Here is a 56,725-nt window from a genome sequence, read left to right as displayed (position 1 = left end):
GATGCACTGAAACACGCCAACGCCGCGGGAACGGCGCCGCTCGGCGGCGTGCTCGCACTGGCCGGCGACGATCACGGCGCAAAATCGTCCACGCAAGCGCATCAATCCGATTACGCGCTGATCGCCGCAGGTATCCCGGTTATCTATCCGTCGAATGTGCAGGAGATTCTCGATTACGGCCTGCATGGCATTGCGATGAGCCGCTATGCGGGTTGCTGGGTTTCGATGAAGCTCGTGACCGATGTGGTGGAAGGTACGAGTTCCGTCACTGTTGGGCCGGACAGTCCGCGCATTGTTCTCCCAGCGCCTGTCTCGGCCGATGCGCATATCAAGCGCATTGCCATGCCGAAGTCCCAGGAGGAGGCGCTCTATGGCCTTCGGCTTCCGGCTGCACTTGATTATGCGCGCCTTAATCATCTAAATGATATTCGTGTGGCTGCGCCGAATGCCACCATCGGCATCGTCTCGGCGGGAAAGTCCTATGGTGATACGCGGCTGGCGCTGGAGCGCCTTGCGGCGGACGGTTATCCGGTCGGCAACATCCGCGTGCTCAAGATCGGCATGGTGTGGCCCCTCGATCCGGAGATCGTGCGCACCTTCGCACGCGGGCTGCAGACCATTCTTGTCATCGAAGAAAAGCGCCCGCTGCTGGAAGACCAGATCAAGACGATCCTGTTTGACGATGCGACGCGGCCGAAGATCATCGGGAAGTTCGAAGGCGACAACGTCTGGTCGCCTTCGCGCGGTGCGGAAGCCTTTTCAATGGTGGGCGAACTGAGCCCGGACGACATCGCAGCACGGCTTCGGAAGATTCTTGGCCTTGAGCCGAAGTCGTCTCATTTCTCTAGACTGATCGCGAATTCTGTCGTCGAGCGCGCGCCGACCTTCTGTTCCGGATGCCCGCACAGCACGTCCACGAGGCTGCCTGATGGTAGCCTCGCGCTCGCGGGCATCGGCTGTCATTCGATTGCGCTGCTCCGCAATCCCATGCTCACCGGACCGATTGCACATATGGGTGCTGAAGGCGCGATGTGGATGGGCATGTCGCCTTTCACTGACACGCCACACATGTTCGCCAATATCGGCGATGGCACCTACTATCATTCCGGGTTCCTGGCGATCAGGCAGGCTATCGCCGCGAAAGTAACCATCACCTACAAGCTGCTGCTGAACGGCTTCGTGTCGATGACCGGCGGCCAGCCGATCGAGGGCGAACTGACGCCGCGTCAGATCGCGACCGAACTGCTGGCTGAAGGCGTGGCGCAGATATCGATCGTGACTGACGATCCGGAAAAGTATTCCGCTCAGGCGCTTCCCGGAGGTATTCTCGTTCACCATCGCGACCGGCTCGACGCCGTGCAGCGCGAACTACGCGAGAAGAGCGGCGTGACCGTGCTGATCTATGATCAGATGTGCGCCACTGAACGTCGCCGTCTGCGCAAGCGCGGAAAGTTCGCGGAATCCGAGAAGCGTAGTTTCATCAACCCGGCTGTTTGCGAAGGCTGCGGCGATTGTGGCGACAAGTCCAACTGCCTGTCCATCGAGCCGCTGGAGACGGAATACGGCCGCAAGCGACGCATCAATCAGGCGTCCTGCAACACCGATCTGTCATGCGTGAAAGGCTTCTGTCCGAGCTTCGTGACGGTTGTCGGGGGCAAGGTTCGCAAGCCCGCAGTCAAGGATCTGGTGATTCCGGACACAAGCTCGCTGCCGGAGCCGCAATTGCCGCCGCTTGAGCGTGCGATCGGAATGCTGGTGACCGGCATTGGCGGCACGGGCGTGATCACGCTTGGCGCCATCATCGGCATGGCGGGTCATCTCGATGGCATCCATGCCGCAACGCTCGATCTCACGGGTCTCGCCCAGAAGTACGGGGCGGTGATGTCACATATCCGGCTCGCGCGCGAAAGGGCCCAGTTGCACAGCTATCGTCTGGCGGAGGGCGAGGCGGATATCGTCATCGGTTGCGATCTGATCGTTGCCGCGTCGCAGGAGGCCATCGAGAAGATGGAGCCGACGCGCACGCGCGCGATTCTTGGCGCCGAGGTGAGTCCGACGCGTGATTTCACCGACAATCCGGACTGGCATGTCGATGGCGATGCGCTGGTCGATCGGGTCGCCGCAGTGTCACACGAAGCGCGCGCCATTCGCGCTGCCGATCTTGCGCGCGTGCTGGTTGGCGATCCGATTGGAGCCAACATGCTGCTTCTGGGTTACGCTTGGCAGAGCGGATGGATTCCGATTTCGCGTGCATCCATCGAACAGGCGATCCAGCTCAATGGGGCAGCCGTGAAACTCAACATGGCAAGCTTTGCATGGGGACGGCTTGCCGCGCACGACATGTCGAAATTGCCGACCGCGCCGCATGTCGATGCAAGCGATGCGATGGTCGCGCCACGACGGGATGCGCTGGAGGACATACTGAAGCGACGTTGCGCCGATCTGACCGGCTATCAGAACGCTGCATATGCCGATCGCTATCGCAACCTTGTCATGCGTGTAGTCGAAGGAGAGCGGCGGCTTGGACTGGGCGACGATCTGTCGATGGCTGTGGCGCGCTATTATTACAAGCTCCTTGCCTACAAGGATGAGTTCGAGGTGGCGCGGCTTTACTCCGCGCCAGCCTTCCGGCGCGGACTAGAGGAAACGTTCGACGGCGATTTCCGGCTGCGTTTTCATCTGGGCGCAGGGCCATTCGAGCGTCGAGATGAGACCACGGGTGTGCCGGCCAAGACCGAGATCGGTGCATGGGTCCTGCCGGTGTTTCGCGTTCTTTCCAGCCTGCGTTTCCTTCGTGGCAGCGTTCTCGATCCCTTTGCGCGCTCCGACGAGCGCCGCCTCGCGCTGAAGGAAATCGCGCAGTACGAGGCCGATATCGAGCGGTTGCTCAACGGTCTCAGCGAGGAGAAGCACGCCGCCGCGATCGAGATCGCATCTCTGCCGGAACATCTGCGCGGATATGGCCATGTGCGGGAGCGTACGGCAAAGGCGACAGAAACAAGGCGTGCAGAGTTGTGGGAGCGTTTTGCGGCGGGGCGTCAGTTGCAGCTTGTGGGGGCGGCATGATAGCGGAGATTCTCGAATTTCTGATGCGCGGCGCGCTTCTCGGGGCCACCTATGGTCTCCTGGCGTTTCCGATCAGCCTGCTTTTCATCACCACGGACACTGTCGATCTTTCCGTCGGGGCATACGCCGTTCTCGCGGCGGCGATGGCGGCGATGTTCGAGCCGGTTCTGGGTATCACGCTCGGCCTGCTTTCGACGGTCGCCGCGTCGTTTGTCATTGCGCTTCTTGCGCAACACGCGGGCGCTGCGCGCCGCAAGGATCCGCTGACCATTGTTCTGATGACATTCGGCTTGTCGACATTTCTGGAATCGCTGGTTCTCACCATGTATGGCCAGAATCCGATGATCCGCCAGCCATTCCAGTCGTTCTGGAAACTCGGGTTCATCCATGTCAGCCCGCAGGCGGCGATCAATGTGGCGATTGCGATTGTGCTTCTTTCAGTGCTTTTCATCTGGCTGAACTATACGCCATATGGCCGGGATATGCGCGCTTGTGCGGCTAATCCCGCAGCGGCGGAGCTTGCGGGAATCCGTTTCCGTCGGGTTGCCGTAGCAACCTACATGATTGGCGGATTGCTCGCTGGTATCGCCGGAGTTCTGATCCTCTATTCAACCGGCACAAGCTACAGCGCGGGCCTCAGCCTGACGATCACAGGCTTTGGCGCCGCCACGATCCTTGGAATGCATAGTCCGCTGCGCGGCTTTCTCGGCGGTGTCGCCATCGGCGCGGTGGAAGCGCTCTGCACCGGCTATCTTCCCTCCGGCCTCGGCACGGCGGCACCACTTATTTTCATTCTGGTTGTTCTGACTCTTGGTAGAGCCAATGTCGGTCATCCGGCTGGAGGCCGCGCATGATCGGATCATTGCTTCGCCGTCAACGATCGACACTTGTTCTCGCTACTATCCTCGTACCGGTTTCATTCGTCGTCATCAGCCGTCCGTTCTGGCTCGACAACTCGATCCTGATCGCGATTTTTTCGTTGATGGCGCTGTCGGTCGGTCTGGCCTACGGACAGGCCGGTATTCTCTCCATGGCGACGGCGGCTTTTGCTTCCCTCGGTGCGTTTGGAACGGGAATCCTGACCACGCGTTTCGGGTTGTCGCCGTGGCTTGGCCTGATCACAGCGATCGTTGTTCCGGTTCTGCTTGCTTATCTCATCGCGCGATCGTTGGTGCGGCTGTCGCCCTTGCCGCTATCGATCGCCACGCTTCTCATCAGCAGTCTGATCGAACTGGGCGTTCGCGAGGGTGGTGATTTCACCGGCGGCTATATCGGATTGTCCGGCATTCCCCGGTTGTCGCTCGCGCCTGATGCGCAGAGCATGCACTTCCTCGCGTGGGGCGCTGTGCTGGTCGTGATGGCCTTGTATGTCAATCTGATGGATTCGGCGACGGGGCGAGCTGTTCGGACCGCTCGTCACGATCAACTGCGGGCTTCGGCCGATGGCGCGAATGTTCCGCATGTGCTTGCGCTGATGTTCTCCCTGTCGGCGGCGCTGGCGGGCATAGCAGGTTGGCTTTACGCGCATCACCTGACGTTCATTGGTCCGGACTCTCTCGCCACGCATGTTTCCATTCAGGCGCTGCTGATGGCGGTTGTCGGCGGTGCGCAGGCTTTCCTTGGCCCCATCGTAGGCGCGACGATTCTTCTCCTTGTGACGTTGTATCTGCCGGCTGCGGAAACCCAGGGAATGTTTTTCGGCGCGGCGCTCGTTCTGACGCTCGTTCTCGCGCCCAGCGGCCTGCTCGGTTTGCGGTTACCCAGCCTGAAGCGAGGCCGCAATGACAATTGAAGTATCGAATGCCAGCGTGCGTTTTGGCGGCGTCGTCGCGCTGAACGGCGTTTCCGCCACCATCGAGCCGGGTCGCATCGTGACGGTGATCGGACCCAACGGTTCGGGCAAGAGCACGCTGTTCAACACTATTACCGGCATGGTCATTCCCGTATCCGGCTCCGTCTCCGTTGATGGATGGAATCTGGAGGGCGTTCCCACGCACCGGCGCATCTCAGCCGGAATCGCGCGCACATTCCAGACTCCACGCTTCGATCCGCATGTGAGAGTCGAAGAGGCCGTCCTGTGCGGATTCTATCCGCAGGTGCGCGCCGGATTTTTGTCGACGCTGCTGCGGCTGCCAACCGCCGAAAAAGAAGAAGACACATTCCGGGAGCGTGGGGAAAAAGTGCTCGCGGACTTCCGTCTGTCGTCTCTAAGGCATATGGCCCTTGGCGAACTGCCGATGGGACAGGTCCGGCTTGTGGAAGTGGCACGCGCGATCGCCAACGAGCCGAAGTATCTGTTGCTGGACGAACCGGCTGCAGGCCTCAGCAGGGACGAACAACATCTGCTGAGCGAGGAAATTCGCCGCGTCGCCAAGTCTGGCGTCGGAATTCTTCTCGTCGAGCATAATTTTGCGATGGTCCGCGCCCTTTCGGACAACATCATCGTGCTCGATCGGGGTTCGATCCTGCTGGAAGGCCAAGCGCAGGATCTTCTGGAGAGTCAGGCATTTGTCGATGCCTATCTTGGAACGTCGCATGCCAAGCATCGAGAGACGGCAGATGGCTGAATCGGTGCGCGCTTCGGGCGAAACCCTGGTCGCGAAGTCGATCCATGCCTTTCATGGAAGCATTGAGGTCGTGTTTAGCGTCAATGTCACCGTATCATCGGGCGAGCTGTGTGTTGTGCTCGGCGCAAATGGTGCGGGCAAGAGCAGCCTTCTCGGCGCGCTCGCGGGAAGCGTGCGGTCCCGCGGCGAGGTGACGCTGAGTGGTCGTCAAATCGGTCATTTGCCGGCACCGGTGCGGGCGGCGACCGGTCTTGCCTTTGTTCCCGAGCGGCGCGGGAATGTGTTCGCGCAGATGAGCGTTGAGGAAAATATCGAGATCGGTTTGCGCCTGTCGAAGCGCGACCGCCGCCCGAGCGTGCGTCAACATCTGTTCGATCTGTTTCCGATTCTGCATGAGCGCCGTGCAGCATCCGCCGGTTCGCTCAGTGGAGGCGAACAGCAGATGCTTGCGATCGCCATGGCGCTTGGTCGCGAACCTTCAATTCTCCTTCTAGATGAACCGTCTCAGGGACTCGCGCCGGTGATGTTCGATCACCTGCAGCGTGCGTTCGAGGCGCTCAGGAAGGAGGGCCTCGCACTTCTGGTCGCAGAGCAGAACCTGCCATTCGCTGCCCAAATCGCGGACCGATATTTCGTCCTTTCGCATGGTGAGCGCCGTGCGGAAGGCGATGGAGCAGATCTGAGCGAAAGAAGCGACATGCTCGATGCATTCCTGAGCGAGTAGGAACCATGAAAGGGAGGAGTTACAGAATGAAATTCAGGACACTAGTGAAAACAACTATTGCTGCGACGATGGCGGCGGCTATGTTCCAGGCGCCGGCGCGGGCTGACGATCCCGTCAAGGTCGGCGTGATCCTGAGCTTGAACGGACCAGCGGCGGCTTTCGGAATTCCCGAGCGAGATGCTCTCAAACTTCTCGTCGAGAAGCACAACGCTGAAGCGGGAACGCGGAAGATTGATCTGGTCTACTACGATGAGCAGACCAACCCGACCGAGGCGGCGCGCGGTGCCACCAAGCTGATCCAGCAGGAAAAGGTGCAGGCGATCGTCGGGCCGACGATCGGATCGAGCGCACTTGCCTTGATGCCGATTGCCGCCGCGGCCCATGTTCCGGTTCTGGCGCCGGTGGGTGCGATCCCGGTCACATCCAAGACGAGTGGATATTTCCCGTGGATATTCCGCACATGCACGCATGACGAGATGCTTGTCGCTGGCGCGATGGAACTCGGCATCTTCAAGGCCGGATACAAGCGCGTTGCGATCATGTATCAGGAGGATGCCTACGGCAAGAATTCCTCGACCTACGCCACAAAACTTGCTGGCGAGAAGAATGTCGAGATCGTCTCGTCGGTCAGCGCTCCAGGGAACACGGTCGATCTGACGGCTGCGGCGGCCAAAATCCGCAATTCCAATCCGGATGCCGTACTGCTGTGGACTTCGTCTCCGGTGATGGGCGCATCGTTCATGCGTGCCGCCAAGCAGGTCGGTCTTTCCGCTCCAGTCGTTGCCGCAGGCGCGCTGGTGCAGCGGTCCTTCATCGACGCAGCGGGCGACGCCGCCAATGGCGTGATGATGGTGTCGATCGCAAACTGGGACGATCCGTCGCCCAAGCTGAAGGCGCTCGATACGCTGTTGCGCTCGAACGGAAAGACCCCGGCGGGCTTCGGCGAACTTCTGACGACGGCAGCGGCAACCGCATTGTTCGATGCGTTGAAGAAGATCAAGGGCCCCGTGACGGGTGACTCGATTCGTGATGCGCTTGAGAGCGTGTGTACGTCGGACAGTCCGTATCTCGATGGCCGCATCTGCTATACGAAGGACGACCACGAGGGATTCGGAAAAGATTCTCTCAAGACCATTCAAGTATCTGGCGGAAAATTCAAGACAATCGCTGGAAATTGACCGAGGAAATCCAAAGGGGCGGCGAGTGCTGGATAGTATTGCCGTCCCTGAGGTTCTTTAGGCCGCGCTCTTGAGTCAGTCCTAAAATAGTGGTCCGATTGAGGTTTAGATTCGCGACCAGGAGTGGTGATTTATGGTGAGGGCGAAGGGACGTACAAGAAATGATCCCGCCGTCAGCATCGTGCAGATCAAGGAGGCGGCCGTTCGTCTGTTTGCGAGAAATGGTTACGCAAATGCGAGTCTGGAGGAAATCGCTGCAGCCGCAAAATTTACGAAGGGTACTGTTTACTACTATTTTAAGAGCAAGGAACGACTCCTGCTTCAGATATTGGACGACATTGAGGTGCGCTCTATCGCAAGGACCGCTGAAGTCGTGAGAAGTTGTCCGGGATCCGCTGCTGACAAGTTCGTCGAGTTCAATTTTTCTCAAGCTCGCTGGGCTGCGAGTTATCCCAACGATCTAGCCATTCTGATGCTGACCTCGATTGAATCAGCAAATCGCAAGGGAAAAGTTACTAACCGGATAGCGAAGATATACGACAACTTGCGTGGTGTTCTCGAAGAGATTCTTAGCGAAGCTAAAGCTTGCGGGGAAATCCCGAAAGCAGCTTCCACGAAGGAGTTTGTTCTCGCCTTTATGTCGCTTCATGATGGAAATATGCTGCTTTGGTATCGTAGCGGACTTGAGCCGGAGACGGGGCGCCTTCTAACGGCGGCGGCAACCAAAACCGTTTTGGATCGATACAACGAGTTGAAATTCAGCAGCCATAAAACGAGATAGAGAAAAGCGTGGCTGGGGCTCCGACAGTGATGGCCGGGAGCAAAAACGATAGAATGTCTTCCGAACAGCGCGAGTGTTTTCGTTGACGGTGTCACGATGCTAAGCCGAAGATGGTGGTCAGCGACAATGGCAGCGAACTCACCAGCAACGCCATCCTGGCATGGGCTGATCAAACCCGTGTTGAATGGCACTACATCGTGCCGGGGAAACCCATGCAGAATGCCTTCATCGAATCCTTCAACGGTCGGCTCAGAGATGAATTGCTCAACGAGACATTGTTCACGTCATTGGCCCAGGCCCGCGTGGCGCTTGCGGGGCTGGCGCGACGACTACAACGACAACCGTCCACACTCGCGGCTCGGATGGCAGACGTCATCCGCATTCATCGCCCACACGGGCCAATCCAACCGCCGGAGCGAACTCAGAACTGGATAAAACATGGGGGCAACGTCAGTCGCTATTGTATTCTGGAACGCTCGCGACCCTGCTGCGTACATTCGAATCGGCAGGTGTCGGATTTCTGTTTGACGGCATGGTTGCGAAGGGAATCCGCATTCTTTGACCGAACATGATTTAGGTCGACGCGCTCGCGAATGCTCGAAACCTTCTCAACCTCCAGGTGACATCATTGCAGAGCGCGTCGTAAACGGCCCTGCGCCAGCATCTCGTGATCGTTAGGAAACGTTGGTCGACAAACCGCGTGTCATTTTCGTTCCTTTGAAGACTACGACGAGCCAGAAGTCCGCTTCTCAGTTAGACACCTTCTTTCCATTCGCGCTGGCATCGGGAATCTGAACTGAGGCTACACGACAGTGTTTCTGGTAAATTCCTCGATATAATCCAATAATTTATCGGATGCTGCCGCTGCTGATTTCGCGTTACCTCTGCAAATTTGTTCGGCCAAATTCGCGTGCAACACGGCGGTATCAACCAAGCTTGCATGTCTTCTATGATACTTCACCCAAAATCGCCTCGATAGGCCGTGCAGTAACGCCATGGATTTAGCAGCAAACTCATTTTGAGACGCCTCATATTCCAGCTCGGTCAGTCGATTGTCCCAGCGACCAAATATCGTTTCATCGGTGTCCTCGGTAAGCTGCCGCAGATTCGAGCCGATGTTAGCAAATTCCTTCCTCTGTTCTGGACTGGCGCGTTCGGCGGACAGTCGCGCAAGCAAACGTTCAGTCTCCCTTCGCATTTCCAGAAGACTAAGCTGCTTGTGAACGTTCAATTCGCTGACCAGAACTCCCCTTCGTGGAAGAATGAGAACCAAACCTTCGCGTTCCAGACGTCGCAAGGCTTCACGTATCGGTGTTCTGCCCATGCTCAATTGGCCGGCAAGAGTTTGTTCGGAAAGCGCTGCTCCCGGCTGCAATCGCAAGGTAACGATCATCTCCTCCAAAGCCCGATAGGCGTGGTCGGCCAGACTGATATTTGAATCATCGTCGTCGGCTGCGAACGGCTTTTGTCGTTTGTGAACATGATGTTTGCGAAGCATCAGACCATGGCTCTCTCGATTTGGATGGATCAATATGAGTACACATAGCTAACATTTGTCCGATCGCAACGACGCAAATGACCCCTCAGCCGCGCGGTAGAGGGGGCCCACTGCAACAGACTTGACATGTGTCGCGCCCCGAGGCTATGTGGGCGACAACTGAAATTTCAGATGTCGGCAAGCGGGACTGATGGTCTTGAATTGATCCGGCTAGATGGAGGGAAGGTCGTGGAACTGCAGAAATCAGCCATGTCCGATAGGCAGCGCGCGTATCGTGCGACCTATCGTCAACAGATCGCCACTTGGTATAACGGCTGGCTTCACGTCGCTGTGATCTTCGTTTCCGGCTTCGCCGTAATTTACGTCTGCGCTGCCAATTTGCATGACGTTGCGTGGTGGGCGTGGGGCGCCGTTCCTGTTGTTTTCTTGACGTACCAGTTCGGAGAATACTGGGCCCATCGTGTGTGGCTTCACCGGCCTGCGCAGAATGGGGCGCTTCGTGAGCTCTACAATCGCCATACGCTGCAGCATCATCAGTTCTTCACGGACCACGAGATGCGCTTTGCTGATCACATGGACTGGCGTGTCACCTTCTTCCCGCCGTTCACAATGGCCACCATGCTTCTCGTTGCTCTGCCTAGCGCCGTGATCTGCGGTCTGCTCGTCTCGTCAAACGTTGGCTGGCTTGTCATGGCGAGCGTGATTGGCAGTTATATGTGGTACGAGTTCGTTCATTTTTGCTGCCACGTCGAAGACAATTGGTTCCTGATCAACTGTCCGATCGTTAACACCGCGCGCAGGCATCATAAAGCCCATCATGACCACTCCATTATGATGGAAGTCAATATGGGCATCGGAACGCCGATTTTCGATTGGGTCTACGGTACGTCCGATCTCGATCGCGGCTTCTTCGGACACGTCTTCAATGGAAATAGCTGGAAGCACGTAAAGTCGGGCCTGCGAAAAACAGCAAAAACACCGACGCTAAAATTGCAGCGCTTGGCGGAAAGCCAGTGAGCTTGCCTGTCGCTTTGAGTAAATTGCAAGTTGGGAGCAACGTCGATGGAAGCTGCGCTTTCGATTGCCCGTACAGTGGAGCCGGATCTCGTGTCGCTGGGATGGTTCTCCATTCTTTGGCTGGCCTGTTGTCTAAGCGGGCTGACAATTTCCGGCATGCTGCCCTTGGGTGTGCGAGCAAACAATCTCTCGACCCCGAGCGGAACTGGCCTGGTGGTCGTGAACATCTTCTTGCTCTTCTTGCTACTCGCAGGAACGGCTTTGTTTGCTGCGCTTACCCTTCGCGTATCGAGCATCATTCTTATGGCAAGTTGGATATTCCTCTTTGTGCCTGCCATCCTTGATGTGTTTCCCGAGCGTTGGATCGACAGCCGCGGTGGATTGACGGTCTTGCTCTGCGTTCAAGCAGTCGCGCTGGTGATGCTTTGTCGATCCTCTTCTGTCGCAGCTACGCTGTCGATGATTTGAGCGAGGAATAAGATCATGATGGCCAAAATAAAGTCTGTGATTTCGATTCTTGTTCTTGCTGTTGCCTGCTGTATCGCAGCTTACGACTATCGCATCGGACTAATTGCACCGGCTTTGGTATCCGTGGGGGTTGGCCTGTTCGTGGTTTTTGCCATATGGGTCTTTCCCGATGTCAAACCGAAAAGTCAGGTCAACAAATAGGAACGTTGCCTTAGTAGAACAACGTGTTACGGCGTCACCGAGAGATGAGGACTTTTAATGAAGCTGCAGGGCAAGACTTTTCTTATTTCCGGCGCGGCGAGCGGCCTTGGTGAGAGCGCTGCGCGCCTTATGGCGCGCAAAGGAGCTAACATTGTTATCGGCGACATACTCGATGAAGACGCTTCGCGAGTTGCTCAGTCGATCATTTCTGATGGTGGATCTGCGTCGGTCTTTCATCTCGATGTTTGCAATGAATCGGATTGGATCGGTGCGGTGAATTTCGCTGTATCCAGCTATGGCAGGCTCGACGGGCTTGTTAGCAATGCGGGGATCAGCGGGATGATTCCGGATGTCATGGATACGGAATATTTTGATCGTCTCATTGCGATCCACGCTCGTGGAACGTTCCTTGGCATCAAACATTCAGCACCGGCCATTGCCCAGGCTGGCGGTGGATCAATCGTTGCCGTCTCATCCATCGCGGGAAAGGTTGGCGCGGATTACGTCCACATGGGATACAATGCGGCAAAGGCGGCAATACTTCTTCTCGTGAAGTCAGCATCGGGATACTACGCGAAGGACAACATCCGCTCCAACGCGGTTATTCCCGGGTGGATGCCGCCGATGCGCACATCTGTTGCATCTGCCGACCCGGAGTTGCGTCCAAAGCTTCTGAAGTCGGTCCCGTTAGGGCGCACTGGTCTTTTTCCCGAAGTCGCTGAAGCCATCGCCTTCCTGTCATCCGATGAAGCTTCGTACGTTAACGGCGTCGAACTTCCGGTGGATGGCGGGTTTCTGGCATATCGAGCATTTTCGTGACGGTTGTGAGCGGTTGTCGCGATAGGTGCCTGTACGTGCGGCCTGTGTTCGATACCCGTGCAAAGGCTTGAAGGGCAAGGACATGAGTATTTTCAAGGGAACGAGATCGATTGACGGAGTGCGCGTGACGGTCGATGGGCAGTCGCTGGATCACGTTCTCCATATCAGGACTTATGGCAGCGGCTTCTTTGAATGGAGTTACGAAGGCGATGAGCCAATGCAATTGTCTTTGGCAATACTGAACGAATATTACGGCGATCAACAGAAGGCGTTGTCGATGACCGAGAGGTTCATGAAAGAGATCGTCGCGAATTTCGACAACGACTGGGAGCTGACAAGCGAGGACATTCGATCTGCGTTGCTGCATATGCATCCAATGCCAACTGATATTTCGGCACGATGAGTGGTGTGAAAGCTGGATATGGTCGTTCACATCTCGGCTGCGAAATCGTCTCGTGCCTGCCTGTTGCAGATTGCAAGGCAAACGTCGGCGCGTCGAGGGCCGGCACGGCGAATAAGAACGGGTGTCCCTGTCGGAAACCCAGTCTTGCTGGCAACTGATATCGAATCGGGTTGATCTGCCCCCTTTGAAGTGGTCCTCCCTGAAGTATGATTTTCGGATGGAGGATGAGATCGATGGCAAGGAAGCGGCATACGGCTGTTTCATGAAGGTTCTGGCGCGAGCATCACGGGGACCGGAGGCAAAAGGGGTAAAACCCTCCCCGGAGCGGTCTACGAACGCAGCCGTTTCGAATCCATCGCGCGGTGCCTTGGAACCGTGCCGGTTGCGAGCGCTGCGGTTGGTGCGGTTGCCGGATTTCCGGCCGGCCGACTTGTCGCCTCGCACTACACGGTGATGACGCGGACCACATCGCAAATCCTGACCGGCGGTCCGGCGCTGGTCGAGCGTGCGCTCGGCGTCAAGCTAACGAAGGAAGAACTGGGTGGCGCGCAGATCCACGAAAAAAGCGGTCTTGTCGATGACGTGGTCGAGGATGAGGACGCGGCCTTCGAATCCATTAAGCGCTTTTTGTCCTACATGCCGCAGAACGTCTGGGAGTTGGCGCCGCGCGCCGCGACCGACGATCCGGCCAACCGCGAAGCGCCAGAACTTGCCCACATTATTCCCGCCAACCGCAAGCGTATCTACAACATGCGGCAAGTGGTCGAGGCGATTGTCGATCGCGGCTCGTTCTTCGAGATAGGCAAGAAATACGGCCCCGGCCAGATCACCGGCTTCGCGCGGCTGTCAGGTTGTGTCGTCGGCATCTTCGCCAGCGACCCAAAGCACAATGCTGGATCGCTCACTGCCGCGGGAGTCCAGAAGCTGCGGAAATTCGTCGACCTGTGCCAGACGTTCCATCAGCCGATCGTGACCTTCGTGGATGAGCCCGGCTTTATGATTGGTCCCGATGCGGATTGCGACGCCACCATCAGGCACGGCGCGTCGGCGCTGATTTCTGTAGCGCTGTCCACGATCCCCTGGGCGGCGGTTCTGGTGCGCAAGAGCATGGGGCTTGCCAACTATGCCCACATGCCATCGGGTTGTCATGTACTGGCATGGCCATCGGCCGAAAGCGGTGCGCTGCCGGTGGAAGGTGGTGTCGCGCTTGCATTCCGGCATGAGATTGCCGCGGCCGCAGATCCCGCTGCAAAACGGCTTGAACTTGAAGACCAGTTCGCCGCGCTGCAATCTCCGTTTGGCAAAGCCGAGGCCTTCTCGGTCCACGACCTCATCCACCCGCGCGAAACGCGGTCGCGGTTGTGCGACTGGATCGAGCTTGTGCGTCCCGGTCTGATGCATCAACTCGGCCCTCCGCAGTTCTCGTTCAGGCCGTAACGAAGTGACCTAACTTGTATAGGTTGGAAATCGAATCCGCGCTCGCTTTGCAATTTGGCCCTACCTGTTCCGAAAATCCCTGTTGCGCGCGCGAAGTTTCCCTGTTCCTCGAAATGTCCTCCCTGTTAATTTTCTAGGGAAATATCCCGGAAATCGCTGTGGCGCTGCGGTTTCTTGCCTCCAACGCGCTCTGCGGGGGCCAAATTCGCGAATTTCCCTGTAGAATTCCCTGTTAGCAGGGAATTGGCGCGGAGACCGGCGCGATCAGCACTCCATCGCCAGCCAAACGGTCGGGTTTTTTCATCGAATCAACCACTTACGGGTTTGGTCTTTGGTTAACCCCAAGGACTGACCCCACAATTGTGGGTCGGTTCGGATGCACCAGTATCTCAGAAAAAGTGGAGACCTTTATCTTTTCCGGCGGCGCGTTCCGGATGAAATCGTTCACCGTGTCGGCAAACGCGAGATTTACCGATCATTGGGTACAACCTCCGTGCGGATCGCGAGGCAGCGTCTGCTCTACCTATTTCACGGGACGGAGATGCTCTTCGCGATGGCGCGCTACCCAGAGGTTTCAGACGACCAACTCGCTGCAGCGGCGAGGTTCTATCTTGATCAGGCCGGCGGGTTCGCGGAGAAGATCAAGGCAATGCGGCCAGCGGCCCTCTATAGCTTGCCACAGCCAGATATTTTCAAGGAGGAGGTCGATGGGATAATCCACGACCAGCAACTCCCTTTGGGCAACACTCCCGACAAAAGAGCCGCAAGCCGGCACACGCTGTTACTCGAATGCCTCAACAACTTCCTTTACCGAACTGGCTTCATAGACTTTGATGATTGGGCGGCCCCCCAAGACCTCGGCATCCATCCCCAACGTATCGTTCTGGCCGTCAATCGCGAAGCTCAGCGCGCGGTTCAGGAACAGATCAAGAGTCTCAGCCATTATCAGGAAATCCAGCAGCTTCCACGCGCGAAAGCTGGGGCTCGATTCTCCGAGATGATCGAAGCGTTCATTGCCTGGAGGCAAAAGGCCAGACCGCGCCGTCTGGTAAAATCAGGCCGCGCGGCGTTGACGAAACAAACCCTGGCTCAAATGCGAACGACATATCGATTGTTCAGCAGCATCATGAACGACCCGGTGCTCACCGCAGTCGATAAAAAAATGGCGCAGCAATTCAAGGAAGCATTGGAATTGCTGCCGAGTTCTCACGGCAAGACCCACGGAAAGGCTTCCGCCGGACCAGCCCGAACCTATCTTGAGGAACTCAAACGGAAGGAACAATCCCAGCTCAATCCGATCAAAGATAAGACTATCAAAAGGCATTTCTCGGGATTGAATCAGTACTTCAAGTGGCTCCAAGTCGAAGAATACGTTGCGCACAATCCATTTTCGGGCCAGCAGTTCAACATCGATCCAGGCGAGCGAAGGAAATGGACGAAGGATGAGTTGCTGACGCTGTTCGGGAGCAAGGAGTATCTGGCGGAAACGAAGGACAGCGCTCGGCACTGGATCCCGCTCATCGCGCTTTTCTCGGGGATGCGGCTGGAGGAGATTGCCCGGCTCAGGCCGAAGCATGACTTCTTTCTGGCTGACCCGGTAGCGCCTTCCAAGAAATCCCTCTTGGTCATGCAGGTCGCCGCCACCGACGCTTGGAAACCAAAGACGCCGGCCGCCGAACGAGAAATACCCGTACATTCCTGGCTCATAAAGCACGGGTTGGAAAGGTTGGTTAGGCGTCGTCTCGGAGAACTTGAAGACCCTGACGCGAGGAGGAAGTCGATCTATCTCTTTCCGGAACTCGAGCCGAACGGGTCTAATGGAACGATGACTGCGTCGTTCTCTCGCGAGTTTTCGCGTCTGAAAACCAAGCTGGAATTGCCCGTGGAGGTCACCTTTCACAGCTTCCGCCATTTGTTCAGATCTCAGCTAGGCGTGCTGAACATGCCCGATAGAATTATCGACGCACTGTTGGGTCATCAAGATGTGGAACGGAAGGTGAAATCGGCGTACGAAAAATTTGAAAGTCGCGATCTTGCTGGTGCCGTCGAACAATTCACCCTTCCAACGCAAAATCAGAAAACGAGGATTCTTGAGACGAAACCTCGCCCGCTAACAACGACTGAGAAAGACTACTTGAAGTTCCTGCATCGAGATTTCACTGATCAGTTCGAACGCGAACCGGACCGACTTGCAGCCAACGTGGACGGCAGGCTATCTAGCCGGCGACCGCGTCAACGCCGACGGATCGTCGAAACTCAAGCTTGACATGCGGCCCAACGCAATAAAGGCCGCGAGCAGCATGGCGTGGTGCGTGGTCCGCCAAAACAATGGCGTTGAATTCATGTTCTGGAGGACGTTCTCGTCACTCGCGGCCAGGCTACGTATGAACTGTCAACGGCGGAGCAAAACTAGGCCACTGGGACGAGTAAACGCAGGCCAGTCGGGGCCACGGTGGAGGTCGCTCGCGAGGCCCGCATTTCGATAGCGCCGTAGCGAGCGAGCGGCCGTCAGGATTTGCTGTGGCTGTTGTGGTTCAGACGGTTGCTGGCTGATCGCCCATTTCGGGGGATCGCCCACGATATCCAGAGAGCGACTGAGCTTGTTTGGAAGCTCGGAACGGCTGCCGAGATGGACGATTGTCGTTATCTCATGGCGTCGGCGAAACCGAAGCCACAGGCTCCAGAGATAGGTAGTCAGTTTTTTTATTCAGTTCGCCACGTCGTGTCGCGTAGGGGACGAACATCACCCGACCTCAATAGTAGCTGTTCGCGCGATCGCAGCGTAAGTTACGCTGCGATCGTGCGGAACAGGAATTAGCTTCCCTCCCGGAGCCGCTGACGCTGCGCAACACTTGCTCGCCTCAACCATAGACAAGAATTGTGGCCACAGACTCTTGCTCCCGGCTGCAACGAGGCTCATCCTTACTGCTGTGGTCTCACTGAAGGTCAGAAAACAAACACAGCAAGCCATGCGCGGTGTGGCCGCGCAGCTTGACCAGGGGCGCAGCCCCGTGGACCCCATACGTGCACCGGAGCGACATCTCATGGCGTCCGACATCATCAAGTTTCGGATCGACGCCGACGAAAAACAGCGGATCATGAAAGCCGCCGAGCGCGCTGGAATCTCCACGTCTGATCTTCTGCGGCGAGCGGGCCGTGCCGCTGCGTCTGGACGGATTGCGTCACGCGCCGTGCTGTCGGACCTGGTGTTGATCCGGGCCGCCGCCAATCGGCTGGCGGCGATGGTGGACAATCCCGATACCGACCCGGCTGCGGTTGCGGCTGGCGTGAAAGCCGCCGTTGCTAATTTCCGCCAAATCGCCGCCCGCCACCTGGGTGACGTGCGATGATTATCAAGGCGAAAAGAATCCGCGCACGCGGCCAGGCTCTAAAGCGTGCCTTGCTGCACATCACCGAGGGCGAGGAGAACGACGCCATCGAACTGGTCAGCGGCAACGTTGCCGACCTTGAGGATGCGCGCAGCGACGCGCTGCGATTTGGACGAGAGTACGCGGTCCGGCATTGGATTTTGTCTCCCGGCCAAGAAATTTCCTGTTCGCCGTCGGCACCCCTGAGACAAATTGAGGGTCTTCACGAAGGGAGGATTTCTGGTTCATCGTAGCCGCAAGGAGCGCAGATGAAACAGAAATCCGGGCCGGACAAAGCGCCGGCAGACCAAGTGCTGAAGGACATTCGGCGTCAGACCCGCCGGCAGTATTCGGCGGAAGAGAAAATCCGCATCGTGCTGGAGGGATTGCGCGGCGAGGAGAATATCTCCGAGCTTTGCCGCCGGGAGGGCATCGCTGCCTCGATGTATTACGGCTGGTCCAAAGAGTTCCTCGAGGCCGGCAAGCGCCGGCTGGCGGGCGACACGGCGCGCGCAGCGACCTCCGGCGAAGTAAAGGACCTTCGTCGTGAAGCCTCGGCTCTGAAGGAGGCGGTCGCCGACCTCACCCTGGAGAACCGCCTGCTCAAAAAAAGTCTGAACGGGGATGGGGAGGACGAGGCATGAGATATCCTGCATCCGAGAAGGCCGAGATCATCCAGTTGGTCGAGCAATCGCATCTGCCGGCCAAGCGCACCCTGGACAAACTCGGTATTCCCCGCGCCACCTTTTACCGATGGTATGATCGCTATCGTGACGGCGGGCCTGAGGCGCTGGCTGATCATCGTTCACGACCCGACCGCGTCTGGAATCGGATTCCCGACGATGTCCGCCGCCAGATCATCGACCTGGCGCTGGAGATTCCCGAGCTGTCGCCGCGGGAGTTGGCGGTTCGCTTCACCGACGAGCAAAAGTACTTTGTCTCGGAGGCTTCGGTCTATCGGCTGCTGAAGGCACACGATCTCATCACCAGCCCGGCCTATGTGGTGATCAAGGCGGCGAACGAGTTCAAGGACAAGACCACCGCCATCAACCAACTCTGGCAGACCGACTTCACCTACCTCAAGATCACCGGCTGGGGCTGGTACTACCTCTCGACCGTGCTCGACGACTTCTCGCGCTACATCGTGACCTGGAGGCTTGGTCCCACGATGTGCGCCTCCGACGTCACGGCCACGCTCGACCAGGCGCTCGCGGCATCGGGTCTCGATCGCGCCACCGTCATGCACCGGCCGCGACTCCTCTCGGATAACGGAGCGTCATACGTGGCAGGCGATCTAGCCACGTGGCTCGAAGACAAGGGCATGGAGCATGTACGCGGCGCCCCCTATCATCCCCAAACCCAGGGAAAGATCGAGCGCTGGCACCAGACCCTGAAGAACCGCATTCTGCTCGACAATTACTATCTGCCTGGAGATCTCGAACGGCAGATCGAGGCCTTCGTCGTGCACTATAACCACGTCCGCTATCACGAGAGCATCGACAACCTCACGCCCGCTGACGTCTATTTTGGAAGAGCCGAGACGATCCTCGCCGAACGACACCGCATCAAGCGGGCCACCATCGCAAACCGCCGCTTGCAGCACCGACTGCAGGCCGCTTAAACTCTAACCCCTGATGAGCCAGAGCCTCCCTTCTCGAAATGCCTGATCAGTCTCAAATTATCTGACGACGAACAGTTGACAGACATCTGGACCTTCAAAAGCGCACGGTGAAGCCAAGTCTTGATTGTGCCGACGGGTGCACCGTATCTTGTGGCTAGTTGCTCTCTGCTTTCGCCGTGGAGGTAGGCCGCAACGATCAAACTGCGCTGGTGAGGGGTAAGAGAGCGGAGTGCAGCCAACGCGTGTCCACGCTTATCTGCAGCCTCGAGAGCGTCGAGGGCAGTTTCTCTATGATCTGATAGGCGGAGGATCGCCTGGTCGCTAGGCTCGAAGTTGAAATCTTTTCGTCTTAGGATATCAATCGCGTGGTTGCGGGCGATCTTAACAGACCAGGTGATTGGCGAGCTCTTGGCGGGGTCGTACTTGCTAGCATGACGCCAAATTTTGACATACGTGTCCTGAACAACTTCTTCGGCCAAGTCCGGGCGCTTCATAATGGAGATCGCGATCCCGAAAAGCTTGCGCTTGGTAAGGTCATAAAACTCGGAGAAAGCAATCTGATCGCCAGCAGCGGTCGCTTTTAGCAGGCTCTGAAGCTTTGCAGTCTCTACCTCAGCGTTTGTCAATTGGATCATAGCTCCGAACCCTCTGACGGAAATCAATTGCCCCTGAAGACGAGCGCTATGGTCGCATAGCCTGACAAAGACGAAGCTGCGGTCAGGAGCGTTCCCCAAACAAGGTCAACCAAAGCAACCTTCGGAGACCAGCCTTCTAACGTAGAGAGATTGGTTAAGTCGTACGTGCCGTACGCAACGAGTCCTAGAAGGCCTCCGAGCAGCAGGGCCGTAATCCAGGATCCGTTTCTCTCCGCTGGCAACACCGCGAGCACTAGGATGCCTGAAATATACAACGCGTAAAAAAAGCCCGCGATGATCAAGTTTGGCCTCTCGGCGAGCAAACCTCCAAGCTCAAATCTGTAGAAGCTCGCTGCGCGGCTAAGCCAGACGAAATCAAGTACCAAGAAAACCGCCGCGGTGGCGAAGTAAGCGGTCGCGTACCGAAGCATGAGATGCTCCTATATTCCGAAAAGTGGCTGCAACAATCGCGCCAGCACACTCTTGAAGCGTAGCGGAGCGTCAGTCACTGCGAGGCAAACGCAGTTCTCACCGGGGCCTGCATAGGGTTGATGTTCCGTGTGCTCGTCCGATTCTGAAATATCGCCGCGGCACAACATTCTTTCGCGATCACAAAGGCTCCCAGTCAAGACCATTGTCAGTTCGCGGCCGCGATGCCCGTGCTCAGGCACGCTTGTACCGCTCTGAAAACGCAAAAGGCGCGCCTGCGACGCGCACCCCGGAGTTTTGATCATGATTTGCTGTACGCGGGGGGCGACGCGTACCCACTTCAAATCGCTTAAATCTCCACCAACGTAGCTGCGGAGCGGTTCTGGAATTTGAAAGTCCGGTCTCAATGTAGGACTGGCTAAAGGTTTCGCGTTGTTGCTTTCATCGCGCACTCTTGCAATCACGGAGGCCATCAAGGATGGAGAAACCTCTGTTTCCGAAATGGTGTCCAACATATATCCGCCAAGAGAATCCGCAGAGCTGTTGCGCGTGCGACAGTAAGGACAGAGTGCCAGATGGGTGGCGACCAGCAGACTAGATGCTTCATCCAGGGTTCCGGACGAATAGCTAAGTAAAAGATCGTCGCTAAGGTGGAATTTGATCATCATCCGACGTTTCCCTTATCAACGTCGAGGGCAGCGCGAATTTTCGCAAATGCAAGCCGAATCCGGGACTTTACGGTGCCTACAGGAAGGTTAAGTTGTCTGGCAATTTCACCGTGCGAATGATTTTCGTAGAATGAAAGCATCAGAACGCTCTTCTCATTCGCAGATAGCGCACTCATGACTTCGCGAACCCGTTGATCTGCTTCCGCTCTTTCGAGCTGCTGATCCGGACTTGCTTCGACGTCGGGGACAAAGGCAGGATCGGTTGGATCGAAGGCCGGCCTGCGGGTTCGGCGAAACCGATCGACACTCAAATTTCGAGCGATCGTAAACACCCAGGTAGATGCGGACGCTTTTGACGGATTGTATAGTGCTGCATTCCGCCAGACGAGAACCAACGCGTCCTGAGTAATTTCTTCCGCCAGCGACGAGTCTGCACCACGTCGTAAGAAGTACGATTTTAGCCTCGGTGCAAAGTGTCGAAACACAATCTCAAACGATGCTTCGTCTCTCGTCGCGGCTATGCTAACAATCGATTTTGCGAGCGCCGTTGCAACAGCTTTTGGGTCGCTTTGCAATCGACGAATTGCGACCATTTTATTCTCGATATCTCTTCGAACTATACCGGCCAGCGCTACCTGCAGGGTTTGCCACAGTTGGTTGCCCAGCCAGGGTCGACCCGACCACGTAGCATTGGATCGCTTCGCACACCCGCGGCGGAAAGGCAAAACGTCGGATGGTGCAAAATCAGAGCCAGTGTAGTACGGGATCATTTGTTTGCCATAGTCAAGAATTCTTGCCGAGTGATCCCATTGTCGCGGAAACAACCGAGCATACAGCTCGTGATCATTTCCGAACCGACTTTGTGAATTCCGCGGCTGGACATACAATGATGCGTAGCCTTGATCACAACTCCCACACCTTGTGGTCTCAAGACTTCCTGGACTGCCGATGCAATTTGAGAGGTCAGGCGTTCCTGTATTTGGAGCCGTTTGGCATATACCTCTACAACGCGAGCAAGCTTTGACAGACCGACAACGCGGCCTTTTGGTACATAAGCGACCCAGGCTTGACCGACGATCGGCGCAAGATGGTGCTCACAATGACTTTCGAATGAAATGCCCCGAAGAATGACCATCTCCTCGTAGCCACCTGTCTCATCGAACGTCTTGTTCAGGATTTGAATTGGGTCTTGGCCATACCCCACAAAGTATTCACGAAACGCCCGCGCTGCTCTTGACGGCGTTTCGACTAATCCAGGTCGGCATGGATCATCGCCTGCCCAACGGATTATCGTACGGAACGCGGCCTCGACTTCTTCCAGTGATGGCTCAGCGGTTTCTTTGGCCGGCCGCTTGGAGTGAATAGTCAAGGTCGTCTCCGCTTACCCGCGCAATTGGCTGCGCCGTTCCTGCGCGAAAGGTTGCAATATGAAGCCCCCGGTCGTCAGGGAGCTCGACGACCGGGAAGTACTTGCGTGAACTGGCAGCGGAGCAGCTGCATCAATCACGTTCAAGCTATTACGGTTGCAAGACCGGTTTAGATCACTGCTAGCAGCAAAAAGATTAGGTTCGACTGGCGGCGGAGGGCCCCATTCGCTTAAGTGCCGAACTAATAGGCAGAATTAGCGCTGACAAATGGCCAAGGCGCTACGCAATTCTCAAGGTTATCTCGGCGAAATTATCGATCGAACACGCCGACGAGATAAGAACCAAGGCAAATTTATCGAGGATACCTGCAGATGACTGAATAAAGGGCCCTGCCGGGGTGAGGCAGGGCCGGGGAGGTCGCCAGCATAGGGGGAATGACGCCCTCGGCGGGATCGTAACCGATTCTGGAGAGGCGAGGTACTGGCCTCCGGCGTGGCGGTGTTGTTCCTGAACGTGCCTGTGAGTCCTCAATGACGTACTCGGAGCGGTTTGGTCCAATGCGCTTTGCTCTGCCCTGTTAGTGGAGGCCTATGTCCCTGATCCCGCACAAAAATTCCCTGTTATAAATCACCCGTAAGCCTGGTTAAGTTGCTGAATTAGTTTAACTATTTGAGATATGGGCGGGTTACAGGGCCGTAACCTGGCGATTAGCCCTGTAAAATTCCCTGTTTGCAGGGAATTTGCCTAGAGACGGGTTTGATTGGCACTGCGTGGCCAGCCATTTAGTTAAATCATAGAAAATCAATCACTTAATAGATCGCAAGCCTCAAAAACAGTAGCAGACGACGTAGCGCTACCGTCTTGATTAGGATTCAATTCGGTCCTATCCTATTATAATTCCAAGGTTCAAACCTAGGACATCGCGCACATCGCCGCGCGACACCCAGAGGGTGGGCGCATCGATCGATGCGAAATAGGCCGATACATCCTCGATCTGCTGCGGGTTCAGCGACCGGGCAATCGACGCCATGATCGCATCGCCATCGGGATCGCAGGCCAGCCACATTTCTCCAGTTTTGCAACCGATTGACCATGTAGGGGGCGTGCTGTCCGGACAGGCGTGGATAGACGTCGAGCGATGATGCGGTGTGGCAACCCTCGCAGGCGGGAATTTTCGCGCTGGGGTTTCCTATCCTTGCAAGCAAACGTCCGCGTTCGACAGAGGCAGCGTCTGCTGCCGGTTTCGGAGCGGACGGTGGCATCAGGCCCGCGTAGTATTTCGCGACCTGCTGGCGTTCTTCGCGCGAAAGCTCGCTTGCCAGTGGCTGCATCATGCCGCTTGGACGGAGGCCGCTCACGTACTTCGAGGGCGGTCGTCAGGAATTTGACGGGTTGCCTGTGCAAGATTGGCACGAGGCGGCTGCTCGGTCCACGCCGTGGCAACGCGCGCAGGCGGTCACCGCCGCCGATGTGCGTTCGGTTGTCGCGATTTCACCGCCACTTTGCGGGGCACGGGCAGACCGCCGAGCGCCAGATCGCGATACGCTGCGGCATCGAGTGCGGGAAGGCGTTTGAGAAATGCAACGACCGCCCAGACTTCGTCGTCGCGCTGATCCGCGACCCAGGCCGACATGCCGGTGTACTTGATGCCGTTCTTGACGATCCAGAACAGCTCCCGGTCTCGCCATTCCCGCATCGATGTCGCAAGGTTCGGCGGGGACGGAAGCATGCTGCCCGCGATCGGATTAATCGGTGCGCCGGGAGCACCGTGGCAATGGGCGCATCCGCTTTGGAAATGGGCAGCCCCAAGCGTGATCAGGTCATTGCTGTCAAGGGAAGGGGGGACGATACCTGCTGCGTGGGTCTTCACGGAATTTCGCATTCCGAACGTGAGGATTGCATTGGTTATCGCCAGGTGACCACGACTTGCGGCGACGCTGTAAAGACCCGACCACGCAAAGAGAAAACCGCCGAGCAAAATTTCGCCAAAGGTGATGAGAACGATGCGCGCAATCCATTTCAGATGTATGCGTGAAGGGATGCGCATCACTACTGGCCTATCGGCAAACGACGACGGCGCAAGATTGTTCCGGGCGGCTCTGGCCGATAGATTAATTGCACCGTAATCACCACAGCTGCTAGCAGATAGCTCAACGGGCAGGCCGTGATCATGAGAAGGCCAGCCAGGTGTTGATCATCGAGCGGGAGAAGTCCCGCCAAACCTTCCTCGATGTGACCCAGATGACTCGCTGATTTGCAAAGTATTCTTGGAGCGAAGATCAGCAGTGCTGCGAGCAGGCATGTCAGCTTGCTGGTGAGCAAGAGGACCGGGATGGTCTGCCAGCGTGCTGCTGCCGAGATGGTCAGAACAGCCGACCAGAAGACGAGCGCAGTGAGGAACAGCGTGCAATGTAGCGCAAGCTCAAGTACCGGAGATCGGGCAATTGCGTCATTGATGGCAGGAGAATGCCATGTCCACAGCAAGACAATCTGACCGAGAGCCGCGATCCATACCTAAGAGGCCGGGGTGCTGCGGAGTTGCCGGCGGGTAATGATAAGCGCACCCAGCAAGGGAGCAACTATATTCATCGATGCAATATGCAGCATCATATGCATTGAGAGATAGCCAAGATCATACGTTAGCAGCACGGCTGTTCCGCCAAGGACAACAGCTGCAGCACTGGCAACGGCTGGTTTGATCATGGGGACACTGAACGATCTGATCTCGATCGTGACTTTTCCCACCGGGGTAGCTCCATTCATCTTTACCTTGGTAGGGCATTGGATATTCGGCTGGTTCGCATACGTGAACGAGCAGCTTGCGCATCGGCAACCGGTCGATATCGGCACCCGGTACAGATGATGCGTGACACATTTGAAAATTGGCAGTCTGAATTTCTGCAATTGCTGTGGCAAGTCGCAGGCCTCGCCATTTTGCTGCACTGGATCGCCGCAATCCAAGGAAGACGACGATCGGATGGAGGCCAAGATTGACGCCATATTGCTAGCCGTTGAACCCAAGAAGGGCGACAAGCTTCTGACCGAGCTTGATGACGAGTACGAAGGTCGTCACACCGACAGTCGATTTGTGCGTATGTTGGAGCGGAAAACTGCACGCATGAAGTAGAAGCGAAAGTTGAGGCGCTAAGATCGGGCCGAAACTTCCAAATTCATGGATCATACGCCGGCTCAAGAACGTTTATTGCCGGGCAATTAAGCCGCCAGATCATTCCTGTCGATGCGTAACTAAGCTCGACCTTTCCGCTCACACTCAACTCAGTCATCTTGGTAATGACGGTTGTGCCAAAGCCGCGATGATTGGGGGGCGCGACGGGCGGGCCGCCTTTCTCAGTCCAGCTCATTGTGAAATTTTCGCCTCCGTCGTCTTCATCAATCCGCCAGGAGATTTCGACGTAGCCATCCGCAACTGACAACGCGCCATGCTTTACGGCATTCGTCGATAGCTCATGGACAACCATGCCAATAGATTGAGCCGCCGAAGCCGCCAAGCGGAGTGGGGGGCCTTCAATGAAAATTTGTTTGCCGATAAGCCCGGCGAAATGCGCCAGTTGCCCACGAACGAGATCCGACACTTCAACACATTTCCACTGACTCCCAACAAGCAGGTCGTGGTTTACTGCTAGAGCCTGAATTCGATTGGAAAACCGAAGGAGAAATTCACTAGGGCTTGACGCCACAGTTTGCTGCGCAACTGCCATCACGACGCTCAGGATGTTTTTCGAGCGATGATTGACTTCGTTCATCAATAGCCGGACCTGTTCCTCGGCTCGCTTGTGAGCTTCGGTGCGTTCCAGAACCCGTTGTTCAAGGGTATTGTTTAGCTCGTAAAGTTGTTTCTGGGCGAGGCGTCGCTCGGCGATCTCGGCCAATAACGCGCGGTTGGCGTTCTCGAGCTGACGTTGCTTAAGGTACAGTTCGACGAGCACGGCAACTTTAGATCGGAGGACCGCCGGGTTTATCGGTTTGTGCAGATAGTCGACGGCTCCCCTATCGTAGCCTTCGATCACATGCTGGTCTTCGTTGTAATAGGCCGTAAGAAATATGATTGGTATTTCGGAATTTTTTTTGCGCTCCCTGATCATCTGGGCAAGTTCGAAACCAGTCAGCCCCGGCAGGCGGACATCCAGAATAAGCACCGCAAACTCGTCTGCCAAAAGAGCCAGCAGCGCCTGTTCGGCTGACTCCGCCCGAACGAGCCGATAGCGAGGGGCATCCAACACGGTCTCCAAAACCATGAGATTTCTTGGCTCGTCATCGACGATCAATATATTGATGAACCCGCCGCTGTCCGCGATCATCGGAGCCGAGCCGGCAGTGGTGGCGCTGTCTGCCAAAGCCCCGTCTTCGGCGGGGCCGCTAGTGGTCGATGGCAGATTCATCTGTTTCTGCTCGTTGTACGACCGGAATAATGTTTCATCGGTATAGCCATACTCGCATCAACGAAAGAAGCTGATCTGTATTTACAGGCTTGGAAATGTAGTCGCTTGCACCAGCCTCGAGACACTTCTCGCGGTCGCCCTTCATGGCTTTCGCTGTCAGTGCAAGGATGGGGAGAGTGCGAAACTCAGGGACTCTTCGGATCTCGCGAATTGTCTCGTAGCCGTCCATTTCCGGCATCATGATATCCATCAGTACGAGACTGATGTCGGGTGTGCTTTGCACAATCTCGATGGCGGTTTTTCCGTTCGTTGTGCTTATGACATCCGCGTCATGGTTCTCGAGCAAGGATGTGAGAGCGAAGATGTTTCGTGCGTCGTCATCAACGATTAGCACTTTGCGATTCTGCAGGATTTCGTTCGAACCATGAAGCCGACTAAGCATCGCCTGCTTCTCGGGCGGCAGATTGGTTATCACCCGATGGAGAAACAGCGCGGTTTCATCCAGCAGCCGCTCCGGTGACTGGACATCTTTCAGAACGATGCTTTTTGCCATCGTTTTGAGTTGAATCTGCTCATCAATAGTCAAATTCCTGCCGGTGAAAACGACGACGGGCACGTTTGCTAACGTCGGATCGGCGTGCAGTTTTCCGAGTAGCTCAAAGCCGGACATGTCGGGCAACCGCAGATCGAGCACCACGCAATCGAATCGCTGACCGTGCATGGCTTCCAGCGCCTTTCCCCCGCTTGCAGCGGTTACAAGTTCGATATCATTATAGCCAAGCAGTTCTACGATGGATTTCCGCTCGATGTCGTTGTCTTCAACAACCAGCAGCCGCTTTGTGCGCGGGACAGTAAAATTCTTAAGGCGATCGAATGCCACTTCCAGGGCGGAAGTGGTGGGTTCCTTGACGAGATAGGCAAACGCTCCATGGGAAAGGCCATGCTGGCGCTCCTCGTCCAGCGTGACGATCTGCACTGGAATATGTCTTGTCGCCGGATCGAGTTTAAGTTGATTGAGCACTGTCCAGCCCAGCATGTCGGGTAGGAATATGTCGAGCGAGATGGCCGCCGGGCAAAACTGCCTGGCCAAGGAAAGTCCGGTCGCGCCTCGGGTGGCAATAATGCCCTTGAAGCCTTTGTCGTGAGCCAGGCCAAGGAGAATTCGCGCGTAGTGAGCGTCGTCCTCGATGATCAGCAATACGGTGTCGTCCTTTTCGATGCTCTCGCGATCATCTTCGATTTGTTCTTCTCGCCCAACAGGTAAGACGATGAGCTCGCGAGCAACTGATGCGCGGACCGCAGATCCATCTGCGATTACGTTTTGGGAACTGTCACGCCCGGGAAACTGGACAGGCAGGAATAGGGTGAAGGTGCTTCCCTGGCCGTAGACGCTGCTGAGTTTGATCTCGCCTCCGAGGAGGGTGGCCAACTCACGGCTGATGGCAAGGCCAAGGCCGGTGCCACCATATCTGCGGGAGGTGCCAGCGTCGGCCTGCTGGAAAGCTTCGAAGATAAGCCGTTGCTTGTCCGGAGCGATTCCGATGCCCGTGTCTTCCACAGCGAAGGAAACGACTTGATCGGCCTTGCTCAGTATGGGGTGATCTGCACTCCAGCCTTGTGCAGCGAGTTCAACGCGCACTTGTACATGCCCTTGTGCTGTAAATTTGACGGCATTGGAAAGAAGATTCTTGAGAATCTGCTGGAGGCGCTTGTCGTCGCTTTCCAAGAAACGGGGAAGATTTGCCGCAAAATTGACGTTGAAGGGCAGGCTCTTCGCTTCTGCCACGTGACGGAAGTTGCGTTCGATGTTGCCACGCAGGCGAGTGAACAAAATCTCCTCAACTTCGACGGTGACCGTCCCCGATTCAATTTTCGAGAGATCGAGAATGTCGTTAATCAGGTTCAGCAGATCGGAGCCGGACGAATTGATGTTGCGGGAAAATTCGATCTGCTTATCCGACAGATTGCCCGGCACGTTCTCTGCAAGCTGTTGGCTAAGGATCAGGATAGAATTGAGTGGGGTCCGCAATTCGTGGGACATATTGGCCAGGAATTCGGATTTGTACTTCGAGGTGAGTGCCAGTTCGATGGCCTTTTCCTCTAGTGCGAAGCGAGCTTGTTCGACCTCCGCATTCTTGCGTTCGACTTCGGCATTTTGATCTGCAAGCAGCTTAGCCTTCGTCCCCAGTTCTTCATTGGTCTGCTGCAACTCACTCTGGCGAGATTGCAGTTCTGCGGTCAATTGCTGCGACTGCGTCAGGAGTCTTTCGGTGCGCATCGTCGCTTCGATTGTGTTGAAGACTGCGCCTAGGCTGAGTGTCAACTGATCCAAGAATGCCAAGTCGACTTCCGTGAACGGCTGCAACGTTGCCAGTTCGATCACGGCCTTGGTCTGCCCCTCGAACAGAACTGGCAATACGACCACGCTTACCCGTGTGGCTTCGCCAAGACTGGATGAAATAGTGAGATAATCCGGTGGAACGTCGGTAAGCAGGATTGTCTTCTTTTCGATAGCGGATTGGCCTGCCAGGCCTTCGCCGAGGCCGATAGTTTCGAGTCGCCGGCCGCCGCCACGCGCGTAGCTCGAGAGCAATTTGAGCTTAGTGTTCTCTTCGTCACTGTCGAGGTGATAGATCGTGCCTTGATAGGCTTTGACCAGCGGGCCCAGTTCACTCAGGAGGATATCTCCCACTGTGCTGAGTTCGCGCTGGCCTTGAAGCATGTTTGTAAATTTTGCGAGGTTGGTCTTCAACCAATCCTGCTGCCGATTACTTTCAGTTGTATCGCGCAGGTTGGCGATCATCGTATTGAGATTGTCTTTCAGTTCGGCGACCTCGCCACGGGTCTCGACCTGAATCGTGCGCGTTAGATCTCCCTTGGTGACGGCGGTGGCGACTTCAGCGATTGCGCGGACCTGAGTGGTTAGATTGGCGGCCAGCAGGTTGACGTTGCTGGTGAGGTCCTTCCACGTGCCTGCAGCGCCGGGGACGTTGGCCTGGCCGCCCAGTCGCCCTTCCACGCCGACCTCGCGTGCCACGTTCGTCACCTGATCAGCGAACGTAGCGAGGGTGTCGGTCATATTGTTGATGGTTTCCCCGAGTGCCTCGACCTCGCCCTTCGCTTGCACGGTGAGCCGCTGGCTCAGGTTGCCGTCGGCCACCGCGGTCACCACCTTCACGATGCCGCGGACCTGGTCGGTGAGGTTGGAGGCCATGAAATTGACGTTGTCGGTCAGATCTTTCCAGGTGCCCGCGACGCCACGGACCTGTGCCTGGCCTCCGAGCTTGCCTTCGGTTCCGACCTCACGCGCCACGCGCGTGACTTCGCCAGCAAACAAGTTGAGTTGATCGACCATCGTGTTGATGGTGTTCTTCAGTTCCAGGACTTCACCCTTCACATCAACCGTGATCTTGCGGTTGAGATCGCCACGCGCCACCGCAGTAGTGACTTCCGCTATGTTGCGAACCTGTGTCGTGAGATTGTTAGCCAGACCGTTGACTGTGTCGGTCAAATCCTTCCAGGTGCCGGCCACACCTGGAACGGCCGCTTGACCCCCGAGTCGGCCTTCGGTGCCGACCTCTCGCGCCACGCGAGTCACTTCCGACGCGAAGGAACGAAGCTGCTCGACCATCGTGTTGATGGTTTCTTTGAGCTGCAGAATTTCACCTCTCACATCGACCGTGATCTTTTTGGAAAGGTCGCCGCTGGCGACGGCTATGGTGACTTCGGCGATGTTGCGGACCTGGCCTGTGAGATTCGAGGCCATGTAGTTGACGTTGTCGGTCAGGTCTTTCCAGGTGCCGGCAACGCCGGGTACGGCCGCTTGGCCGCCGAGCTTGCCTTCGGTGCCCACTTCACGCGCTACGCGTGTAACTTCCGACGCGAATGCTGAAAGCTGATCAACCATCGTGTTCATGGTCTCCTTCAGCTCCAGAATCTCGCCTTTCACATCGACGGTGATCTTGCGACTCAGATCGCCGCGAGCGATGGCGGTGGCGACGTCAGCGATATTACGAACCTGGCCGGTCAGGTTGTTGGCCATGGAGTTGACGTTGTCGGTGAGATCCTTCCAGGTGCCTGCGACGCCGGGCACCACGGCCTGGCCGCCAAGCTTGCCCTCGGTGCCGACCTCGCGCGCCACGCGGGTCACTTCGGAGGCAAAGCCGTTGAGCTGATCGACCATCGTGTTGATGGTGTTTTTCACCTCCAGAATTTCACCGCGGACGTCGGCTGTGATCTTTTTCGAAAGGTCGCCGTTGGCGACTGCGATGGTGACCTCGGCGATGTTGCGAACCTGGCCGGTGAGGTTGTTTGCCATCGAGTTGACATTGTCGGTCAGATCCTTCCAGGTGCCTGCGACGCCGGGTACCACGGCCTGACCGCCAAGCTTGCCTTCGGTGCCGACCTCACGCGCCACGCGGGTCACTTCGGAGGCAAAGCCGTTGAGCTGATCGACCATCGTGTTGATGGTGTTTTTCACTTCTAGAATTTCGCCGCGGACGTCGGCGGTGATCTTTTTCGAGAGATCGCCGCGGGCCACGGCAGTGGTGACTTCGGCGATGTTGCGGACCTGACCGGTGAGATTCGAGGCCATGAAGTTAACGTTGTCGGTGAGGTCTTTCCAGGTGCCTGCGACGCCGGGTACGGCCGCCTGACCACCGAGTTTGCCTTCGGTGCCGACCTCACGCGCCACGCGTGTGACTTCCGCGGCGAAGCCGTTGAGCTGATCCACCATCGTGTTCATGGTGTTTTTCAGTGCGAGTATCTCGCCCTTTACCTCGACCGTGATTTTAGAGGAGAGATCTCCTTCGGCGATGGCAGTCGCCACTTCGGCGATGTTGCGGACTTGACCCGTGAGATTGGAGGCCATGAAGTTGACGTTGTCGGTAAGATCCTTCCAAGTGCCTGCGACGCCGGGCACCGCCGCCTGACCACCAAGTTTGCCTTCGGTGCCGACCTCACGCGCCACGCGTGTGACTTCCGCGGCGAAGCCGTTGAGCTGATCGACCATCGTGTTGATGGTGTTCTTCAGTGCGAGTATCTCGCCCTTCACGTCGACCGTGATTTTGCGCGACAGGTCGCCCCTCGCGACGGCGGTTGTCACGTCGGCAATGTTGCGGACCTGTGCCGTTAGGTTGCCGGCCATCTGGTTAACGGACTCGGTGAGTTCCTTCCACACACCCGAGACGCCCTTGACCTGGGCTTGGCCGCCTAGCTTGCCTTCGGTGCCGACCTCACGCGCCACGCGAGTCACTTCGGAGGTGAACACAGAAAGCTGTTCGATCATGGTGTTGACGAGGTTGGCAGAACGCAAGAACTCGCCTCTGAGTGGCCGCCCATCCACCTCCAGGTCCATGGATTGCCCAAGATCACCTTTCGCCACCGCGCCAATGGTACGCGCCACTTCGGTTGTAGGCCGCACCAGATCGTCGAGGAGCGTATTGATGGAATCAGCCTGCTCAGCCCATCCGCCGATAGCGCCAGGCAGGGACATGCGCTGCTTGAGCCGGCCTTCCTTGCCGACCGTCTCGCTTAACCGCGCAACTTCCGCTGTAATCCGGCCCTCATGCGCGAGGGTTTGGTTGAAAGCCTCGGCTATTCGTCCATCCGTGCCTGGCCAATCTCGCGGTAAGCGCACCGAAAAGTCTCCATCGCGAAATGCCACCATTGCAGCGAGGAGTTGTCGCGAACGGATTGCGGCGGGATCGTCAATCAACTCTCCGGATTCCCCATTGTCTCGTGCGATACCCGAGGGCTTCTTGCTGTTCCTTGGGATTGTCGTTTCGTTCATTGGTCACCGGTGAATGCAATCGCAACATAAGATGCAGGGATCCGTGATTGGCCGCAATCACACTTCATGCCAGCCTTCCCTTTTTTGCGAAAAAACCCGCTACATTTGGCCGCTAGTTACTCTTGGGAAGAGTAGGAATAAATTCTGAGTTCTGCGAATGCAATATTATCATCCATCGGCCGCCACAAGTTTGGCCGGTTCCGCAACGTTCGTGTCGGAATATGGTTCCATCGTCGGAACAGAAGAGCAGCGGCATGCCGAACGACACCGCCCGTCGTTTGACGCTTGGCTTTGGTTGTTGCCGAAGCCTAGCGGAAGAGGGCTGGTGTCCGAAAGATTAGACAAATTATGAATAAACTCGGCGCGCAGCGCTAACCAAGCCTGAACGTTTTGAAATGTCAGATGACTTGACTGGAACATCGATCGTCCCGCCGTCACCATGGACGGGATCGTGATCGGCTACGTTAGTCCTCTCGGCGTCTTTAACGCGCGCTTGCTCGTCGCGCTTCGCATCCTTTTTGAACGGCTGTTGCAGAGGCAAGTCGCGGGAGCTTTTTGGCTTCCATGGCGCATCTCCAAGAAGACGAATGCGCCGATGGATTAAAACTCCTATGCCCGCCTATGATACGCTGTGATGGCTCTATTGGCCAAGATAAGCTTGTTTCTCGGACCCTGCTGAAAGTTGGCTACGATGTTCGAGAGTATGACTTCGTGGGCAGTGAATGGATACTTGATAGCTCCGGTCCCTTTCGAGAAAAATTCCAGGCGATATCATACGCCCGCCCAACCTCATCAGTCCGCAAAATCTCGGTGTGATTCTGACAATCATGCAGGAGAATCTGGTGCCAATCGGAGGTCGGGGGTGTGGCACCGGCTGTGATTTCCGGAACGAAGGGCGAAGCTTGTGCTTGGCTGGGCATTGCGTGGGGACGTCTTATGCCATCTGAATCATGGACTACTGCGCTGGGGCTCGTTGCCGCAGCCCTGACTTGGCTCTCATACATTCCTCAAGTTAGAAAAGCTTTCCCCAGAGATGCCAATGAAGACATCTCGCTGAAAATGCTCATTGCGCTGTTTTCAGGACTTGCGCTGTGGATTGTCTACGGCCTGATGAGAAGCGATTCTGTTATTATTATTGCTAACGGCATAGGGGCTGCCCTTGTCGGTGACCTGACCGGGCTTTTTTGGACCAAGCTTTGTGAGAAACTGAGCTTGGAAAGGAGCTTTGGTCATGCCGAAGAAGAGGTTTAATGCGGAGCAGATCGTGGTGCTGCTGCGCCAGATTGAAGTATTGATGTCGCAGGGCAAGGCAGCGCCGGTGGCCTGTCGGGAAGCCGGAATTTCGCAGCAGAGTTATTATCGCTGGCGGAAGGAATACGGTGGCCTTGAGCTCGATCAGGCGAAGCGGATGAAGGATCTGGAGCGGGAGAATGTCCGCCTCAAGCGTCTCGTCGCCGATGTGTCGCTTGAGAAGCAGGTGCTCAAGGACGTTGCCTCGGGAAACTTATAAGCCCTGAGCGGCGACGGCAGGCGGTGGAGGGCATTCGAGGGAAGTATGGTCTCTCGGAACGCCAAGCCTGCCGGATCGTCGGCCAGCACCGCGGAACACAGCGATACACCACCATCGTTCGATCTGATGAGGATGCGTTGACGAGAGCGATTATCTCTCTTGCGTCCCAATATGGGCGATATGGCTATCGTCGGATCACGTCGCTGCTGGTCGATGCCGGCTGGCAGGTCGGGTGTGATCGGGTCCAGCGGATCTGGCGCCGTGAGGGGCTAAAAGTACCCAGCAAACAGCGACCGCGCGGCCGGCTGTGGCTCAACGACGGATCCTGCATCCGTTTGCGGCCGCAGCATCGTAACCATGTCTGGAGCTACGACTTCGTCGAGGCGCAGACCCATGATGGCCGTAAGCTCCGGCTCATGACGCTGATCGACGAGTTTACCAGGGAATGCCTGGCGATCAGGGTTGCACGTCGCATCAACAGCTTCGGCGTCATCGACACCATGGCCGATGTGATGCTTGCTAAAGGCGTCCCTGAGCACATCCGGTCGGACAACGGCGCGGAGATGACGGCCAAGATCGTGCGCAGCTGGTTCGGAAAGCTCGGAGCAAAGACGCTCTACATTGCGCCCGGCAGCCCATGGGAAAACGGCTACTGCGAGTCCTTCAACGGCAAACTGCGCGACGAATGCCTGAACGGTGAAATCTTTTACAGCCTAAAGGAGGCTACCGTCGTCATCGAGCAATGGCGCAAGCACTTCAACACGATCCGACCGCACTCATCTCTGAGCTACCGGCCGCCGGCACCGCAAACATCGGCGCCGACACTGCAGCATCTGGATCGGAGCGCAGCGATGCAGTAGTCTCTATCCAGCTGGTCCAAAATATCCGTCAGGTCACTGCCGGACGCAGGACATTTGTCTACGAAACGCCTTTGGTGGCCTTGCCTGAGGCGGCAGCGCCGGATCTCAAGAACAAGTCGTTCACGATCACTGCCGAGGCAGAAATCCCCGCCGGCGCAGAAGGCATGATCTTTACGCAAGGCGGGTTCACCGGCGGCTGGGGCTTCTACATCCAGCAGGGCAAACTCGTCGGTTTGCACAGCCACGTCGCACTCGAACGCTACCGCGTCGTGTCCACCGAGCCGGTGCCGACCGGTAAGGTCACCTTGGCGATGGATTTCAAGTCCGATGGCGGGCATGGCGAAGGGCGGCACGGTCACGCTGCTCGCCAATGGTAGGAAGATCGGGGAAGGTCGAGTCGAAAAGACGACGCCGGTCAAATACTCGCTCTATGAGGGGCAGGACATCGGCGAGGACAGCGGCTCGCCGGTGGACTTCAGTTACACGCCACCGTTCAAGTTCACCGGCAAGCTTGGGCGGGTGACGGTGGAGTTGAAGTGATGACAAAGGAGAAGATGATCATCGGCGCACTGGTGTTGCCACGGTCGGCCTTACCACGACCCCGCAGGCGCAAACTGTCTCTGCACTTGACCTCGACAGCCGCACGACCGAGCGGCGCGCTATCGAGTCCGTCATCTGGGGCATGCTCGCGGTCAATCTCGATCTAATGCTCCAGGCGATGATCGACAGCGCCAAGGGCAAGCCCAACCAGATCGTCTTTTGGTCACGTCAAGAATCAGACGCTCACGCCCAATCCCGACGTGATTTACGTGATGCCGTTTTTCAACACCGAGGATGCCGGTCCGATGGTGCTGGAAATCCCGCCGGCGGATGACGGCGTGATCAACGGCACGATCATGGACTTGGCAGGTGCCGCTTGAGGATGTCGGGCCGGCCGGCGTCGACAAGGGCAAGGGCGGCAAGTATCTGGTCTTGCCTCCCTACCATCCGGCCGCTGTTTCGGACGGTTACATCGCTTTGCCTTCGATGAATTATCAAGGCTACGCGTTGTTACGCTCAATTCTCAAGAGCGGGAGCGATGCTGACATCGCCTCGTCGGAGCTGGCCGGGATTGCGGAGATGAGGCGAGCGCGGGTTATGTGATCGTCGTCGCGGCTTTTGAAGCGCCAACTGTCATTGCCTCAACGATATCGCAGTGATGGGTTAGCCGGTCGAGCAGCGCCGTCGTCATCTTGGCATCGCTGACGGGATATGCGTCACGAACCAGCTTTGCTCTCATCCACAGTGGCACAGCGTTGCCGGACTTTGAGGCCTTTGCGCTCGGGACAGCGGAATACCCCGATCGCTCGACGATCCTTATTGTGGAAGTCGATACGCTGACCGAGGGGCCTGAACTGGTTCTTCGCGGGCCTGGCATCAAAGACACATCGTCGGGCGGCGAGCGCGCCATTGAAAATGCTCACCAGTTACTTGCGTACGAACGTCGCGGCGATCCAGCTGTACCCGATCTCTCGCTCGCACAGATATCGGCGCAGTTTACGCTGGCAGTCGATCGCGTTATGACCGAAGCTCGTTCTACGAACGCGAACTTACAGCGTTAGCGATCAAGCAGGCGCGGGGCGACCTGATCGAGGCGATTTTCCTGCTGCGCGCATTCCGCGCCACCCCGCCACGGTTTGGCGCGACGGAGCCGGTCGACGCCGCAGCCATGCAGGTGCGCCGCCGTGTCTCGTCCACCTTCAAGGATATCCCCGGCGGGCAACAACGAGGCGGTCAGCCCGATGATGCTGTTTGGGCAAATGCTGGCGCACGGCGATTTCGCCTTCCAATGGGAGGCGCATGGCCTACGCTATGGGGTGCCATCTTCGATTGTTGATGATGTGACGGCCGGGCGCGCTGTTATCGTGAATGCGTTCCGCACAATCATCGAGTTCGCGCGTAGATCGTATGCCAAAGTGACGGTGGTTTTAGTGACGGCTCCGCCGGACGTGCTGGCGACGTCTTGCGGCGCGCACACGCCCTAGCGATGGCCAGATCGACGACAGACTCCGCAGAACGGTTGTTGCTGCCGTACCTGATGTCATCATCAATAATGTAGGCTTGGCGGAAGATCATGCAGCCGAGCTTTTGAGCGCTATTGGCCGCGGTTGACAGGTGGCGCAGTCACACGCGCAAGAAACTGCACCAGTGCTTTGCGGTCTTCGTCCGAACCGATGCGTTGTTCGGGCATCTTCGTACCTGGTGTATAGGCCGCCGGGCCGATTTCGAAAAGCTTCGACACTGTTTCGGGCGTCCAGACGATATCGAGCTTCTTCAGCGGCTCGGAATAACTGTAACCCGGTAAAGTTGCGATCTTTCGTCCGAAAATTCCCGATAGCGTCGGACCGGCCTTGTTGACCTGATCCGGGGTCAGCGTGTGACAGGCTATACAGGCGCGAAAAATTTCCGCCCCACGGTCACCAGCATAGGCGGCAAGCGGATCGTTTGGGCTTTCCTGTATGGTCGCGCCGATCGGTTCGCCTGTAAGAGCATTCCAGCGCCGGATCATGTTGTCCGCGCCTCCAGTGAGCAGCGTGCCGTTGTCCGGCATGAACGCCACTGACCACACCGGTAGCCCTGGTCCAACCAGCCTGCGCACAAGCGTGCGCGCCTTGCGGTCGACGATCGCGACCGATCCCCGAATGTCCGCCGCCGCGAGCAGCGCACCATCCCTCGACACTGCCATCGCAATGACCGGGATCGGCCCAGCGGCGACCTCGCCATCAGAGTTTCCGGAGCCGTCGAGGAAATGGATATTGCCATCTGCACCCGCGGCGGCGATTTCGCCGTCCTTGAACGCGACGACTGAATTGAGCGGCGCGGGCAGGGTGACAATGGACGGTGCGGCAGAACTGTCGAGCGGCCAGATACGGAGGGTCAGGTCATAGCTGACGCTGATGAGGGTTTTGCCATCAGCGCTGAATGCTACTCCGTTGACGTTCTGTGCGTGCCCTTCAAGTACGCGCGGTGTGCCGCCAGCGAGCGGCCATAGCCTTACCGTATGATCCCATGCTGCGGATGCGAGCATTTCGCCGTCTGGCGACAATGCAAGCGCTGCGATTGGCGCGGTGTGGCCCTCAAGCACGGCCTCGGGTTGCTGCTTGCTGGAACTCCAGACAGCGATGCGGCCATCGGCGCCAGCGGTTACCGCGCGGCCATCCTTGAGCAATGCTGTCGCATTGACCGCATCGGCATGAAATCTGAGAACCTGTTCGGCAGCATCGCGACCAAGCGACCAGCGGATCGCGCTGCCGTCAAAGCTTCCTGAGAGCAACGTCTGTCCATCGGATGAAATCGCCAGCGCGCGGACTGGTCCGCCGTGACCTCGCAATTGTGCAGCAGCAGGTGCGGTGCCGAGCACCGCAATGAGCGCCCCGATCACGAGCAGCGCGCGAAGCTGATATCTTCCGTTGTTACGGTCAGCTTCTTGCATCGGCGGTTCCCTCGAACGCTATCAATCTGAACCGTATCGAAACACGAAAACCAGGTTCAATAAACCGTGCGGAAGGTTCAGGTGCCTCACTGGAAGTCGCTCGCCGGTCAGGCGAAATAGCGAATTGTGCCGGCTGGCGTGGTGTCGTAGCCTGTGAGGTCTTTCGCGCGCTGTTTGAGGATGGGCTGCGAAATGAAGTTCATCAACGCCTGCAAGGCCGGCTTGAAGTAATCACGCTGATGCATCACGAGATCGAAATTTTCCCATAGCAATGGCATGAAATCGAGACCGGCTGCGTTGGCGGCTGCGCGCGTCGCGATGCCGCAGTCGGCATTGCCAGCACGAATTGCCGCCGCCAGATCAGGTCCGGTCAGGCATGGCGGATCGAGCCGGCGGAGATCCTTCAGCTTTGCGCCCTGCTGTTTCAGGAGCGCGTCGAGCAGCATTTGTGCGCCCGCGCCGGATTGCCTGATAGCCATGGTGGCCCCGGACGCGAGAACTCCCGCGACGCTGGTGAGGCCTTTCGGATTTCCCGGTTGGAGCAGGAGTCCTTGTTCGCGCCGCACAAATCCGACAAGCACGGCATCGTGCAAAGTGGCAAGCGAGCGCACTGCTGAGACATTGGCGTCCTCGCCGGCGTCATGCACATCAGTTTCGGTATGAAAATGGATCGCTGCGGCAATTGCTTCACCGCGCAGTACGCGGCCGACGCCGCTTTCTGTTCCTTCAACGAGCGTCGCGAGGCCGGAGCCTGATTCGCGCAAACTCCATTCGAGCAGGGCGTCCTGGCTTCCGCCCACGATCAAAGGCGCATCCGAGGGACTCATGCCGGCCGGCCGCAGTAATCCGGACAGCACCCATCGATCGAGCTCTTCACGCGGGAAGAGCCACTTGCCCGTCACCTTGGTGCATGGGATCGCGCCTTCGGCCACCAGCTCATAGAGCTTGCGCTCGCCGAGTCGGAGGTATTCAGATGCCTCTCCTGTCGTAAGAAGGTCCATCCTGCATTTATATGCATATTGTTGTTCTTTTTCAATTTATTGACAGACCTGAAAAATATGCAGGACAAGGCATGGGGAGGAAAATCATGCTGGACGGGCTAAATGCCTGGCAACTGATCATGAGCGGCGATGCGACACTGTTCGCCATCGTCAAATTGTCACTGGCTGTCAGCCTTTCCGCCGTGGTGCTTGCGGCCGTTATCGGCTTGCCGCTCGGTGCATCGCTTGCGTTGATGCGCTTCCCCGGACGGAGCGCGATTGTCGTACTCGTCAACGCTTTCATGGGATTGCCGCCCGTTGTTGTCGGTCTTGCGGTCTACCTTTTGCTGTCACGCTCCGGGCCGCTCGGCAATCTCGGCATCTTGTTCACGCCGACGGCAATGATCGTCGCGCAGGCGATCTTAATCGTGCCGATCATCGCGGCGCTCACGCGCCAAACCATTGAAGATCTCTGGATCGAATACCGCGACGAACTGTCGGCGATGGATGTCGGGCCGCTCGGTCGCATAACGACGCTGTTGTGGGATGCGCGCTTCAGTCTGCTGACTGCGCTGCTTGCGGGATTTGGACGTGCCGCGGCGGAAGTCGGTGCCGTCATGATTGTCGGTGGCAACATGGAAGGTTTCACCCGCACCATGACCACTGCGATTGCGCTCGAAACGTCAAAGGGCAATCTGCCGCTCGCGCTCGGTCTCGGCATGATCCTTGTGGTGATCGTTCTCGCGATCAATGCCGCGGCCTGGGGTGCACGGGTCTGGTCCGAACGGCAGGTGGGATGACGATGCGGGGGCCGGTGACCGATCTTCCCATTGTCTTCGATCGCGTTCTGGTGCGGGCCGGCCTCACGACCATCCTTGATCGCCTGACCCTAACGTTATCGTCTGGTTCGCCAACGCTTGTTATTGGGCCTAACGGTGCGGGTAAAAGCACCTTGTTGCGCCTGTGCATGGGACTTGCGGTGCCGACCGAAGGCCGCATCACGTGGGGTGGTCGCGCCGATGCAAAGCCGACACGCCGCGCGTTCGTGTTTCAGCGGCCGGTGATGTTGCGCCGGACCGTGTCCGCCAATGTCGCCTATGGGCTGACCCACGCGGGTTATCCGCGCGCGAAATTGGCTGCGCGTACTGCTGAATTGCTTGAACGCGTGGGCCTGTCGGATTTGGCCATGCGTCCCGCCCGACGTTTGTCCGGCGGCGAACAACAGCGGCTGGCGCTGGCGCGTGCTTTGGCGCGGGATCCGGAATTGCTGCTGCTTGACGAGCCGACCGCAAGTCTCGACCCGGCGGCCACGCGCGGTGTTGAGGAGATTGTTCGTGATACCGCCCAGTCCGGCATCAAGATCGTGATGGCCTCGCACGATCTGGGCCAGGTGCGGCGACTCGCTGGTGACGTTGTTTTCATGGTGCGGGGCAACGTGCGCGAACAGACACCCGCCGAGGATTTTCTCAAAAACCCGTCGACATCTGAGGCTGCGGCCTTTGTACGCGGCGATCTCGTTGTTTGAACTCTTGAGGGAGATGTCATGAAACGCCAATACGCTTCTTTTGCCTTTGCGTTCTCGTTACTCGCGGTGGCGGTCGCAACACCTTCTTCCGCGCAGGACAAATCCATTGTCGTGGCTTCGACCACGTCGACGCAGGATTCCGGCCTGTTCGGCTACATACTCCCGTTGTTCAAGGCTAAAACCGGAATCGAAGTGAAGGTAATCGCCCAAGGTACCGGACAGGCGCTCGACACCGCGCGTCGCGGTGATGCTGATGTCGTCTTCGTGCATGCCAAGTCGCAGGAAGAAAAATTTGTCGCCGAAGGGCACGGCGTGAAGCGCTTCGATGTTATGTACAATGACTTCGTCATGATCGGCCCGAAAAGCGATCTTGCTGGCGTCGGTGGATCGAAGGATATTGTTGCCGCACTGAAAACCATTCAGGGAAAGGCACTGCCGTTCGTCTCTCGCGGCGACAAGTCAGGTACGCATTCGGCTGAACTCGCACTGTGGAAGCAGGCAGGTATCGATCTCGAGACCGCCAAGGGCCCTTGGTATCGCGAGATCGGACAGGGCATGGGGGCCGCGCTCAACGCGGCGGGAGCGATGAATGCTTACGTGATTTCCGACAGAGGTACCTGGCTATCTTTCAAGAACCCCGGTGACCTGGTCATCGCGGTCGAAGGCGACAAGCGGCTGTTCAACCAATATGGAGTCATTCTAGTGAACCCGGAGAAGCATCCGGCGGTGAAGAAGGATCTCGGTCAAAGCTTTATCGACTGGTTGATCTCACCCGAGGGGCAGGGCGCCATTGCGGTCTATCAGGTCAACAGCAAGCAACTGTTTTTCCCCAATGCCGAGAAAAGGGCGTCCTGAGCCCCAGAGACGGTTGGCCTATTTTTTCGTCTCCGGCGGACAATCCGGGCGCACTTCCATCGCCTTTCCGTCGCTCTGCACCGTCGGGGCGGCGGAATTTGCGTGTCCGCCTGCAGATGGTAGAATAGCGCTCTTTTCAACGCCCATCGACGTGTCCGCGGTCTTGGCGTTGCCGGAAGTCGTGCCTGCCGAAGGTGTGGTGTTGCAACTCGTCTCAGGCTTGTCACTTGCGGGCGCGGCCGTTTGTGCCAATGAGGGAGTTGCAGCAAACAGCCCCGCAATGGCAACAGCGATGAGTTGAGTACGCATTTTGAACCTCTGTGGGTGTGTATAAAGGAATCAATGAAACGTTCCCCTCAACGTCCCATGTTTGAGATGGTTCCGTCGCATTCGCCACCTGCCTGTCGCGCGCCCGGCCGTCATCGAGCGTCAAGATGACACAGCGCTTGCCGGCCACGCTGACCCCGCTCGATGTTGCCCTTCGCTTGCTGCTGGACGGTGCGGAGCCGGTTGAGTCCATCGATGCATCGCTCGCAGATTCTGCGGGTCGCATCGCAGCTGCGATTGCGTCGCCGCAAACGGCACATCCGATGTTCAGTATTGCGGTCGCCGACGGTTGGGCAATGCGGGCGCGTGATATCGTCGGCGCATCGTCCTATTCTCCGCAGCCGTTGTCTGCATCGCCTATGTGGGTCGAAGCGGGGGATCGGCTTCCGGAGCATTGTGACTGCGTGCTTGATGCCGACATGGTCGAACAGACCGGATCGATGTTTCAGGTTCTCGCTGAGGCGGTTCCCGGTCACGGCATTCGCCGGACCGGAGACGACGTCGCGGCTGGGCGCTCGATCATTTCCCCAGGGCGGCAGGTGACCGCGCGCGACACGCTTGCTCTCCGCGTCATGGGACTGGATCGCATTCAGATTCGATCTCCGCGCGTCTGCGTTCTCGATGTGACGTCGAGGGACGGAAATATAGCATCTTCGCAGTTCATCCTGGAGTTTGTGAAGGCTGCCGGTGCTGAAGCGGTTGGTGTGCAGACAAAGGGACGCGACGCCGCCAGCATTTCCGCGGCTGTGGACGAAGGCGCTTACGATCTGCTGATAACAGTCGGGGGCACAGGCCTCGGCCGCGCCGATTCAGCGGTTCACGCGCTGGCAATGCGTGGAATTGTTTTAGCGCATGGACTTGCCTTGCAGCCCGGGCGCACGGCGGCGGTCGCGAAGACCGGCAGAACGCCCGTTATCGCGGCTCCCGGCGCGCCTGATCAGGCTTTGGCGGTTTGTTTAATGCTGGTTCAACCCGCACTGGACTTGCTCACCGCGCGGTTGCCGCGGCAGGATATCGTTCGTCCCCTTGCGCGCAAGGTTTCTTCGTCTATCGGTGTTGCCGAGATTGTGTTGCTGGAAGCGCTGGATGACAAGTGGATGCCGATTGCCACTGGTCAACTTTCGCTGGACGCTATCGCCCGTAGCGAAGCATGGCTTGTTGTGCCGGGAGATAGCGAAGGCTATGCAACCGGAACAGCGGTCGGCGCATTTCCTCTTCGCGATGGGACGTGAGATTTCAAGATGACAGAACCGAAGGTATCGCTGACCAATGCAAGCGTTGACCAGGAACAGTTTCTGACCATCTTGTCGCGCGAGGAGGCGATTGCCCGCTTTGAAGCTGCGCTGTTTCCTCGGGATATGTCTGCCAACGACCGCGCGCTGACCGATGCGCTTGGGCTCGCGCTAGCCAGCGATGTGTTTGCAGTTGTCGATGTCCCGCCATTCGATCGCTCCAATGTCGACGGATTTGCTGTACGTTCCGCCGATCTCGTTACCGCGGGTGAGGCATCGCCGGTTCACCTGCGGTTGAACAACGAGACAATCGCCTGCGGCACCGCGCCGGAATTACCGGTGGTGCAGGGCTCGGCGACGCGGATTGCCACTGGCGGTCCCATTCCGCGCGGCGCAGATGCTGTGGTGATGATCGAACACACGCAACCGTTGCGTAATGACGCGATCGAGATCAGACGAGCTGTATCACCCGGACAGTTCGTCTCCTATGCGGGCTCGGATATCGCGCAGGGCGAGATTCTGCTGCGCGCGGGCACGCTGGTCGGCTCGCGTGAAATCGGCATGCTCGCCGCATCGGGTATCGCGCGCGTCCCGGTGACAAAGAAACCGCGCGTTGCGATCATCTCGACCGGTGACGAGCTTGTTCAACCCGGCTTGCCGCTGCGTCCGGCTGCGATCTACGACGCCAACGGCGCGATCGTCGCAGCCGCGGTATCTGAAAACGGCGGCGAGGCCGTGTTTCTTGGAGCGTTTCCGGACGAGGAAGACAAGCTCGAAGCCGTGATGCGCGAGGCGTTGGCAGCCAGCGACATTCTTCTGTTGTCCGGCGGCACTTCAAAGGGCGAGGGCGATGTTTCCCACCGGATTGTCTCGCGACTAGGCAAGCCCGGCATCATTGCGCATGGTGTGGCGCTGAAGCCGGGCAAGCCGCTGTGCCTCGCCGTATGCGATGGCAAACCGGTTGTCATCCTCCCGGGTTTTCCCACATCCGCAATGTTTACGTTTCATGACATGATCGTGCCCGTGCTGCGCCGTCTCGCTGGTTTGCCGCCGCGTAACGACGCGCGCGTGACGGCGAAGGTGCCGGTGCGCATTGCCTCGGAGCTTGGCCGGACGGAATTCGTGATGGTGTCGCTCGTCGATGGCGATGACGGATTGGTTGCGTATCCTACCGGCAAGGGCTCCGGCGCCATCACATCGTTTGCTCAAGCTGATGGGTTTCTGAAGATAGATGCGCTCGCCGAGCAGATTCCGGCTGGTGCTCAGGCCGAGGTAACGTTGTTCACACCGCATGTCCGTGTGCCTGATCTAGTGATTGTCGGCAGTCATTGCACGGGACTGGACGTTGTCACTGCGCCGCTGACACGTGCTGGGCTGTCCGTCCGTTCGATCTCGGTGGGAAGTCTGGGCGGACTGGCCGCGGCCCGGCGCGGCGAATGCGATCTCGCACCGATCCATATCTTCGATGAGAAGACCGACACGTACAACACGCCGTTTCTTGTTTCTGGTCTTGAACTCGTGCCCGGTTATCGGCGCATGCAGGGGATTGTGTTTCGCGCAGGTGACAAGCGCTTCGAGGGGCTTACCGCCGAAGACGCGGTGCGTGCAGCGCTGAGAGACCCATCATGTCTGATGGTCAACCGCAATCAGGGTGCAGGCACGCGCATTCTGATCGACCGTTTGCTCGGAGATGCGAGGCCTGATGGGTACTGGAATCAGCCGCGTTCGCACAATGCCGTTGCGGCCGCCGTGGTGCAGAACCGCGCCGATTGGGGTATGACCATCGCACCGGTCGCGCGTGCGGCGGGATTGGGGTTCATTCCGTTCGCCGAGGAGCATTACGATTTTGCGGTCGTGGCTGCGCGAAAGCAGCGTCCTGCTGTGGAAGCTTTTCTGGATTCGCTGGCGTCATTGGAAACGCGCGCGGCGCTGGAGCGGGCAGGCTTCCGCCCCGCATAGTCAAGTTGGGGCGCCGTCGAGCACTGCGAGTTGCTCGGCCTCTGCGACATCTTCGATGGTGTTGGCGTTGAAGAACGGATCGATCGGCTTATCCGGCCACGTCACCGTCGCCAGTTTATAGCGGGCCGTCCAGCGATCGATCTTGCGCATGTCTTCCACCACCAGCGCGTGCCGCAGTTCGCCGCGCAGCGCGACGCTCCAAAGCCCGATCACCGGATGAATCTGCTCGCCAGAGGCCGCGACCGCGAGCTGCGCGCCTTCGGAGATACGCGCATGCTGCAAGCGCGCGACCAGATCGCGCGGCAAAAACGGGCAATCCGTTGCCGCGCTGAGCACCCATTCCACATCTGGCCTGTATGCGGCCGCCCAGTCGAGCGCTGTCAGGATGCCGGCAAGCGGGCCGGCAAATCCCTCGACAGTGTCTGCGATCACGGGAAGTCCGAAAGCAGCGAAGCGTGCAGGGTCGCCATTCGCATTGAGAATGAGCCCGTCGCACTGCGGTGCGAGTCTTGCGATCACGCGTTCGAGGATGGTGCGGCCGCCAATGGTTTTCATCGGCTTATCGCCGCCGCCCATACGGCGTGCCAGTCCCCCTGCGAGGAGAACGCCGAGTGTCGAGGGCCGGTCCTCAGTCATCGTCGCTGCCCTTGCGCCGATGCCGCGCGGATTCTTCAGCGATAAACTCCAGGCTTTGGTCGAACACGATCCGCTCCTGTCCGGACAGCGCGATGAACCGCTTGCCCTTGGTCCGGCCGATCAGCGTCAAACCCACTTGCCGCGCCAGTTCGACGCCCCAAGCAGTGAAGCCGGAGCGCGACACCAGAATGGGAATGCCCATTCGTACGGTCTTGATCACCATTTCCGAGGTGAGGCGTCCCGTCGTGTACATGATCTTGTCGGCGACATTGATTTTGTGCCGCCAGGCCCAGCCCGCAATTTTGTCGACCGCGTTATGCCGTCCCACGTCTTCCATGTAGCAGATTGGTTCGCCTTCCTTGCAAAGCACGCAGCCATGGATGGCACCGGCTTCGAGGTAGAGCGAGGGCGCCGTGTTAACGGCATGGGTCATTTGATAGAGCCACGACGTGCGTAACTCAGCCTTGGGGAGGGTCGCGCCTTCGATGGCCTCCATCAGGTCGCCAAATGCGGTGCCCTGTGCACAGCCGGAGGTGAGCGTTTTCTTCTTCAGCTTCTCTTCGAAGTTGGTGCCGCGCTCAGTGTAGACGACCACGACTTGGAGATCGTCGTCGTAGACCACTTCGGTTACGACATCGTCGAGCTTCAGCATGTTTTGGTTGAGGAGATAGCCGAGCGCGAGATACTCCGGATAGTCGTTGATCGTCATCATGGTGACGATCTCCTGCGAGTTCAGATAAAGGGTCAGCGGACGCTCGACCGGTACGCTGATCTCGACCGGCGCGCCGGTCTGGTCGATCCCCATGACCCGCTCGGTGAGGCGCGGATTCTTCGGATCCGGCATCACGCGCGGTAGGAGCTGATCGCTCCGTGCAGCTTGCGATTTGGCTTGAATTGTTTCCGTCATGGCTTACTCGATCACGATACGCGGCGCTGGCCTGGCCCCGACGCCCGTGGTGATGGACGTCCAGAGCTGGCGTGCGATGCCGATATAGTGCTTCGCATGAACACCTTCCGGGTCAGTGGCAACGATCGGACGGCCGTCATCAGATGTTTGGCGTATCGCCATATCCAGTGGGATTTCGCCGAGAAAGGGGATGCCGCGCTTTTCCGCGTCAAGCCGCGCGCCGCCGTGGCCGAAGATCGGCGTGACGTGATTGCAGGTCGGGCAGCAGAAGCTCGCCATGTTCTCGATCAGGCCCAGTATCGGGATGTTGACCTTCTTGAACATCTCGATACCGCGACGTGCATCGATCAAAGCGATATCTTGCGGTGTTGAGACGATAACCGCGCCCGCCAGCGGCGTTTGCTGCGCCATTGTGAGTTGTGCGTCGCCGGTACCCGGCGGCAGATCGACGACGAGAATGTCGAGATCATGCCACGCCACCTCGCGCAGCATCTGCGTGATGGCCGAGATCACCATTGGTCCGCGCCAAACCATGGCATTGTCTTCCTCAACCAGAAACCCGATCGACATGACCTTCACCCCGAAGCGCTCCAGCGGTTCCAGCATGCGCGGACCGAGCAGCCGCGGCTTGCCGCGCAGGCCGAATAGCTTCTGCTGCGATGGACCGTAGATATCCGCATCGAGAACGCCGACCTTCAATCCCAGCGCCGCGAATCCGAGTGCAAGGTTGCACGAGGTGGTCGACTTGCCCACGCCGCCCTTGCCAGACGCCACGGCGATGACGTGCTTCACACCTGGAATGCCTGCGGCCTTTGATGTCGCGGGTGGGTTCGGGGTGGCGTGGGTAACTGACAAATTCGATCTCCCGACCGATCGCGCTCACAGCGCGTCGGCTCATTGCGATCCGAAAGGATCGTTCTTCTTGATTTCCCGCGCACGCAGATAATCCTCGGTGGACATCACGGGCGGTCGTTGGGGTGCAGCATGAGGATCGAAACTCTCATTGATGACGGCCTCGACACGGCAATCCGCGCACATCTTGATAACATCAAGCCGGCGCGCGTTGGCGCCTTCAAACATCCAGTGTTTTTCCTGCAATTTCGACAGCACGCGCTCGATCGAGCTCCTGGTGCCGAACGGCGTGCCGCAGGCGATGCAATGGAATGGTTCTTCTTCTTTCAGCACGCGCAGCGGTGCATTCCACGCCCGGAAGTCGAGCCGCGGCTCCAATGTGATGACATCCTCAGGGCAGGTTGCTTCGCAAAGCCCGCACTGAACGCACAAGCTTTCGGTGAAGCGCAGCATCGCCCGGTCGGGATTGTCCGAGAGCGCGTTCGTAGGACAGGCGGTGACGCAGGCATGGCAGAGCGTGCAGCCTTCGACGTTTAGCTGAACAGTGCCGAATGGCGCGCCGGCGGCTAGCGGAACGACATCGACGGGAGTAGGGGCCGCAAGATGCAGTTCGCGGAACGTAGTCTCCAGCACGCCGCGCTTGGCGCCGCGCGGGACCAAGCTCGCCGGATTCGATGAAGCAACACCGGACGGCATGGCATCAAGCATCACGCGTAACTGATCCGGATCGTCGGTTTCCAGAATGCGGACGAGACCTTCACCGAAGCCGAGCGTAGCGGCGATCGTCCCTGACATATCGGCGGCGCGGCGCAGTCCGGCCGTTTCGTGACGGGGCTGCGCGCGCAGCAGAAGCGCGACGCCTGTACCGCCATAAGCAAAGACCGCTGCGATGGATTCCGGCCCGAGCTGCGTGACTTCGTTGACGCGAACTGGAAGCACGTTGGCCGGTAAGCCGTCACCGAATCGTGCCAGCGCGTCGATCAGGGGCTCGCCATGATCGCCATCGTGAAAGAGCACAACAGCCAGTTCGCCGCCCGCCTTGCGATAGGTTTGCAGCAACGTACGCAAACGGCGCATCAGCGCGTCGGCACTCGGCAGCGAATAGGATGCAGCGCCGGTCGGGCAGACTGATGCGCATGAGCCGCAGCCGGCGCATATATTGGGATCGATCGCGACGGCATTACCGTTCGGTGTGATCGCGCCGGTCGGGCACAGATCGAGGCAGCGCGTACAGCCGGTAATGTTCGAGCGCGAATGCGCGCAAAGCGATTCCTCGAAATGGATGAAGCGCGGTTTGTCAAACGTGCCGACAAGGTTGCCGGCTTCCGCAATCGCGCGCTCGACGGCGGCGCGGTCGCGCGGATCGGCGCGCAAGTAACCGGGCCGCAATTCGTGCGCGGGAAACAGCGGCAGGCCGCCGCTCAGATCGAGGATGAGGTCGCATGTCGAGGTCGCGCCATCGCGCGAAGCACCAAACACGAGTTTGCTCCGCGAGGAAGGCATCGGCAACGCGTAATCGTCGATGGCGAGTTCGAAATTTCCGAGATATCCGCGCGCATTGCGGATCGTGCCTTTGAGCACGGGAAATTCGTTGACCGCGCGCGGTGTGATGTCACCGGGCTTGGTGAGGATAACAGTGATGTCGAGACGGTCGGCGAGGCGCTTGGCCGCATTGATGGCAACGTCGTCATGGCCGTAGATCAGCGCGCCCCCCCCGCTTTCCAGCGTGACCAGCGAGATCGGCGGCATTTCTTCCGAGGCTGCGGCAATCAACGCCGCGGCTTTCGGACCAGCCGCCGCCGCATCCTTCGACCATCCGCCGGTTTCGCGAATGTTGACGAAGGTGAGGGGGACGTCGGGAAAGTCCTCGGCGACTTCCTTGAATAGCGGCGCTTCCTGCGTACACGCCACCGTGATCGCTTCGCCCTCAGTGAGCGCCGCCTTGAACTGGGCGAGGTCCAGCCCGCAGAGCTGGTTGGCCTGTGTCATATGAGCCGCGCAACCGCGCCCGATTGCCTGCGCATCAAGCGGCATGGTCTTTTCGCAACTGCAAACCAGAAGGCGGGACTTTGCGCTGTTCATGATCTGCAACCTTGACCCTTGGCGTCTGCTCAGAGTGGCTATTTCAATCATATGGTGCCGCGGCAGCGGCTTGTGCAAGCACCCCGCCGCCTTGACCGGGATAGCATAGACTGCCCAAATACAAAGAGCTTAGGGAAATTTTCTACGATGATGGTTTCGCGTACGGCGCAAGCGGAACAGCCGCTCGATCTGCCTCCGGGGTACACACTCGTGTCGCTTCGCGAGTATGGCGATGCGTTTGCGCACGGCTGCACTATTGCAGCCGAAGCCGGTGCGGGAACACTGGTCTGGGTCCGGCGCTACGATCTGGTCGAGTTCGCCGTTGTGCTCGAGCCGGACGAGCCACTGACGTCGGCGCGCCGCGCCTTCTTTGCCGGCATGAACGCGATCGGGGACGCTATCGCGGTGCATTGCCCGCCGGAGCGGGAGGTGCAGTTCACCTGGCCGGACACGATCCTGTTCGACGGCGGTGTGCTGGGCGGTGGGCGGCTTGGCTGGCCAAAGACCTGCCGCGAGGATGAAGTTCCGGATTGGCTCGTGTTCGGCGTTATCCTGCGCGCCGCGGACATGGCGCATGTCGAGGAAACCGTTGCGGCGGGCGGCGTCGCCCTGCTCAACGAAGGATTTGAGATGGTCGAGACCGAAGCGATCGTCGGCAGCTTTGCCCGCCATCTCATGGCGGCGTTCGATCGGTGGAACGAGCGAGGTTTCGAGCCCATCGCGCGCGATTATCTGGAGCGGCTTACGAAGCAGACGGCCGGCCACCGGCGCGGAATCGACGTCAACGGCGATTTGCTCGTCAGTGCGGCGAAGGGGCCACCGGAGCGCAATAGCCTGCTCAATGGGCTGGCCAAGGTCGCATGGTATGATCCCGAATACCGCGCCCCGAAACTTGGGTGAGGCGGACATGTTGAAGCTGCCGCGCACCATCAGGCTCGATCCCTCGGACACATTCGTGTTCGAGCGCGCCGCTGAGCCCGGCGAATGGGCGGTGTCCGGAGCGTTCGTGTTCTGGGACAGCGATCCCGCGACGCTCGGCCAGAAACAGCGCGTCGCGCTGCGCTCCGGTTTTCTCGGTATCGACAGTCTGGGCTGGTCGACGCTCGCTGTCGTGACTGACGCAACCGAGGTCGAACGGCAGGGCGTGATAGAGCAACTGGCAGCGCAGTTGATGGCGAAGTTCGGAGCGCCGGATATCGAAGCTGCGCGTGCCGCCGCGGAGGAGGAAGTCGCATTTGCGGCCTCGCTTTGCGATCATCCACCGCAGACCTTGCTGGCTGTGCACCGGAGCGTCGAGAATGGAGAAGTCCGCGAGCGTTTCCGGACGCTGAAGCCGCGTGGGGCGGAACCGGGCGGGGATCGATTGCACACCCATGCACGCGCCTTTACCTTTCATGAGGTCGAAGGCGACGAACCGGTCGAGGAAGTCGATCTTCGCGGGCTCACAAAAACGGATCGGACATGAGAGAATTTTGGGTTGCTTCAGGCCATCACCTTACGCGCCGGGCCGATCATGGCGGGCTGGTTGCAACGCCGGAGCTGATCATGGCGTACCTGGCCCGGCCGGAGCTGATGCCACCTGATGATGCTTGCGACGCCGAGCGGAACTTGCACGCAAGCCTGCTGGCGGACCCGCTTCGTCCGGTATCGAAAGCGGATATTGCCGCACTTGCCGACGCTGATGCGCGTGAAAACTGGGCGTTTATGATGGCATTTCGCGACAAGCTGATAGCAGCACCATCGTTGGAAGCCGTGTATGTGGCGCTGGCGCGTAAGGGCGCCGGCGATCTGCCGCCGATCTTTCTTTCGCAACTGTGTCATCTGATCCTGCGAAACGCACTTGAAGGCTGCGACGATCCGTATGTGCTGCGTGCGGCCGAATTGTTCTATCGGAGCCAGAAAGCCACGATTCACGACGGCGCGCTGCTGCTTGCCGATGCCGAAGTCGTCGAGGCCCAGCATCATGCGCAGCAGGATCTTCATACCTCTCCGCTGACCGCCATGCTCCAGCCGCAGGCATTCGGCGAAATGGATGTCATGGATGACGAAAATGCCTGGACATATTGGTCGCGATCCGATGCGCATGCGATGGTCATGAATCTCGGCGGCAATCCCAAGGCGCGCGCCGCGTTGTGCCAGGTGGTCGAGCGCTGGATCGCCCATCTTCTGGGTATCGCTGTGAAGGCGGAGCCCGTCGCCTCAATTGAAGACCGCGATTGGCGGTGGTTCGTCGGCCTCGACAGCGAGGGAACCCGGATCGGCAATGCCCTCTGGAATGGAGATACGCCGAGCGCCGATGCCGCCGAGCGGATCGTGGCATTAATGCGTATGACATTCGAGGATTCCCGTTTCGTGGATGGGCGTGTTGGCAACAAGCCCGTCTACCTTATTTTAGCGATGGGCGCGGACAAGGTGGTGCGCCTGAAGCCGCAGAATCTTGTCGCGGGCTTGCCGCTTACGTCAGCGGCGAATGTTGCATGATTCACCGGCAACGGGAGGTTCAGACATGACCGAAGCGTCCCGCGAAGTTGGTGTGGTGCTCCGCCGCCGCGCGATCGACAACCCATGGATCGACCACATGTGGTCGCCCGTCACGATTCTCGATAATGTACCCGCGACCGCACCCTGGACGGTGTTATCGCAAGAGGGCGATGCGACGCTGTATTACGCGGGCGCTGGATTTATCGATCTGTTCAGCGCCGACACGGCCAACTACCGCGACAATCTTGTCGATGGATCGCCGCAAATATGGGTCGCCCTGCGGCGACAGAATGGTGGATCGGAACTCGAACTGACCAAGATCACCGCCGATCCGACCGAAGGCGAAGCGATGTTCGAAAGCGGCGCCGACGTCATCGGCACCGTGCCGATGCCGCCTGAGATCGCAGCGTGGATAGCGGCTTTTGTGGACGAGTTTCACGTCGAACATGTGTTCCATAAGCGCAAACGCGATAGGGCAAATGTCGATCGCAGGCGCAGCGAAGATCCATCCGACGGGCGGAAGGACAGCGTATGAGCCAGGACGAGAAAGATAAGGAGATAAACTTTCTTTCGCGCTGGTCGCAACGCAAGCGTGAGGCGACTCTGCCAGAGTCCGGCGGCGCGGCTGTAGAACCAAGTGGTAGCGCAGAGGCTGCCGCGGTGCCGATTGCCGAAAGCGAAGCTGCGGAAGAGCCGTTTGACCTTTCAAGCCTGCCAAAGCTGGAAGATGTCACGGAAACCACCGATATCACCGGCTTCCTGCGTAAAGGCGTGCCTGAGAGTTTGCGGAACGCGGCCTTGCGAAAATCCTGGGCGCTGGATCCCGCGATCCGCAATTATGTGAATCCTGCGCTGGATTATGCGTACGACTGGAACACGCCGGGCGGCGTCCCCGGAAACAGCGAGATCGCGGTCGGCACCGATATCGCGAAAATGGTTTTGCAGATTATGGGCGGCCACTCTTCCAGCGATTCGCAAGCCTCGGACATCCCGCTGCATAATGACGCAGCCGATGCTGGCGAATGCGATCCCAATATTGGTGCATCGCAAAATGAGCGCACGGATTTGCCACTCCAACAAGTGAGATTGTCCAGTATCGGGACGATCTCAACGGCCGCCACGGCTGATTTTGAACAGGCTGAACATGGTCGGGTTGCGAAAGAACGTGCAAGTGAGGGCATATCTAGTGCGCCGCAACATCAGGTCCGGCGACATGGTTCTGCAAAACCAAGGATTTAGACAAAAGTTTTTGAGGCATAGGACGAACCTATGATACTAATTCGAACTAGAATAATTCTAGGAAAGCAGATGCCTGATTTGAAGGCACGGGTGGGGGAACTCGGTTCGCACTATGCGGGACTCAGGACTAGAGCAGGCAATCGAGGCAGCAGGCGGCATCGCCTCCCTGGCGAGAGCTATTGGAATTGCACAGCCCTCAGTTTCGGCGTGGTCGCGTATTCCGGCTGAGAGAGTTCTCGCCGTTGAGTCTTTGACAAAGGTCCCCCGTTTCGTTCTCCGCCCCGACATCTACGGATCAGCCGGGGATCATATGTTAACAAAATCAGACATCGACGAAGTCGATCAGCTTCGCGCTGCGGAGTACGGCTTGCTTTCGCTGCTGTTGGGCAAGGCGCCCTCTGTGGATACGCTGTCCAAGATTGCGATGCTGAAAGGCGATGCGTCCGATCTCGGCATGGCGCATATCGAACTCGCTGCGGCGGCGACGGAGTTCGACGAGCGCGCAGTCGCCAAGGAATTTTTCGATCTGTTCATCGGACTCGGGCGAGGGGAGTTGTTGCCTTATGCCTCGTACTATCTGACGGGCTTCCTGCACGAGCGGCCGCTCGCGCGTGTCCGCGAAGATTTCGATCTCTTGGGAATCGAGCGCGCCGGCTCGGCGCGTGAGCCGGAAGATCACATCGCGATTTTGCTTGAGGTCATGGCCGGTCTCGCGCGAGGTGACTTCGAAACGGACTTCGCAGCGCAGGCGCGATTCTTCGAGCGGCATCTGAAACCTTGGGCCGCGCGGATGTTTGCGGATCTCGAAATTTCGCAATCCGTTAAATTCTATCGTGCAGTTGGGCGCGTTGGCCGCATCTTCATGGAACTGGAATCCGAGGCTTTCACGCTGTCTGAGTGACGTGAGGGCGGACTGGAAAATTGACTTGGAAGGAGACCGCGATGAGTAAACCGTTCAAGAGCAAAGCATCCCCTGACAAGCGGCAGGATGCGAAGAGGTTTGATCGTCGCAGTTTCTTCATGATGGGCGGATCGGCTGTTGCCGCGGCCGCGATTGTGCCGATAGCCACCGAGGCGGAGGCAGACGAATCTCAGGCCGAGCGGGTCAAGGCTCGCTACAAGGCGGATTCGCCGGACGTTAAAAACTACTATCGCGTTAACCGTTATTGATGGAAGCACGCACATGTTGATCAAGCGAAAAGAAGGATCTGCCGGTCGCGCGCGCTTGCAGGGCATCGCCGCGGGCCTCGCTTCCGGTGTTCTCGATCGCCGAACCTTCCTGCGCCGCTCAGGCCTCGTTGCGGGCGCAGGCGCCGCTGTCGGATTGATGCCGCTCGGATCGGTGCGCAAGGCGCAGGCCGGGCCGAAAATTGTTGGCGCACCGACCGAAATCAGGAAGAACATCTGCACGCATTGTTCGGTGGGCTGTACGGTCATCGCCGAAGTGCAGAACGGTGTCTGGGTCGGTCAGGAACCAGCGTGGGACAGCCCGCTCAACCGTGGCTCGCATTGCGCCAAGGGCGCGTCGGTTCGCGAACTGGTGCACGGCGACCGCCGCCTGAAGTACCCGATGAAGCTGGTCAACGGCGAATGGCAGAAGATCGGCTGGGATCAGGCCATCAACGAAATCGGCGACAAGATGCTTGAGATCCGCGCCAAGTCCGGCGCCGATTCGGTTTATCTGCTGGGCTCGGCAAAGTTCTCCAACGAAGGCGGTTATCTGTTCCGCAAGTTCGCCGCGTTCTGGGGCACCAACTCGATCGATCACCAGGCGCGCATCTGTCACTCGACCACGGTCGCGGGTGTTGCCAACACCTGGGGCTACGGCGCGATGACGAACTCCTACAACGACATCCGCAACTCAAAGACTATCGTGTTCATGGGATCGAATGCCGCCGAAGCGCACCCGGTTTCGCTCCAGCACATTCTGACGGGCAAAGAAATCAACCGCGCCAACGTTTTCGTGCTCGATCCGCGGTTCACACGCACTGCTGCGCATGCGACCGAATATGTACGATTCCGCTCCGGTACCGACATCGCGGTGATCTGGGGCATGCTGCACCACATCTTCGCCAACGGATGGGAAGACAAGCAGTTCATCGCCCAGCGCGTTTATGGCATGGATCAGATCCGCGCCGAGGTTGCGAAGTGGACTCCGGAAGAAGTCGAACGCGTAACGGGCATTCCCGGTGAGCAGGTGAAGAAGGTCGCCGAGACCTTCGCCAAGCAGAAGCCGTCCACGTTCATCTGGTGCATGGGCGGCACGCAGCACACTGTCGGCACGGCGAACGTTCGCGCGTATTGCAACCTTCTGCTCGCGACCGGGAACGTCGGCGTTTTCGGAGGAGGGGCCAACATCTTCCGCGGTCACTGCAACGTGCAGGGCGCGACCGACATCGGCCTCGATATTACCTCGCTGCCGCTCTATTACGGTCTGGTCGAAGGCGCCTGGAAGCACTGGGCTCGCGTGTGGGAAGTTGAGTATGACTATCTGCAGGCGCGGTTCGACGAAGTGCCGGCCAAGGCCGGGCGTCCGGCCCGTACCCGCAAGCAGAACATGGAGTTGCCGGGGATCCCGTGGACCCGCTGGTTCGATGCGACGCTTGCCAAACCGGATGACGTCGATCAGCGGGATACCGTGAAGGGCGTGGTCATCATGGGACACGGTGGCAACACCATCCCGCGCATGACCGAAATGGTGAAGGGCCTTGAAGCTCTCGAATTGCTCGTGGTCGCGGATCCGCATCCCACCACCTTCGCGGCGATCTCCGACCGCAAGAACGGCACGTATCTGCTGCCAGCCTGTACGCAGTTCGAGACGTCGGGCTCGCGCACAGCGTCGAACCGTTCGCTCCAGTGGGGCGAGCAGATCGTCAAGCCGATCTTCGAATCCAAGGATGACTACGAAATCATCTATCTGCTTTCGAAGAAACTCGGATTCGCCGACCCGATGTTCAAGAACATCAAGGTCGAGAACAATCATCCGTCGGCCGAAGACCTGCTGCGCGAAATCAACCGAGGCGGCTTCTCGACCGGCTATTCCGGCCAATCGCCAGAACGGCTCAAGGCGCACATGAAGAACCAGGGCAAGTTCGACCTGGTGACGCTGCGCGCCAAGGCGGACGAACCTGAAATAGGCGGCGACTATTACGGATTGCCGTGGCCTTGCTGGGGCACGCCGCAGATCAAACATCCGGGAACACACACACTCTACAACACCAATCTTCATGCCAAGGACGGCGGTGGTACGTTCCGTGCGCGCTTCGGCGTGGTGTACGAGGAGAAGCAGCCAGACGGCTCGGTGAAGAACGTCAATCTTCTGGCCGAGGGCTCCTACAGCAAGGGCTCGGAGCTGACAGATGGTTATCCC

The 56,725-nt window shown here is 58.3% G+C and carries 55 protein-coding genes and 5 pseudogenes (2 of these 60 only partly in view); 42 read left to right on the top strand and 18 right to left on the bottom strand.

Annotated elements, in window-relative coordinates; translation table 11 throughout:
• The 8 genes and pseudogenes from BN32_RS08290 to BN32_RS26105 all read left to right on the top strand — a co-directional run.
• A protein-coding gene (locus tag BN32_RS08290; protein ID WP_019197689.1) for an indolepyruvate ferredoxin oxidoreductase family protein crosses the window boundary here: on the top strand, window positions 1-3,066 show its 3' portion. The gene continues 396 nt to the left of window position 1, outside the view; the window shows 3,066 of its 3,462 coding nt (coding positions 397-3,462); its start codon lies beyond the left edge, outside the window; its stop codon occupies window positions 3,064-3,066.
• Window positions 3,063-3,920, top strand: coding sequence for a branched-chain amino acid ABC transporter permease (locus BN32_RS08285; protein WP_019197688.1), 858 nt, complete (start codon window positions 3,063-3,065; stop codon window positions 3,918-3,920). The genes BN32_RS08290 and BN32_RS08285 overlap by 4 nt, the downstream gene beginning before the upstream one ends.
• On the top strand, window positions 3,917-4,858 hold the full coding sequence (locus BN32_RS08280) for a branched-chain amino acid ABC transporter permease (protein WP_019197687.1): 942 nt from the start codon (window positions 3,917-3,919) through the stop codon (window positions 4,856-4,858). Before BN32_RS08285 ends, BN32_RS08280 begins: the two co-directional genes overlap by 4 nt.
• Window positions 4,848-5,633 (top strand): ABC transporter ATP-binding protein, encoded by a 786-nt coding sequence (locus BN32_RS08275; RefSeq protein ID WP_019197686.1) that lies wholly within the window; start codon window positions 4,848-4,850, stop codon window positions 5,631-5,633. The genes BN32_RS08280 and BN32_RS08275 overlap by 11 nt, the downstream gene beginning before the upstream one ends.
• Window positions 5,626-6,357, top strand: a complete 732-nt coding sequence (locus BN32_RS08270) for an ABC transporter ATP-binding protein (protein WP_019197685.1) — start codon at window positions 5,626-5,628, stop codon at window positions 6,355-6,357. Before BN32_RS08275 ends, BN32_RS08270 begins: the two co-directional genes overlap by 8 nt.
• Before the next feature lie 26 nt (window positions 6,358-6,383).
• Window positions 6,384-7,535 carry an ABC transporter substrate-binding protein gene (locus BN32_RS08265; protein ID WP_244438114.1) on the top strand — a complete coding sequence of 384 codons (1,152 nt, stop codon included), beginning with the start codon at window positions 6,384-6,386 and terminating at the stop codon, window positions 7,533-7,535.
• A gap of 133 nt (window positions 7,536-7,668) precedes the next feature.
• Window positions 7,669-8,316 carry a TetR/AcrR family transcriptional regulator gene (locus BN32_RS08260; protein ID WP_019197683.1) on the top strand — a complete coding sequence of 216 codons (648 nt, stop codon included), beginning with the start codon at window positions 7,669-7,671 and terminating at the stop codon, window positions 8,314-8,316.
• A gap of 101 nt (window positions 8,317-8,417) precedes the next feature.
• A pseudogene (locus BN32_RS26105) lies at window positions 8,418-8,751 on the top strand (transposase family protein); the annotation flags it as partial.
• 367 nt (window positions 8,752-9,118) lie between these two features.
• Here BN32_RS26105 and BN32_RS08255 read toward each other — a convergent pair.
• Window positions 9,119-9,814 (bottom strand): GntR family transcriptional regulator, encoded by a 696-nt coding sequence (locus BN32_RS08255; RefSeq protein ID WP_019197681.1) that lies wholly within the window; start codon window positions 9,812-9,814, stop codon window positions 9,119-9,121.
• Between the two features lie 228 nt (window positions 9,815-10,042).
• On the opposite strand from BN32_RS08255, the gene BN32_RS08250 reads away from it, so the two are divergent.
• From BN32_RS08250 to BN32_RS08205, 10 genes are all read left to right on the top strand, one after another.
• Window positions 10,043-10,831, top strand: a complete 789-nt coding sequence (locus BN32_RS08250) for a sterol desaturase family protein (RefSeq protein ID WP_040426148.1) — start codon at window positions 10,043-10,045, stop codon at window positions 10,829-10,831.
• 45 nt (window positions 10,832-10,876) lie between these two features.
• Window positions 10,877-11,299, top strand: coding sequence for a hypothetical protein (locus tag BN32_RS08245; protein WP_019197679.1), 423 nt, complete (start codon window positions 10,877-10,879; stop codon window positions 11,297-11,299).
• A gap of 15 nt (window positions 11,300-11,314) precedes the next feature.
• Window positions 11,315-11,500, top strand: a complete 186-nt coding sequence (locus BN32_RS08240) for a hypothetical protein (protein WP_040425579.1) — start codon at window positions 11,315-11,317, stop codon at window positions 11,498-11,500.
• Window positions 11,501-11,557: 57 nt separating this feature from the next.
• Complete coding sequence (locus BN32_RS08235; RefSeq protein ID WP_019197677.1) at window positions 11,558-12,319, top strand: SDR family NAD(P)-dependent oxidoreductase; 762 nt, start codon at window positions 11,558-11,560, stop codon at window positions 12,317-12,319.
• An 82-nt stretch (window positions 12,320-12,401) separates the two neighbouring features.
• Window positions 12,402-12,722 carry a DUF6166 domain-containing protein gene (locus tag BN32_RS08230; RefSeq protein WP_040426146.1) on the top strand — a complete coding sequence of 107 codons (321 nt, stop codon included), beginning with the start codon at window positions 12,402-12,404 and terminating at the stop codon, window positions 12,720-12,722.
• Between the two features lie 249 nt (window positions 12,723-12,971).
• Window positions 12,972-14,159: a carboxyl transferase domain-containing protein gene (locus BN32_RS08225; RefSeq protein ID WP_084494557.1), complete on the top strand. Its 1,188-nt coding sequence runs from the start codon at window positions 12,972-12,974 to the stop codon at window positions 14,157-14,159.
• A 376-nt stretch (window positions 14,160-14,535) separates the two neighbouring features.
• A complete protein-coding gene (locus BN32_RS08220) occupies window positions 14,536-16,425 on the top strand; it encodes a DUF6538 domain-containing protein (RefSeq protein WP_019197674.1) in 1,890 nt (629 codons plus the stop codon).
• Between the two features lie 778 nt (window positions 16,426-17,203).
• The gene (locus BN32_RS08215; RefSeq protein ID WP_019197673.1) at window positions 17,204-17,509 is read left to right on the top strand and encodes a plasmid mobilization protein; all 306 of its coding nucleotides are present in this window, start codon (window positions 17,204-17,206) and stop codon (window positions 17,507-17,509) included.
• Window positions 17,506-17,781 (top strand): hypothetical protein, encoded by a 276-nt coding sequence (locus BN32_RS27120; protein WP_162161300.1) that lies wholly within the window; start codon window positions 17,506-17,508, stop codon window positions 17,779-17,781. The genes BN32_RS08215 and BN32_RS27120 overlap by 4 nt, the downstream gene beginning before the upstream one ends.
• A gap of 15 nt (window positions 17,782-17,796) precedes the next feature.
• Window positions 17,797-19,148 (top strand): IS3 family transposase gene (locus BN32_RS08205; protein WP_152343889.1). Its coding sequence is split into 2 segments (ribosomal slippage): window positions 17,797-18,142 and window positions 18,142-19,148, totalling 1,353 coding nucleotides; the frame shifts between segments, so codons are not numbered across the junction.
• On the opposite strand, the gene BN32_RS08200 is transcribed toward BN32_RS08205, so the two are convergent.
• The 7 genes from BN32_RS08200 to BN32_RS25560 all read right to left on the bottom strand — a co-directional run bounded on the left by BN32_RS08200 (window position 19,145) and on the right by BN32_RS25560 (window position 24,129).
• Window positions 19,145-19,783 carry an RNA polymerase sigma factor gene (locus BN32_RS08200; protein WP_051488448.1) on the bottom strand — a complete coding sequence of 213 codons (639 nt, stop codon included), beginning with the start codon at window positions 19,781-19,783 and terminating at the stop codon, window positions 19,145-19,147. The two genes, BN32_RS08205 and BN32_RS08200, sit on opposite strands and share 4 nt — an antisense overlap.
• A 23-nt stretch (window positions 19,784-19,806) precedes the next feature.
• Window positions 19,807-20,214 (bottom strand): DUF2177 family protein, encoded by a 408-nt coding sequence (locus tag BN32_RS08195; RefSeq protein ID WP_019197671.1) that lies wholly within the window; start codon window positions 20,212-20,214, stop codon window positions 19,807-19,809.
• A gap of 9 nt (window positions 20,215-20,223) precedes the next feature.
• Window positions 20,224-20,880 carry a ChrR family anti-sigma-E factor gene (locus BN32_RS26095; protein ID WP_084494556.1) on the bottom strand — a complete coding sequence of 219 codons (657 nt, stop codon included), beginning with the start codon at window positions 20,878-20,880 and terminating at the stop codon, window positions 20,224-20,226.
• The gene (locus tag BN32_RS08190; RefSeq protein WP_347334368.1) at window positions 20,877-21,650 is read right to left on the bottom strand and encodes a sigma-70 family RNA polymerase sigma factor; all 774 of its coding nucleotides are present in this window, start codon (window positions 21,648-21,650) and stop codon (window positions 20,877-20,879) included. The genes BN32_RS26095 and BN32_RS08190 overlap by 4 nt, the downstream gene beginning before the upstream one ends.
• Entirely contained in the window at window positions 21,647-22,249 is a 603-nt protein-coding gene (folE, locus tag BN32_RS08185) for a GTP cyclohydrolase I FolE (protein ID WP_040425576.1), read from the bottom strand. The genes BN32_RS08190 and folE overlap by 4 nt, the downstream gene beginning before the upstream one ends.
• A gap of 881 nt (window positions 22,250-23,130) precedes the next feature.
• Window positions 23,131-23,313, bottom strand: a complete 183-nt coding sequence (locus BN32_RS25565; RefSeq protein ID WP_019197668.1) for a c-type cytochrome — start codon at window positions 23,311-23,313, stop codon at window positions 23,131-23,133.
• A gap of 390 nt (window positions 23,314-23,703) precedes the next feature.
• Window positions 23,704-24,129 carry a c-type cytochrome gene (locus BN32_RS25560; RefSeq protein ID WP_244438160.1) on the bottom strand — a complete coding sequence of 142 codons (426 nt, stop codon included), beginning with the start codon at window positions 24,127-24,129 and terminating at the stop codon, window positions 23,704-23,706.
• Here BN32_RS25560 and BN32_RS27645 point away from each other — a divergent pair.
• A complete protein-coding gene (locus tag BN32_RS27645; RefSeq protein ID WP_244438176.1) occupies window positions 24,022-24,282 on the top strand; it encodes a hypothetical protein in 261 nt (86 codons plus the stop codon). The two genes, BN32_RS25560 and BN32_RS27645, sit on opposite strands and share 108 nt — an antisense overlap.
• A 14-nt stretch (window positions 24,283-24,296) precedes the next feature.
• Here BN32_RS27645 and BN32_RS08175 read toward each other — a convergent pair whose 3' ends face one another.
• Window positions 24,297-24,755, bottom strand: a complete 459-nt coding sequence (locus tag BN32_RS08175) for a cytochrome c oxidase assembly protein (RefSeq protein ID WP_082773501.1) — start codon at window positions 24,753-24,755, stop codon at window positions 24,297-24,299.
• 358 nt (window positions 24,756-25,113) lie between these two features.
• Between BN32_RS08175 and BN32_RS27640 the strand changes: the two genes are divergently transcribed.
• Window positions 25,114-25,374 carry a hypothetical protein gene (locus BN32_RS27640; RefSeq protein WP_244438113.1) on the top strand — a complete coding sequence of 87 codons (261 nt, stop codon included), beginning with the start codon at window positions 25,114-25,116 and terminating at the stop codon, window positions 25,372-25,374.
• Between the two features lie 43 nt (window positions 25,375-25,417).
• Here the strand turns inward: BN32_RS27640 and BN32_RS08165 are convergent, their stop codons facing one another.
• Complete coding sequence (locus BN32_RS08165) at window positions 25,418-26,647, bottom strand: response regulator (protein ID WP_019197662.1); 1,230 nt, start codon at window positions 26,645-26,647, stop codon at window positions 25,418-25,420.
• Between the two features lie 34 nt (window positions 26,648-26,681).
• Window positions 26,682-32,315 carry a HAMP domain-containing protein gene (locus BN32_RS08160; protein ID WP_019197661.1) on the bottom strand — a complete coding sequence of 1,878 codons (5,634 nt, stop codon included), beginning with the start codon at window positions 32,313-32,315 and terminating at the stop codon, window positions 26,682-26,684.
• A gap of 987 nt (window positions 32,316-33,302) precedes the next feature.
• Here BN32_RS08160 and BN32_RS08155 point away from each other — a divergent pair.
• The 6 genes from BN32_RS08155 (at window position 33,303) to BN32_RS27630 (ending at window position 35,951) form a co-directional block, all read left to right on the top strand.
• The gene (locus tag BN32_RS08155) at window positions 33,303-33,689 is read left to right on the top strand and encodes a SemiSWEET family sugar transporter (RefSeq protein WP_244438112.1); all 387 of its coding nucleotides are present in this window, start codon (window positions 33,303-33,305) and stop codon (window positions 33,687-33,689) included.
• Window positions 33,670-34,808, top strand: a protein-coding gene (locus tag BN32_RS08145; RefSeq protein ID WP_156946953.1) for an IS3 family transposase whose coding sequence is annotated in 2 segments (ribosomal slippage) — window positions 33,670-33,934 and window positions 33,934-34,808 — 1,140 coding nt in all. Because the reading frame shifts where the segments join, the coding sequence is not laid out codon by codon here. Before BN32_RS08155 ends, BN32_RS08145 begins: the two co-directional genes overlap by 20 nt.
• A gap of 74 nt (window positions 34,809-34,882) precedes the next feature.
• The gene (locus BN32_RS08140; RefSeq protein ID WP_152343769.1) at window positions 34,883-35,185 is read left to right on the top strand and encodes a hypothetical protein; all 303 of its coding nucleotides are present in this window, start codon (window positions 34,883-34,885) and stop codon (window positions 35,183-35,185) included.
• Window positions 35,145-35,348 carry a hypothetical protein gene (locus tag BN32_RS08135; protein WP_019197658.1) on the top strand — a complete coding sequence of 68 codons (204 nt, stop codon included), beginning with the start codon at window positions 35,145-35,147 and terminating at the stop codon, window positions 35,346-35,348. Before BN32_RS08140 ends, BN32_RS08135 begins: the two co-directional genes overlap by 41 nt.
• A gap of 260 nt (window positions 35,349-35,608) precedes the next feature.
• On the top strand, window positions 35,609-35,728 hold the full coding sequence (locus tag BN32_RS27635; protein WP_347334367.1) for a hypothetical protein: 120 nt from the start codon (window positions 35,609-35,611) through the stop codon (window positions 35,726-35,728).
• Window positions 35,718-35,951: a DUF1254 domain-containing protein gene (locus tag BN32_RS27630; protein WP_051488446.1), complete on the top strand. Its 234-nt coding sequence runs from the start codon at window positions 35,718-35,720 to the stop codon at window positions 35,949-35,951. Before BN32_RS27635 ends, BN32_RS27630 begins: the two co-directional genes overlap by 11 nt.
• 5 nt (window positions 35,952-35,956) lie before the next feature.
• Here the strand turns inward: BN32_RS27630 and BN32_RS27625 are convergent.
• Window positions 35,957-36,048, bottom strand: a pseudogene (locus tag BN32_RS27625) (ATP-binding protein); the annotation flags it as partial.
• Between BN32_RS27625 and BN32_RS27330 the strand changes: the two are divergent.
• From BN32_RS27330 to BN32_RS27620, 3 genes and pseudogenes are all read left to right on the top strand, one after another.
• Window positions 36,041-36,181 (top strand): annotated as a pseudogene (locus tag BN32_RS27330) (phosphonate C-P lyase system protein PhnH); the annotation flags it as partial. The pseudogenes BN32_RS27625 and BN32_RS27330 sit on opposite strands and share 8 nt — an antisense overlap.
• Window positions 36,182-36,223: 42 nt before the next feature.
• Window positions 36,224-36,579 (top strand): annotated as a pseudogene (locus BN32_RS26080) (carbon-phosphorus lyase complex subunit PhnI); the annotation flags it as partial.
• Window positions 36,580-36,589: 10 nt separating this feature from the next.
• Window positions 36,590-36,832 (top strand): nucleoside/nucleotide kinase family protein, encoded by a 243-nt coding sequence (locus tag BN32_RS27620; RefSeq protein ID WP_019197656.1) that lies wholly within the window; start codon window positions 36,590-36,592, stop codon window positions 36,830-36,832.
• A 110-nt stretch (window positions 36,833-36,942) separates the two neighbouring features.
• Here BN32_RS27620 and BN32_RS08115 read toward each other — a convergent pair whose 3' ends face one another.
• Both BN32_RS08115 and BN32_RS08110 read right to left on the bottom strand, forming a co-directional pair.
• Window positions 36,943-38,280, bottom strand: coding sequence for a c-type cytochrome (locus BN32_RS08115; RefSeq protein ID WP_019197655.1), 1,338 nt, complete (start codon window positions 38,278-38,280; stop codon window positions 36,943-36,945).
• Between the two features lie 107 nt (window positions 38,281-38,387).
• Entirely contained in the window at window positions 38,388-39,281 is an 894-nt protein-coding gene (locus BN32_RS08110; protein ID WP_019197654.1) for a substrate-binding domain-containing protein, read from the bottom strand.
• Between the two features lie 86 nt (window positions 39,282-39,367).
• Here BN32_RS08110 and BN32_RS08105 point away from each other — a divergent pair, with 86 nt between their 5' ends.
• From BN32_RS08105 to BN32_RS08085, 5 genes are all read left to right on the top strand, one after another.
• On the top strand, window positions 39,368-40,060 hold the full coding sequence (locus BN32_RS08105; protein WP_019197653.1) for an ABC transporter permease: 693 nt from the start codon (window positions 39,368-39,370) through the stop codon (window positions 40,058-40,060).
• Between the two features lie 2 nt (window positions 40,061-40,062).
• On the top strand, window positions 40,063-40,785 hold the full coding sequence (locus BN32_RS08100) for an energy-coupling factor ABC transporter ATP-binding protein (protein WP_173405767.1): 723 nt from the start codon (window positions 40,063-40,065) through the stop codon (window positions 40,783-40,785).
• 18 nt (window positions 40,786-40,803) lie between these two features.
• Window positions 40,804-41,640, top strand: coding sequence for an ABC transporter substrate-binding protein (locus BN32_RS08095; RefSeq protein ID WP_019197651.1), 837 nt, complete (start codon window positions 40,804-40,806; stop codon window positions 41,638-41,640).
• 434 nt (window positions 41,641-42,074) lie between these two features.
• On the top strand, window positions 42,075-43,199 hold the full coding sequence (locus BN32_RS08090; RefSeq protein ID WP_019197650.1) for a molybdopterin-binding protein: 1,125 nt from the start codon (window positions 42,075-42,077) through the stop codon (window positions 43,197-43,199).
• Between the two features lie 9 nt (window positions 43,200-43,208).
• The gene (locus BN32_RS08085) at window positions 43,209-45,158 is read left to right on the top strand and encodes a molybdopterin biosynthesis protein (RefSeq protein ID WP_019197649.1); all 1,950 of its coding nucleotides are present in this window, start codon (window positions 43,209-43,211) and stop codon (window positions 45,156-45,158) included.
• Here BN32_RS08085 and mobA read toward each other — a convergent pair whose 3' ends face one another.
• From mobA to BN32_RS08065, 4 genes and pseudogenes are all read right to left on the bottom strand, one after another.
• Window positions 45,159-45,794, bottom strand: a complete 636-nt coding sequence (mobA, locus tag BN32_RS08080) for a molybdenum cofactor guanylyltransferase MobA (protein ID WP_040425571.1) — start codon at window positions 45,792-45,794, stop codon at window positions 45,159-45,161.
• Window positions 45,787-46,701, bottom strand: coding sequence for a formate dehydrogenase accessory sulfurtransferase FdhD (locus BN32_RS08075; protein WP_019197647.1), 915 nt, complete (start codon window positions 46,699-46,701; stop codon window positions 45,787-45,789). The genes mobA and BN32_RS08075 overlap by 8 nt, the downstream gene beginning before the upstream one ends.
• Window positions 46,702-46,704: 3 nt before the next feature.
• A pseudogene (locus BN32_RS08070) lies at window positions 46,705-47,541 on the bottom strand (Mrp/NBP35 family ATP-binding protein); the annotation flags it as partial.
• 54 nt (window positions 47,542-47,595) lie between these two features.
• On the bottom strand, window positions 47,596-49,635 hold the full coding sequence (locus tag BN32_RS08065) for a 4Fe-4S binding protein (protein ID WP_019197645.1): 2,040 nt from the start codon (window positions 49,633-49,635) through the stop codon (window positions 47,596-47,598).
• Window positions 49,636-49,782: 147 nt separating this feature from the next.
• Here BN32_RS08065 and BN32_RS08060 point away from each other — a divergent pair, with 147 nt between their 5' ends.
• The 8 genes from BN32_RS08060 to BN32_RS08025 all read left to right on the top strand — a co-directional run.
• The gene (locus BN32_RS08060) at window positions 49,783-50,535 is read left to right on the top strand and encodes a biotin/lipoate--protein ligase family protein (protein ID WP_019197644.1); all 753 of its coding nucleotides are present in this window, start codon (window positions 49,783-49,785) and stop codon (window positions 50,533-50,535) included.
• Window positions 50,536-50,542: 7 nt separating this feature from the next.
• Window positions 50,543-51,100 (top strand): DUF6505 family protein, encoded by a 558-nt coding sequence (locus tag BN32_RS08055; RefSeq protein WP_019197643.1) that lies wholly within the window; start codon window positions 50,543-50,545, stop codon window positions 51,098-51,100.
• Window positions 51,097-52,116 carry a DUF6352 family protein gene (locus BN32_RS08050; RefSeq protein WP_019197642.1) on the top strand — a complete coding sequence of 340 codons (1,020 nt, stop codon included), beginning with the start codon at window positions 51,097-51,099 and terminating at the stop codon, window positions 52,114-52,116. The genes BN32_RS08055 and BN32_RS08050 overlap by 4 nt, the downstream gene beginning before the upstream one ends.
• 25 nt (window positions 52,117-52,141) lie before the next feature.
• Window positions 52,142-52,651, top strand: coding sequence for a DUF3305 domain-containing protein (locus BN32_RS08045; RefSeq protein ID WP_019197641.1), 510 nt, complete (start codon window positions 52,142-52,144; stop codon window positions 52,649-52,651).
• The gene (locus BN32_RS08040) at window positions 52,648-53,355 is read left to right on the top strand and encodes a DUF3306 domain-containing protein (RefSeq protein WP_019197640.1); all 708 of its coding nucleotides are present in this window, start codon (window positions 52,648-52,650) and stop codon (window positions 53,353-53,355) included. Before BN32_RS08045 ends, BN32_RS08040 begins: the two co-directional genes overlap by 4 nt.
• Before the next feature lie 112 nt (window positions 53,356-53,467).
• Entirely contained in the window at window positions 53,468-54,256 is a 789-nt protein-coding gene (locus BN32_RS08035; RefSeq protein ID WP_019197639.1) for a molecular chaperone TorD family protein, read from the top strand.
• Window positions 54,257-54,297: 41 nt separating this feature from the next.
• The gene (locus tag BN32_RS08030) at window positions 54,298-54,525 is read left to right on the top strand and encodes a hypothetical protein (protein ID WP_019197638.1); all 228 of its coding nucleotides are present in this window, start codon (window positions 54,298-54,300) and stop codon (window positions 54,523-54,525) included.
• Window positions 54,526-54,538: 13 nt separating this feature from the next.
• Window positions 54,539-56,725, top strand: the 5' portion of a protein-coding gene (locus BN32_RS08025) for a formate dehydrogenase subunit alpha (RefSeq protein ID WP_019197637.1). The gene runs 780 nt beyond the window's last position; the window shows 2,187 of its 2,967 coding nt (coding positions 1-2,187); its start codon is at window positions 54,539-54,541; its stop codon lies beyond the right edge, outside the window.

Source organism: Afipia birgiae 34632 (assembly GCF_000308295.2).
GTDB lineage: Bacteria > Pseudomonadota > Alphaproteobacteria > Rhizobiales > Xanthobacteraceae > Afipia > Afipia birgiae.
Note: the sequence above shows the minus strand (reverse complement) of the source record. Positions and strands in the feature narration are given on the sequence as shown.

Bases quoted from the DNA above. Each gene is read 5' to 3' on its own strand.
- BN32_RS08285 (WP_019197688.1), top strand. From the start codon at position 3,063: ATGATAGCGGAGATTCTCGAATTTCTGATGCGCGGCGCGCTTCTCGGG.
- BN32_RS08280 (WP_019197687.1), top strand. From the start codon at position 3,917: ATGATCGGATCATTGCTTCGCCGTCAACGATCGACACTTGTTCTCGCT.
- BN32_RS08275 (WP_019197686.1), top strand. From the start codon at position 4,848: ATGACAATTGAAGTATCGAATGCCAGCGTGCGTTTTGGCGGCGTCGTC.
- BN32_RS08270 (WP_019197685.1), top strand. From the start codon at position 5,626: ATGGCTGAATCGGTGCGCGCTTCGGGCGAAACCCTGGTCGCGAAGTCG.
- BN32_RS08265 (WP_244438114.1), top strand. From the start codon at position 6,384: ATGAAATTCAGGACACTAGTGAAAACAACTATTGCTGCGACGATGGCG.
- BN32_RS08260 (WP_019197683.1), top strand. From the start codon at position 7,669: ATGGTGAGGGCGAAGGGACGTACAAGAAATGATCCCGCCGTCAGCATC.
- BN32_RS08255 (WP_019197681.1), bottom strand. From the start codon at position 9,814: ATGCTTCGCAAACATCATGTTCACAAACGACAAAAGCCGTTCGCAGCC.
- BN32_RS08245 (WP_019197679.1), top strand. From the start codon at position 10,877: ATGGAAGCTGCGCTTTCGATTGCCCGTACAGTGGAGCCGGATCTCGTG.
- BN32_RS08240 (WP_040425579.1), top strand. From the start codon at position 11,315: ATGATGGCCAAAATAAAGTCTGTGATTTCGATTCTTGTTCTTGCTGTT.
- BN32_RS08235 (WP_019197677.1), top strand. From the start codon at position 11,558: ATGAAGCTGCAGGGCAAGACTTTTCTTATTTCCGGCGCGGCGAGCGGC.
- BN32_RS08230 (WP_040426146.1), top strand. From the start codon at position 12,402: ATGAGTATTTTCAAGGGAACGAGATCGATTGACGGAGTGCGCGTGACG.
- BN32_RS08220 (WP_019197674.1), top strand. From the start codon at position 14,536: ATGCACCAGTATCTCAGAAAAAGTGGAGACCTTTATCTTTTCCGGCGG.
- BN32_RS08215 (WP_019197673.1), top strand. From the start codon at position 17,204: ATGGCGTCCGACATCATCAAGTTTCGGATCGACGCCGACGAAAAACAG.
- BN32_RS27120 (WP_162161300.1), top strand. From the start codon at position 17,506: ATGATTATCAAGGCGAAAAGAATCCGCGCACGCGGCCAGGCTCTAAAG.
- BN32_RS08200 (WP_051488448.1), bottom strand. From the start codon at position 19,783: ATGATCCAATTGACAAACGCTGAGGTAGAGACTGCAAAGCTTCAGAGC.
- BN32_RS08195 (WP_019197671.1), bottom strand. From the start codon at position 20,214: ATGCTTCGGTACGCGACCGCTTACTTCGCCACCGCGGCGGTTTTCTTG.
- BN32_RS26095 (WP_084494556.1), bottom strand. From the start codon at position 20,880: ATGATGATCAAATTCCACCTTAGCGACGATCTTTTACTTAGCTATTCG.
- BN32_RS08190 (WP_347334368.1), bottom strand. From the start codon at position 21,650: ATGATCCCGTACTACACTGGCTCTGATTTTGCACCATCCGACGTTTTG.
- BN32_RS25565 (WP_019197668.1), bottom strand. From the start codon at position 23,313: ATGTGGCTGGCCTGCGATCCCGATGGCGATGCGATCATGGCGTCGATT.
- BN32_RS27645 (WP_244438176.1), top strand. From the start codon at position 24,022: ATGGGCGCATCCGCTTTGGAAATGGGCAGCCCCAAGCGTGATCAGGTC.
- BN32_RS25560 (WP_244438160.1), bottom strand. From the start codon at position 24,129: ATGCGAAATTCCGTGAAGACCCACGCAGCAGGTATCGTCCCCCCTTCC.
- BN32_RS08165 (WP_019197662.1), bottom strand. From the start codon at position 26,647: ATGAATCTGCCATCGACCACTAGCGGCCCCGCCGAAGACGGGGCTTTG.
- BN32_RS08160 (WP_019197661.1), bottom strand. From the start codon at position 32,315: ATGGTGGCATTTCGCGATGGAGACTTTTCGGTGCGCTTACCGCGAGAT.
- BN32_RS08135 (WP_019197658.1), top strand. From the start codon at position 35,145: ATGGCGAAGGGCGGCACGGTCACGCTGCTCGCCAATGGTAGGAAGATC.
- BN32_RS27620 (WP_019197656.1), top strand. From the start codon at position 36,590: ATGATGCTGTTTGGGCAAATGCTGGCGCACGGCGATTTCGCCTTCCAA.
- BN32_RS08115 (WP_019197655.1), bottom strand. From the start codon at position 38,280: ATGCAAGAAGCTGACCGTAACAACGGAAGATATCAGCTTCGCGCGCTG.
- BN32_RS08110 (WP_019197654.1), bottom strand. From the start codon at position 39,281: ATGGACCTTCTTACGACAGGAGAGGCATCTGAATACCTCCGACTCGGC.
- BN32_RS08105 (WP_019197653.1), top strand. From the start codon at position 39,368: ATGCTGGACGGGCTAAATGCCTGGCAACTGATCATGAGCGGCGATGCG.
- BN32_RS08100 (WP_173405767.1), top strand. From the start codon at position 40,063: ATGCGGGGGCCGGTGACCGATCTTCCCATTGTCTTCGATCGCGTTCTG.
- BN32_RS08095 (WP_019197651.1), top strand. From the start codon at position 40,804: ATGAAACGCCAATACGCTTCTTTTGCCTTTGCGTTCTCGTTACTCGCG.
- BN32_RS08090 (WP_019197650.1), top strand. From the start codon at position 42,075: ATGACACAGCGCTTGCCGGCCACGCTGACCCCGCTCGATGTTGCCCTT.
- BN32_RS08085 (WP_019197649.1), top strand. From the start codon at position 43,209: ATGACAGAACCGAAGGTATCGCTGACCAATGCAAGCGTTGACCAGGAA.
- mobA (WP_040425571.1), bottom strand. From the start codon at position 45,794: ATGACTGAGGACCGGCCCTCGACACTCGGCGTTCTCCTCGCAGGGGGA.
- BN32_RS08075 (WP_019197647.1), bottom strand. From the start codon at position 46,701: ATGACGGAAACAATTCAAGCCAAATCGCAAGCTGCACGGAGCGATCAG.
- BN32_RS08065 (WP_019197645.1), bottom strand. From the start codon at position 49,635: ATGAACAGCGCAAAGTCCCGCCTTCTGGTTTGCAGTTGCGAAAAGACC.
- BN32_RS08060 (WP_019197644.1), top strand. From the start codon at position 49,783: ATGATGGTTTCGCGTACGGCGCAAGCGGAACAGCCGCTCGATCTGCCT.
- BN32_RS08055 (WP_019197643.1), top strand. From the start codon at position 50,543: ATGTTGAAGCTGCCGCGCACCATCAGGCTCGATCCCTCGGACACATTC.
- BN32_RS08050 (WP_019197642.1), top strand. From the start codon at position 51,097: ATGAGAGAATTTTGGGTTGCTTCAGGCCATCACCTTACGCGCCGGGCC.
- BN32_RS08045 (WP_019197641.1), top strand. From the start codon at position 52,142: ATGACCGAAGCGTCCCGCGAAGTTGGTGTGGTGCTCCGCCGCCGCGCG.
- BN32_RS08040 (WP_019197640.1), top strand. From the start codon at position 52,648: ATGAGCCAGGACGAGAAAGATAAGGAGATAAACTTTCTTTCGCGCTGG.
- BN32_RS08035 (WP_019197639.1), top strand. From the start codon at position 53,468: ATGCGGGACTCAGGACTAGAGCAGGCAATCGAGGCAGCAGGCGGCATC.
- BN32_RS08030 (WP_019197638.1), top strand. From the start codon at position 54,298: ATGAGTAAACCGTTCAAGAGCAAAGCATCCCCTGACAAGCGGCAGGAT.